The sequence below is a fragment of the Alcaligenes faecalis genome, assembly GCF_005311025.1.
Taxonomy (GTDB): domain Bacteria; phylum Pseudomonadota; class Gammaproteobacteria; order Burkholderiales; family Burkholderiaceae_B; genus Alcaligenes; species Alcaligenes phenolicus.
The window spans coordinates 2,388,864-2,443,681 of record NZ_CP031747.1 but is presented as its reverse complement, the minus strand read 5'-3'; the positions used below and the strand labels follow the sequence as shown (position 1 = coordinate 2,443,681).

Here is a 54,818-nt window from a genome sequence, read left to right as displayed (position 1 = left end):
GAAGTTGGAAGGAGCGGTTAAACCAAACCCCTTTATGATGGACCAGTTGCCTCCGCCAATCGACTGCCAGCGCAACGCCTCATTCGAAGTCGTAAAAAGGGCAGTCACTCGGAAACCACCATGAATATCAACTTTTGCTAGTGGTGTGGCACCAGAGGGCCAGTCGCTGGGAAGCTCAGAAGGTGTCCCTGTTAGAACATAAGTTCCTGGCCGCAGAAGCTGTTTGGCATTAGCATTAACGACACCCGTAATGGATTGATCGAAAGGCGTCACCCAGCCAGTCGTGGCACCACTAGACAACACTCGCCTAGTCCACTGAAATTGAGGCCGATCTGTCTGGTATAGGTACTGAGTGACATACTCGCTCACACCAGAATCTAGTTGCCGCTCTACACGGATTACCTTGCCAACACCAGCTGGGAAGCTACTAGGCAAGTCTGGGTGATCATTCTCCGCGGCACTCCCATAAATCCCCATTTTCAACAATGTCGCAAGAGCTGCGTTATTAGCCACAGTCCGATATCGGTAGTCAGAAGGCTGCACCTCTGACCAGATCCATTGCGTGCCATCCGACACCCAATTGCCGTTGTTAGCTGGATCCGGGTCGTTGGTGACGCGGATATAAGTCCCTTCGGGCTGCGGCTGCGCTTCGTCAGCATCTGCTTTCGTCAGATATGTGCCCATGCTTGCCACTTGCTCCGCAGCGTCTGCAGCAGCCTCAGCACGCTCCGCCGCTTCTACAGCAGCACCAAGATTCGACAGACGCGTCATTCCCTCCCATGTCAGGCGTTTCCGGCCTAGCCGGTCATCCCAATAATCCTTGCTGGGGCTATTGGTGGCTTCATCCATGTTCTGGGAGTTATCGTACAAATCCTGTGGGCTTGTGCTCCCAATCGGGTTGCCGGTTTTATATGTCGTCATCTCAAACGCCCATAAAAAAACCCGCCGAAGCGGGTTGATTGATGCTGATACCGGGATTAATCCGGCGGATTGTTGTTGTCATCGGCGTATACACGCACGTCGTAATTAGCTGCGGTCACATCCGTAGCGTCGGTGCCACGGGCCTGAATGCTCGTGATCAGAGCTGGCTTTATCCAGTCGGCCGTCAGGCCAAAGTAAATATGCGGCAGCTCCTGTTTCAGGCTGACTTCTGGCCAGGGCAGCGGAATATTGGCAATGATCGAGAAGTCGTCAGGCCCTGGAGACGCAACGAACGGACCAACAAACTTGCCCTCTGGTGTTCGATACCCCACGGAATGCGGTACATCAGCAACCCATCGTAACGGCTCACTGATGCGCAGCAGCGCACCACCAGAGGCAGGGCTAATATTGACCAGCAAGCCCATCTGCGCATTGCCTGGCTCATCATCGAACAGGGGCACATAAGACAGGTACTCACTGTTGAAAGCATCCATTTCTGTGCCGAAGCTGTACTCACGGTTTCGATAGGCCTGCTCCCGACGCCGCCGCATACCGATTCGCCAAGCTCGGACCCGGTCCGTCACACCATCGAGTTTCAGTTTCTCCAGCTTGAACCCCTGATCCCCTGGTAGCAGGCACTTCACTGTCATTGACGTCCATGTCTCTGCGTCGATGTACTCGACTTCCACCCCATCCGGGTCCATAGGCTTGCGAGGGCTCACACTTTCACGCAACGGCTTGGTCATATTCAACGGTGAGTAGCTTTGCTCAAACTGCGTGCGCACATCATCGCGAACCGGACGAATCAGGCCATGCGAAACAGTCAGCTCAGAGAGTCCGGCCCGGAAAGCAAGTTTCAGGGCGTCTTGCGCTGTCGTGAGGTCATACACATAGTCGAGCGTTTCGCCCCTGGCCTTCCAAATTGCATCCAAGCGCCGCAGCTCGTCAGCATCCAGATTCAGGTCTGAATAGCCGATTGAGCTGGTGATATAGCGCGCAAACGCTGAGATATCCCGCGTCGGTTGTGGTTCTGACCAGGTGCCGTCGCTTTGCAACACTGGCAGGATTCGCGTAGCCACCACGTTGATCTGGTTTTCCGACTGCGCACCCAGGCGTCCACCGACTCGCAGCTTGGCCGCCATGGTGGTCCAGCGCGGGTAGCTTGTTCGCGTCCGGAGACGGCTTTTCAGGCCGTACCACTGGATTGTGTCTTTGACCTGCGTTGACGTGGCGCTGGCACCCACCCGCCGGACACGAACAGCCGGCCGCATTTGCGGGACACTGATCGACTCGGTAATCCCGATTTGATCCAGCGTCCAGTTTTCATACCACTTGCTGATCGTCGTGCGTGGGCCGCCATCTGCATTGCGGTACTGAATTTCGATGCCCAGCCCTTGGGTGGTGACATCGCCGTTATCGCGTATGTACCCCAGTCCGTTCGGAAAGAAGAAATCGATTTCTATGCCAGTCGTGGTTTCTTTACCAGGCGTGGCCACAAACTCGCTACTCCACTCGCCATAGACCGTGCCGCCGTTGAATGTGACTGTCGCTTCTGAGCTGGTCAGTTGCGGGAAGCCGCGCCAATCAGAATCGTTGTTTCCGTTGGGCAATAAACGCCAAACAACGATATTGTCTGAAGAGTATTGTTGGACTGAATAGCGTGGAACTGGAGACCGCTGGAATACAAGCGTTTGCTGACCTAACGGAACAAAATTGACCCAAGAAATTGGTTCCTCTGGATTCTCTCGTGGAAAGGTGAGTTCGATCCAACCATCCCCGTTCTCATCCAAATCCATAGAGCCGACAACCACCTCGTATCGTTGGCTGTTGAATTCCATAGAAAGACCGTTCGCGCCCAAGCCGCCCAGTGGCATTAGGTGCTTGAAAGCGCCTGTGAATCGGTTGCGTTGCGGAAGAAAAGGCGGGCTTTCCCGCGACACCTCAAATTGCTGCGGAAACCGAATGTTGACCAGTGTTCCAGCCCCCCAGCCAGGAGGAAATTCGCTATCGGAAGAGCGCCAGATATAGCTTCCATCGAACGAGTAGCTTGCAGGCTGAGTGTTCTCCCGGTTTGCCATCTCCGTGGACATTTCCAGACCTGCCGTGCCCGAAGATGTACCACCGACCGCAGGGACTGTGTGCCAGTGCTCGTGTGTAGACGTTCCCGAGAGATCTGCCCCTGGCCCGTAGATAGCATAGGAGCCGTCCGCACCCAAAGCAGAAAACGGCGTATCCCCCACTTTCACGTCTGTGTCGTTGATCTGATACTGGCCAGGCCCGATACACGCATGGAACTCCAGCCACTGCTCGCGCCAGTTCACGAAACGTCGGCGTGGCGGCGTCAGGTAATCAGGAAAGCGACGAAAGCGACCGGCCAGCTCAGGCACAACATCGCCCAGCTTGGGCTGATTGGCCTTTGCTGAAGTCGTCTCAAGACGCTGGCCCTGCTCCGGGGAGCCGTAGTTCTGGCTCCCGCTTTTAGGCATCAGCCAGCCAAAGGCAAAGTTGAAGATGCTGCCAAGCAACTTGCCCAAGCCCGAGAACACGCCTCCATGCTGTATCAGACGCATTTCCACGTCATCACCAGCATCCAGATGACGATCGGCCCACTCCAGCATCGGCAATGGCTTACCATTGACCGTTACGTGAGACTTGGGCTGCTCTGCCAGCGTATACGTCAAGCCTTTGGACGCAAAAAAACCGGCTAAAGTGCCGGTCCATTCGTGCGTCTCGCAAGGCTGCTCACACGTCCCGCTAAGAAAGACTCTGATCGTCATAAAAAACAACCCGCGTGTAGCGGGCCTCAAAAGCGTTGATTTTGGTAAGCGTTGGGCCTGTTCCAGTGTCTGTCTCCAGCACCCAGAGTCTGCCGTCTGCCTCTACGACAAGCCCGACATGCACGCAAAGCCGTGCACGCCAGCCGGTGGCGATGGCTCCAGGCTTGGGCTGCACCTCTTTGAACCCGCCCTCCTCCCGCACTTCGCTAGCTGCCGTGGTCAGGCCTGCTTTATCCTCCGGGTCCGTCTCCGAATAACTGGGCAGCATGGCCCTGCCGAACAGCGAAGCTCTGGCCAACCTGACCAGCCCCCAGCAGTCCAGCTCCGGAACGGTGCGGCCAAACGGCTTGTACCGCGTACGTAGAAAGTCATCGATCGTCATAGCCATTGAATCCCGGGTGCTGACTCTGCCGTGTAGCGCTCTCGCGGCCAAGCGGTATTGAGCAGGTCGTAATAACTGGCCTCCGCCACAAACGTGCCGTTCTCAAACTGCCCGCTCAGCACGGTCATGACATACGGCCGCTCTGCCGGTGCCGTAATGTCACTAGCCAAGTACGTACGGCTAGTCAGTGTCACCATTTGCCCGGATTCGAGCATGGCATCGACAATAGGCCGTATTCTTTCGTTGGCCCCGGCAATACCAAACCGCAACGTCTGCTGACCAGAGGCGTTACGCGACGGCAGCGATAACTCAACGGCTGCTGCCTCGAACAGCACCAGTTGCCCGTCAACTCCGAGCATTCGATCTTCATAGCCCTGAACGATCCGAACTGGAGTAACACCAGGTGCGGAAACCTCAAGCGTATAAAGCAGCATTGCATCGGCCGGAGCGCTTGCATGCACAATCTCTAGAACACTCATGCTTCTGGCCACTCCCGATTAAGTGCAATATCGATGATGCTCGCCCCCAGAACGAACTCGGGAAACTCGCCCCAGCCGACGGGCATAAGCGGACGCTCCCACACCTCCAGCTCCGCCGAAAACTGCCAGCGATCTACGCCAAGCAGCACCGGTCCCCGGTACATGCTGGAAAAGCGGCACACCAGCACAGACATCCCCAGCGGGGTCAGGCGCTTGATGTTGAACCACTCTGCCCCGTCTTTAATGGCGTCCCGAAACCACGCCTCAAATAGCGCGGCTTCATTGGCTTTGAAGATCCAGGTAAAGGTCTGCATGCTGGGAACGGAGCTAAATCGACGGCGCTGCCGTGCCCGTCCATCAGCCATGGTTGTACGCTGGAACGGCTGAACATGGTTGGCCTGGTGGTCTGCCCGAAGCCCATTCGGAAGGCCTGCAGGGAAATCAATGTTGGTTTCTATCATCGTCCCTGTCTCCTTGAGCCATACGTTCCCTCAATGGCTCCAGCCAACTGCGTACCGCCATGGATGCTGGCAACGCACACATTTAAAATATGCTCGTCGTTTAACTGCTGCTGATCGACCTGCCCAGCACGCGAGGCATCCTCAATCAGATTCAGCGTGATGCGCGGTGCGCCCTCGCCCCCTTTAGAGACAGACGCGTCCTTGTTGCTAACGACATGACCACGGGTGTTGGGCAACATAAACTGCTGACCATTTGCCGAATTGAACACCTCTGGCGCCCCGTTCTCATTGATGCGGTACATCTTGCCTGGCTGTGTGGGGCCGCCGTATTGGCGACCGCCAAACGACGCGGATGACAAACTGGACAGCAGCCCAGCACCCGCCGACGCAATCGCAGCGTAATTTGCAAGTTTCTGCATAGGCGTCAAAGCGGTGGGGTCCGCCATAGCTTGCATAATCGCCATATTGAGCTTCAGCCCAGCATCAGCAATCGCAAATGCTTTCGTCACAGCGAACATAGCCTTATACGCTCCCGACTGCTCACCCTGGGAATTTCGAATCAAGCTAGCTATGCTGCCGAAGGCAGAGCCGTAAGTACTGAGCATCGTCGATTGCCGAGCAGCATCTATCTGCCCCATACGGGCGTTGTGAGTTTCGGTCAGGCCCTCAAACTGTGAGTAGTACTCTGTCAGCGTGAGCTTCTGCGCTTCCATTGCCTCCCGTAGCCGAATAAGTGAAGCCTCATGCCGTTCCTGTTCTTTAATGGCCTCAGCGTCATAGCGCGCCACTTGGTCATCAAATGCTCCACCTGACAACGGGTCATCAGTCCCACGAATATAAGCTTGAGGATCATCACCAACTTTGGTTTTAAGTTTTTGAGCCTCGTTGACCTTATGCAACGCTACCGCTAGTTTTTCAGCACTCTCGATCTGCTCAGGAGTGGCATAGTCATTTAAAGATAGTCGCGCCTGGACTACGGCGAGTTGCTCCCCCTCTAAGTGGGCCAGCGCGAAAGATTCAGCCATCTTGCGCAAGCTTTCAGAGTTTTGCTTGTAAGAGCGCTCAGCCTCTGTTTCGGCCTTTTTACCAGCCCCACGGCTTTGGGTGCTTTTTCGCTGTGCTGCTGCAAGCCGATCAATTTCCGCTGCTTCCTTTCGGATCTGCTCTATTCGCTCCGGCGTGACGTTGTTCAGGGTTTTGATATAGCGCTCTGCCTGTTTGGTGGCACTGTTCCCATCAATAAGGGCGTGTTTTCGGTCCACCAAGCGCTTTAAATAGTCGTCCGTGGGGCTGTCATCCATCGCTTGATTCAGGCTTCGCTGTGAGGCCGCGGCCTGCTGCAGCGCTGAATTCACGTTGAGTAGCGCCGTTTCAAGTCGTGAATGCTTGTCGGCCAGCTTAGTTAACTCCACCTCCTGCTCGGTAATGGTGTGCGTGAGGTTCTTCAGATCATCGTCAGAAACGCCACGCCCAAGCTGTGCGTGCAGATCCTCGTAATCCTTGCGCAGAGCATTAACACTCACTGACGTTTCTTCAAGCGCCTCCCCGTTTTTCCTTATGGCTTCTTCTAGGTCAAGCTTTCTCAGTTCAAGCTGTTTTTGATGAAGACCATCAAGCGATCCAGTCAATTCGTCAATATCTTTGACCGCCTTGTCCGCGTTATCGCCCATCAAAAGAAAGCCAGCGGCCACACTGGCCGCTATTGCAATAACTCCAGCCGGGCCGCCCAAGATACCCAACATACCGACGCTAGCGGCACTGGCCGCCCGTTGCGCTGTGGCCAAGCCAGCGGCCGCTACTGTAGCCGCTTTCTCTGCTGCCGCAAGTGCTGTGGTGCTTGTCGTGAGTCCAATATTAGCGCGTGCGTGGGCCAATGCCGCAACGGCAGCCGCATTCCGTGCCTGGGCGGCTTGCAATGCCGTGGCGGCCTCTTGTCGTGCTGCCAATGCCTGTTTAAGGCTGGCTATGGTGGCCAAGCCTTGGGATGCAATGTATTTAGCCAATGCACCCGCGCCCAGCAGCATGAGCGACTTGACCACCAGGTCGATGTTTTCGCCTAGGGAAACGATTGCGCTGGATATAAGCTGTGTCGAGCCGCTGGCCCGGTTAGCCTCGCCCACATAGACGGCAAGGGAATTGCGCAGATTGGTAAACGCATCGGCCACGGTGGTGGCCATGTTATCGGCCGCTTCGCCATTTTTCTCCAATGAGCCCAGCAACCCTTCCGTAAGCTCCTTGGTTGTCAACTTGCCTTCAGCTCCCAGTTTTCGCACTTCTTGCGCCGACTTTCCTAGGGCGGCGCTCATGTCGTCAGCCAACGTAGGAATACTGATAAGCATCATCTCCCAGGCATCAGAATCAACCCGCCCCTTTGACAAGGACCGTGAGAACGCCCCCATTGCTATCTTGGCGCGATCAGCGCTGGTTGCGCTCTTAACAAAGGCCAAGCTCAAGCTATCAGTAACATCGAGAGACTGCTCTGTGCTATAGCCCATTTCGCGCAAGGAGTCTGCAGTTCTGATAAACAATTCCTGCGCTTCTTCCAGGCTTCGGTAGGTTCGGTTTGCGCCAGCCAGCAGCCGAGCCTGGGCCATCTCATATTCCTCGACGCTGCCAGTAGCCATCCGAATGCGTTCGGCCATCTCGTTGTAGCCTTCTGCTAGGCTGATGATTCCGCCAATGCCCTGCACAGCGATGAGGCCGCCCAACATCTTCACCAAGCCACCAATCTTTCTCTCCGCCCCCGCCCCTTCGTTTCCAAGGTTTCTCACGGCTGCGGCGGTCTTGGTTAGCTGCATATCCGCTTTTCTTGCGGACGCATCTGTTTTGTTGAAGCCTGATTCAAGCATTTCGAGGCGCTTATTAGCGTTTTCCAGATCACTAATCAGCTTGGCCGTTTCTGCCTCGACCGTATAGTAGATTGCCCCGACACTCTCAGCCATTTCTTTCGCCCATAAAAAAACCCGCCGAAGCGGGTATATAAAACATACAGTTGATTAGTGAGAATCGACCTCAGCGATAAAACGCTTCAAGGCATTAAAACCCTTACTATCTTGCGCCCCAGAAACAATGGCATCTTCTATCACGCCATCATTGGTGCTAATTCGCAGCCAAACATCATTAGAAGCAATGATGTTGCGAACCAAGTCGAGATTGACGGTGTAGTCTTTTTTTGACTCGTAGAAAGTCATGTACTGCTCTTTCACGTGGCGCGTGAGGCCTGGATTGGGCTCAAGAACACGAACATCCTTGCCTATCCGCAGCTCAACCTTTTCAATGTTTCTGAAACCGGTATAACCCAGCACGCCAATGGTCAGAATGGCCTTAGTCGGCGATTGAGAATTCCATTGCGCTCCGATCTGAGTACAGTGCTCCGCGCACGTGTTCCCATGTGGAACGATGTTCACAACAGTGGCGCCATCAAAACCGCTCTTACTTACTGTAGGCTCTAAACCTGATGTCGTGGCACAGCCAGCAAGAAATGTGGCCGATAGCAATAGGGCTCCTGCTAGTACTTTCATCTCCCCTCTCCAATCTCTATGAATAAGGAGATATTACCCAACGTAGCAAGCCCACGCTAGACAACGCTAAGCCCTGGCAGCCAGAACCCGATCATGCCAAGCCAGCGCCTCTTCCATTTCAGCCTTGCTGGGGGCTCTTGCGCCAGGCGAATCATTCTGCAAGGGCGGAAACTTCGCACGTAGCGCCCCCACTAAGCCGGTCATGGTCATCTGCCAGGCGTCCCGTTCAGAAACCCCAAGATGCGCCATTGCCATGGACACATGAGCACGGGCGTCGAACTCCTGCACGTACTCCGGCTCCTGGTCTGCTGGCCGGGGCAATTCGGGCAACGATCCGGTAATGCCATGCTTAAGCAGGCAGCGGGCAAGCAACACAACGGCCCCTGCCTCGACATGCCCTGGCTCGTAAGTCAGTTTTTCGCCTTCGGCCAACACGCAGCCAAAGAGATCGGACAAATCCTCATCCGAGCAGGCCAGTACGACTGCCAGCGCATCCACCAAACTTGGGGCCTCGCCCATCACTGCGGCAAACAACTCCACAATCTCCCGTGGCTCACCGAGTTGCGACATCGCGTAGAGTGACGGGCGCAGGATATGCACCCGCTCACCTACGTGAACGCCGACCTCACCGACATCCGTAAGGATCATCATGCGGTCACCGTAACGGCGCACTCTCCCTTCTTAGCCGAGTCTGCCGTACTGGTTGCTGTGATAGTGGCAGTACCGGCTGCCACGGCAGTGACCAGCCCCGTCTGGGAGACAGTTGCTGTGTCAGTATCCGAGGACGACCAAATAACGCCTTGGGCCGCGCCGGTGGGCGTGATCGCAGCGGTCAACTGACGGGTAGCGCCCTCGGCAATACTGGCAGTAGCCGGAGTAACGGCCACAGTGTCCACGGCTGGAGCGTCAGGATCTGGCGTATCTTCCACCATCAAACCGAAGTCACTGGCAGTCGCACTGGCCTCAAACGAGTAAGTAGCAACATCATCATAAGGCGCAGAGCGCGACATGTTTGTCACGATCGAGAAGAAGGTGAACGTCAGATCAGGGAAAGTCAGACGAATCCAAGCCACTGGCTCACCGCCCGTTGCTTCTGGCTTGATAACGTGCTTGGTCAGCGCGATCAAGGCAGCGGCGCCAGTGCCGGCAACCTTCAGGACACCATCACCGGATACGCTCAGGGTCTGGAAGGTGGCAAGATTCTCACGCAATGCACCGATAGAGTCATCAGCCGTCGCATCGGTGGTTTCCCATTCGATAGTCAGCTCTTTGGCGCGCATGGCACCCAGGCGCTTCCAGTCTGCCGCTGCGGGCATCTGGTCGCCGCAACCAATGGCATATTCCAAAATGGCCGTGCGGCCGACAAATTTCTGATTCTTGCAGGTAGCCATCTGGCCCTCCTAAATAATGATCTCAAAATCAACCTGAGCCCATGCCCGGTTTTCTGTGGTGAACCCCGGGCCGACTGGCTCGGTAATTGCTCGGATACTGGCGGCCCCGCATGGGAAGGCATCGCCCATAGCTGCCTGTAGCAACGCTTCGATGTCTGTCATGACCTTCTGCGCATCGCTGCGGTCGTTGCGCTTACCCAGCAGCACCACACGAAAGCGCGGATAGCGGGTTTCAACAATGGGGCCAGCCCCACCTGTTTGCTGGACGATGCAGTAGCGGCTTGCTGCATCCTCTGACCTCGATGACTCCACCCAGGAGAACATCGCCAAGTAATCTGCCGGCAGAGCCGCCACCACCCAGTTACGAACGTCGATCAAAAGCACGGTATGCGTTCCTTAAAATGCGCGGCACATCTGCGGCTATCTGGTCAAAGCCTGCCGTCAAAAAGTGCGGCTCGCCGTCCGGGTCCCAATACTGACCCCGGTTTCCGGGACGCTCCTGGCCCTTGAGCACACCAGGCGCGGAATGAACAGCAGCGGCATACTCGGCGCTGTAGCCGTTTCGGCCCGTCACCTTGTCGCCATCGGCTTTGATTTCCACGAAGTGGCTGTTGATCAGGGTGCTGGTATCCACCGGAGTCATCGTGGCGGCAGCCGCGCCCCCTTGAGACAGGACCGCATATACGGCAGCCTCTGTTCGACGCCCTTGGATCTCGGCCTGGAGCTTGCGCATATTGTTCTTGACCTGCTTGATTCCTCGGACTGCCATCACGTCACCAGTAGAAAGTCAGGCTCTTCGTCGAAAAAAGACATATCCCAGCCTGTTACTGCTCGGATTTCCTGCCATTCAGTCGAGCCATTGAGTTGAATCAGGTCCAGAAAGCGAGGGCGTTTGTCCTCGGTGTAGATCTGATTGCGCGTAACAAACTCCGCCCCCAGCGAATCCCGCATCTGTTCTGACTTGGCTGCCCAGGTGCAGGCGATCTCGTATGGCTCACCGTATTTGCTGCCGCCCCACTCGTCCGTGCCTATATAGGGCTTCACGGTGGCGGTGTTGGTATAGCTCCAGTTAGCTGTTTCGCTCATCAACGCCCCCCAGAATGACAGCCACCCTTGGCAATCCACAGGCCACCATGAGCCTGGACAGTCGGATCAGGCGGAATCAGTCCGGTGGCGCAGCCATGCTTGTCGAGGCCGCGCAGCAACCCAAGCATCCCGCGCCACCGGTCGGCAAAGCCTTGATATCGGAAGGAACGGGAAGCGCCGCTCGAGCCAGTTTGGCTACTGATGTACTTATCACCCTGTCCGTAAGCCATAAGGGCCAATAAGTAGGACTGAATCAGCAGCGCTACAGTTGGCGTGTAATGCTCGTCCAGGCATCCTTGGATGCTGTTGACCAACTCAATCCAAGCAGCCAAGATGAAATCAGGGACTTTGCTGATCCCTTGGCTGGTCAGATATTGCTGGGCTTGCTCAGCGGTGATCATGTGGCCCCCCCAAAAAAGAAAACCCGGCGCTTGGCCGGGTCAGTTGAGTGTTAAAGATGGCTGGATTTCATGCTCCAGCCGTTCGCGCCGCTTTTGCAGCTCGGGGATAGCCCGTTTTCGCTCAAGCATCAAGCGGGATCCGAAGGAGGCTCGGACTTGCGTCGAAACCTCTTCTGCGATCAGAGCTTGAAGCTGCCGATAGGCTCCCATAGCATTGGTCTGCGCCTGATCGTATGCACGAATTACTTTCAAGCAGAACGCAGGGCTGATCCACATTGCGTAGGCGTAAACAAGCTCCTTACACACATACGTGCCGCGCAATGGGCCGCCATTAACGACGTGAAATGCACTGCGCTGATCTGCGCACTGAATTTCCTTGGCAAGCAACTTGGTGGCGTCCAGCCGCATAAACTGCCCAGGCCGGTGCTTAGGGCTGCCACCGGATGCACGGTGCAGATCGTTCAAGCTATACCGGCCGTCTCCATCCTGCTGAATAACTGTATCGATGATTGTCAGCGAACTCATTTCGTTCTCCGAAAAGAAAAGGGCCGCCCGCTATGGGCAGCCCCGGACTTTTCAAAGCTCTTCCACCCTCTCAGGCTCGGCACCTACCGATTTAAGGTTGCTTGGAAGCGTCTGCCCGAGTGATCGGGCATAAAAAAACCGCCTGGATGGCGGTTACTTAGCTTTCGTCTGCTTACTGCCCGCATCTGGCGTTGCTGGCGTCAGCTCCCCGGCCTTCTGCTGTGCGTCTTGCTTGATACGCTCAGCTTCGGCTGTTGCTTCACTGATAATGCGGTCCGCCTCGGCCTGAGTCTCCTGCTTGGCTTCTTCCACGCGTTGCGCCAGCTCGGCTTGGGCGCGTTCGCGCATCGCATCAATTTCCGCCTTGGCCTGTTTCAGTAGATCACCGGCCTCGTCGGAGACAGGAGCAGCTTGAGTCAACGGGATGACGTTGGCCTTGAGAGATGGGTGCACCTTCTCCATCTCTACTACTTGACCAACGGATACCCCATGCCAAGCACGAACGACTTGATATTTCGCCATTCCCATCTCCTTAGCTCAGGTCCGCGCCGTACAGCACGCCGGATTTTCCATCACCGTCGCGCTTGATCTGTAAGCCCATGGCCGACATGATCTGGAAATTATGGTTGTCCTGTGGGCGCAGGCGCAGCAGCGGCACGGTGCCAACTGCCATACCGACCAGAGGGGAAACAACGTCTTGGCGGCGCTGGTAGGCGATGAACTCGTTGCCGGACAATGCAAACGTCTGACGGATCGAGCGGGCGGGGATGAAGCTCTTGACGGCGTCCAACACGGAGCCAGCAACAGTACCGCCACCAGCACCCAGTTGAATCAGGTACGGCTGAGACAGGTTGGCCCAGATCTCGGGCGACACCCACAGCACATCGTAGGCCTCGACCTTATTGTTGCGCGCTGCTTGAGCGAATGCGCCCTTGGTGAAGAACTCAATGATCTGCTGCGGCGTGGCCGTAGTCAGGTCGATATTCGCGCCACCGGCACCGCTGCCCAGGTTCAGCTTGATCGTATTGCGGTGGTTCTTCAGGCCTTGACCGGGCTTGCCGTCAACGCGGATTCGCTCGGAGCCGCTCAGCACATAGCTGACGATGCTTTTGTAGAACTTGCGCAGCTTGGCGGCTTGGGAGTCCAGCACCAGGTCGATGCCAACGGTACGCAGACCAGCATCGTGGCGCCAGTTCACGCCGTAACCTGCCGTGAAGATTGGCACCGGGTCACCATCGTTGTCGTATTCAGTGTGATCGAATGAGTACGGTGCCTGGCCGTCGATACTGATCGACACATCATCAGCGATATCGCCAGCGATGTTGTACGACTTCACCGTCTTGCCAATATCCAACACGGTCTGTACGGCCAGCAGGTCGTTGACAATTTCCATGCCGGTTTCTTGGTCACGGTAAGAGACGATCTGATTGTCTACTTCCTGCCAGAACTCACGGCCCAGGCCTGCAAGCGCGTTGGCCTGCAGCATTTCCGGCGTCATCACGGCACGGTTTGCTGCCAGCAAGGCCGCGTCTTGGTTGTTCCAGATATTGCGATTGGCTTGCAACGCCTGGAGGTGCCCCATCAATCGAGGATGGGCGGCAATAGCCGATTGGGTAAAAAACATGTGTTTCTCCTGTTATGGCTCAATGGTTGCAGCAGCCACAGTGCCGACACGCATGCGCACGCGGATGAAGTCAGCGGCGGTCAGCGTCACTTCGTCTTGGCTGTAGCCAATCACGGTGTCGGTGTCGTCGGTAGCCAAAGCGCCTTGTCCATTCGCGCCGATCTTGATGGGCGAATCCTTTTTGTAGGCACCGGCAGGACACAGGACAGCCAGCTCACGCCCCTCTTCGACGTAATCGCCAACAGCGGAATCGCCAACGGGCACAGCGTCGCGGATATTCAGGCCTTGGTGATAGGCGCAGTTGATGACGTAAACGCGACCGACTGCGGCAGTAGCCTGGGCGAACTTGTCATCGGCATCAATGACGGCGAACGTGCCAGACAACAGCGCAGCGGCAGCCACACGGGTTTCAGTGATGGACTTGCCATCGATATTTACACGGCGGTATCGGCTCATGTCTTACTCCTTTGGCAGCGCAGTGACATCAGCGGTCAGTGCGTTGCTGTTAGTTTCGATATGGCCGGCACCCAGCGGTGCAGCAGTGCCCAGGGACTTATGCATGGCATCCAGGGCTTCACCGGACAGCGCGTTGGCCACAATATCGCCATGTACGGCAGCCACAGCCTTACGCTTGTCGGCTTCTTCGGCCTTGGCGTTAGCGGTAACCGTATCCACAATGGTTTTCTGGTTTGCTTCGAGGCCATCCACCTTATCGGCAATAGGCTTGATCGCCTCAGCCACCGCAGCATTCACGATGGGAGTAACAGCGGCACCGAAATCTTTCACCAAATCGGCCCGTTCATCAGGGGTTAAAGGCATTTCGCCCTCCTTGTTGTTGACTGCAGGCCGGGCCTGCGGGGTAAAAATCTTCTGCGCGCCTTTCTTGATGCTATTGGCGACTACCGCCACCCAGGACTCTTGGCGCACAACAGCCGCGCCGGTGTCGTCAAAGACGATCTTCCCGGCCTCGGTCTTGTATCCATAAACCTCAGCAGCGCCACCATTACGCACGATGATGGCTTGGCTGTCCGTGAAGTCGGCAACCCAGGCATATTCGTCAGTGCCTTGAGCGAAACGCTCTTTGGCGGCTCGGTCCAGGCGTTGCTCGCGCTCCCGGAAGGATTCGCCCACCAACGCGCCAGAATTGGCCTGTAAGGGCTTGGCTTGGTCCGCATTGACCATGAGGCCAACGCCCTGCTCCGGCGTTGCCGCCCCCACCTCATCCATAAGAATGGCGTCGTGGTCCATGCTCTTGATCTTGGCGACCCACTCCGCGCCGGCCGCTTTCTGTTCTTCGTTCGCCTCCAGGCGATCCAGAAACACTGCCACGCTGGTGTGGATCGGCGGCACATCATCGCCACGTTCTAGGGCTTCCACACGCTCAAGCAAGGCTCGGCCTTCCTCGGTGCGCTGTGCAACCTCTACATCTACCCACTTCTCCAAGTAGATGCGGTTGCCGGACTTTTTCACGTTACGGTTGAATGCGCCTACATGGCCAACGTTGATGCCCTCGGGGCTAAAAGCCGACACGAACTGACCGTCCACCTGCGGATGCCCCAGCGGCGCCAGCGTTCCTTCCAGCCCCTGATAGTGGGCATCAATCTCACTGGCCGGGTACAAACCACCGTTCATGACCACGTTGGCTGGCAGCGTGTAGCTGGGCAGAACCCAATGCTCACGATTGTTATGCGTCACCTTGCGGATCTGCTGACTGTTGACCTGCGTGGTCACATTGACCTGCATCGGCCCGCTATTCTGTGTCTGACCAGGCATAGCCTCGTTTCTCCATATTGGTTTTTGCTTTCTGCGCACGTTGAATGATCGAAGGCACAACCGGTTTCCCCTCGTCATCGACCATCACGCTCACTGTCGTGCACTTGCAATTCACACTGTTCCCGTTCTGGCTCCACCAGTCCTGTGCCTGGTCCCGCGTGAATAGCTTTCCGTGCCGGGCTGCGTGCGTAGCCCGTGTTGTGGGGCTCAGCGCAGACAAGTGAAGCTCTTTGGTCTGCAAGCCGTAATCCTGTTCTGCATCGCTGGCCTCGTCCCACTTGGCACGCCTGAGCGCTGTGGTGATTTCAGTGCGTGCAACCCGATGCGCCCGCCGTGTTTCAATACCGGCCTGGGCGGTCAGGTTCTTTGCCACCTCTCTGGGGTTCAGGCCGCGCCCTATGCCATCAGTCAGCACACGAGTCATGTTCGCCTTCACATCTCCGACAACGCCCTTCATTTCTTCTGCTACCCGAGCACTGAGCAATGCCATACGGCGGCGATGCGGCTCACTGCGTAGAACCTCTTGCAATGAGATGCGCCCGCCCCTGTACGCTGCGGACTGCTGAGACAGATTGGCGAACACCTGGGCCGTGCCGCGCGTGGCCGCGACCTCGACGTACCGGTCAAAGAGCCAGATATTCTCGTCGCCCCCTTCCAGCAGAATCTCGGCAACGATTGCATCCAGCCTTGCCAGTAATGTGCGCAACAGATACGTATCCAGCCGAAACTGGTAGCGCCGGTTAATCACTGGCTCAGCTGGTATTTCATCCAGCGCAGCGCGGTAAGCCTTGGCTACCTTCTTGATGCGCACATTGAAGTCCCGCATTGCGCGTCGTTCCAGCATATCTACGCCAGTCGGGTCACGCAGGTCACGGGGTAGGATCGGGGGTTTCGGTTTCGTCGCCATCCTCGTCCTTATCGTCGCCTTCATCTAACGGCTCGCTGTCTTTAGGATCAAAGCCACCAGCAACCCGTATCTCGTCGTTGCCGAACACCTCTTCACCCGTCGCCAAAGCGGTCTGGTTGATCGTGCTCATCTTCGCGGCGTTATCCAGCCGCTCGGCAAAGGTCTGCTCTGTGAGGTCATCCCACATGACCGTCTTTTCGCCTGTGGCATCCAGCACACCAATGCGCACCAAGTGGTCAACCAAATCCTCGATCTCAAAAGACAGATCCATGCGGCGTGACTGACAGCGTGCGTAGAAGAACTTCAGGTCCTCGGTGCTGGCTCGTTCCCCCTGCTGATTGCCAACAAGCACGCGGCTTGGGATATCCAGACCGGCTGAAATGGTCTGCAGGTTGATGTTGTAGGTGGGGCTGGGATCGGGAACTGTAGAAACCAGCGGAGTGACTGTTGCGCCCTGAGTGTTCAACAGCACGTCGTTAGCGCGGTTCATTTCCACCGCGGCTTCGTTCATTGCCTCGCGCAACTCTTCAGGCTTCACCCCGTATAAGGAGGCGAGATTATCGAAGTTGATCTCTTTGTCGAAATTGACGTTGAGCTGGCGGGCTGCATTCTTCAGAAATGACTCACCCGAGCCGCCCTCCACTTTCTCCAGCGACACGAAGTTGTTATAGACAGGCTCAAGAAAGCCGATGGCGTCGCCGGAGTAGTCGCCCAGTATGAACACGCGGTCAGGATGAATCTTGATGTTTCGACCAGGCTGCCCGTTTGTGCTCTGCTCTACATAGCTCCAGTACTCGGGCTTGCCGTAATTCTCTGACGCCAGATCGGTATTCCACTCAGACACCCGTAGCGTTGCAGCCCACACAGGCACCACATCGACTAGGGCCTTGGAGCCGCCCTTCACTGGCTCATGCCATTTGCCGCTGTCCTTGACCCGCAACACAAGGCCCGAGTACCGGCCTACCAAGCGCCGGGCATCAGCCTCACGAAACCGACGCCACAACCGGGCCGTCAGAACTCGCTTTGCTTTCGTTTCCCAGCCCGTCTCTTTGCGGGACTCATCCTCTTCGTCACCTTCTATCACCCAAGGATTTGTTTTCCAGCAAGTCCCTGCCAACTTCTCTACCGCGCCGCTGGCCAAACCATTGCGGCGATACAGCTTGTAGAAATCATGGAAGTCCAGGTTCTGTTTAAAGCCGTACTCACACCAGGCAGCAGCCCGCTTATCGTCCAGCCCCATACCCAAAGGATTGAGCAGGTTCATGCGGGCACGCGCCAACGCGGCATCATGCATAGCATGGTTCACCGCCAGCTGTAGATTGCTTGCCGTCATGTCGTAATCCGCTTAAGTATCCCGTTCATGCCTTCGCTGAAATAGCCCAGACGCTCCGGATGGCCGACCAGTTCAACACTGGACATCTCCGGATCACGCCACAAGCGCTTTTCATGCACAGGCGACCGATCCGCCGCCAATTGCCGCGCACAGGACATGCAGCGCGCACGGATAACCAGCGAAACGCTGCCGTCTCGCGCTGAAACATTGAAAATTGCCATTTATCTGCCTTGAAGTAGGCGCTTTGGAATCATCAGGCCCACGGCTTGCGTGCCGCCCAGCTCAGTCAGCGCCCAGACCATGGCGTCAAGCCGGTCAGGCGATTTCTTGGCCGTTGCTGGCACATATTCCATAAGTTGGTTTTCGAGTAGGTACAGAGCGCCTTTGTGCGCGACCCGCCCCTGCTCATAGAGGGCTGAGATTGGCTCAGCTCGGGCAAACTTACCCTTGCTGGCATGGACACGCACGATGCGGCCCTTGAATCCAGCATTCCTCAGCGTGGACTCAGCCATGTCGCCGCCCTGGTTCGTCTCGATGACGATGGCATCGGCATTGTGCTGCTCGTATGCACCAATGGCCTTCTGCGCCCAGCCGTTCGGGCTGTACTTACCGCTGTAGTCACCATCTACCGAATACTGGCGGTTGTCGCCTGCCCCGTAGGAGCTGGCGGCCACAATGCCGGTCTCGTCGCTTTCGTCGCTCGCCGTAGTGGCCGGATCAACCGCCACCACCGTGCGTACCAACTCATGCCGGATCTGTAGAGCATGGGCCGCTGTAATCAGTGCCTCAGTCCACAGCGCCCCCTCGGCATTGAATCGGCGCGGACGCTGCATGTACTGCGCCTCTGCGGTTCGCCGGTGAGAAAACAGCGCCGTCCGGTGCGACTCGTTGTGCTTGAAGGGCCAGAGCCAGCCATCGGGTAGGCCGTGGTCAATCGGGATGCCGTGCGTGTTCTCTTCCGGGTACGGCAGGCTGTTGTCGATGATCACCGGCAAGTTAAGGTGGTGCCACTTTTCCCCAGACCCGCCACGCAGCAAGTAGCCGCTCAGGTCCTGGTAGTGAATCCGCTGCATGATCACGATCATCGGCGTGGTTTCAATCGCCAGCCGTGATTTAATCGTTTCATTGAATCGGTCGTTAATGCCGCCGCGCACCGTGTCGCTGTATGCATCATCAGGCTTGACCGGGTCGTCAATGATCAGCGCCCCCTGCCAGCCTGGTTCCATATGCCCAGCCCGAAAGCCAGTGACCTGACCGGCAGCAGACGACGCATACACGCCACCGCCGTGCTCAGTCCACCACATGGCTTTGCTATCGGCGTCGTCGCGCAGCACCATGGGCCACATGCCTTGGTAAGCCTGTGACTTCACAATCCCCCGCGCAGTACTGGAGTTCAGTAGCGCCAGATTGTGCGAGTAAGACAGGTGCATGAACCGGGCGCGATTGTTCAGCGCCAGGCCTCGCCCGATCATGTTGATCGTTGCCAGCTCGGTCTTGGTGTACCCAGGGGGGACATTGATGATCAGGCGTGTAATCTCACCAGCCACCACACGATCAAGCGTTTGCTGGATCACCTTATGGTGCGGAGCCACGATCATCTTTCCACCGGTGCGCTGCTTGAAGAAGTACCGGGCAAAGAAAAGCCCCTCGTCCTGACAACGGACCTTTGCTACTTGGCGCAGAACATCAGGCTCAACATCAGTACTCATCTTCAAGTGCTGAGACGGCGGCAGCGACTGATTTTTCATCGACCACCACCGTTCTATGCTCCATGGGCTTTCCGCCTGGCCCGCTCAGCTCCCGCTTGTTGGTGAACATGCCGCCCATCTCCTTGGCAGCCTGCTCCATCAAGGAAGCAGCCAGTACGATGTTCTTACGGCGCATCGCCTCGTTCGCCATACGGTGAAGCTGACGTAGGCGGAAGGCCTGATCAGCAATCGGGATCTCTGCAACTTCCTTCCGAAACCGCTCCCGCGTGTCGTGGAATAAGTCGCTCCACTTCTTCGATAACTGGCGGCCAGACACCTTCGTCGGGTCGTACTGGCCCACTTGGTTACGCGGAACGTCGATACCAAATTCTTCCTTGACCGCCTCTGCAACTTGAGTAGGCGTGTCGTAGCACGCAAGCGCTTGCACAATGAAGCGCTGCGCGGCCTCACTGAGCTTTGCCATAATGTGAAATCCGTCTAGGTGTGGTCTAGTCTTTAATGTCCATGTGCTACAACCTCCACTATGCCAATAATTAATCGGGTTTAGAGATGAAGAGCCAGGATAAAAAAGAGAAGGTATGGGATTTTTTAGGACTCAAGACCGACCGAGTAAGCTGGTATGCAGTGCTGCTTGGGTATTTGGCTCTAACAATTGCCTTGGCTATGTATCTCATAAAGTTTGCTCATGCCTCTGGCTTCAGTCTTTCCGACGATAAAACGGACTGGGCCAACTTCGGTAATTATTTAGGAGGCACTGCCGGGCCTTTTATCGGGTTCGCATCAATCATGCTTCTCGTGGCGACGCTTCATCATCAGAGGAAGCAGATGGGGGACCAGAGCAAATTATTAGCACTTCAAAATTTTGAGCAAACATTCTTTCGGCGCCTCGACCAATACCATCGACAGGTTGCGGACTTCGAGTTTCCTCTAGCTCTACTGCGACGACATGAAGGCAGCGACCATATCGAGCACGGTACAACTGGGCTTCGACAGGCCGCGTTCTTTATATTCAGGGGTCCTGCCGAGGAGGAGCGCTTCCCCCCGGACCTAGCGAGATTTACGCTAACCACCAATTGGGACTCGCTGTACCGCAGCAGATCCGACTGGATAGGTAGACTTCTGCGCACACTCTATGGAATCTTTGAGTGGATAGACGAGCAGTCATTCTTAAACCCCGCTCAGAAATGGCAATACTGTCGGATAATTCGCGCTCAACTATCAGACACAGAACTGTACATCCTATTCGCTAATGGATACACCAAACCGGGAAACAATTTTATCCATTACATAAATAAATATGCTCTGTTCGACAATATGACCGTGTCACCTGCCCTGGGTTTGCTCAAGTACCTGCGAGATCACGAAAACATCTACTTGGAGTCCGCTTTCTCATCCGAAGATGCCAAATCAAAGCTCGGTTTACACGAATAATACGGCGAATACGCATTCGGTTGTGTCTTACGCCGCCTTCAACAGACAGGTTCCGCATGCCCTCGCAATGTTGATATTTCCGACCTCTGCCGGCTTGGTTGCCGCCTCGACGATGCGGGCGACTTCTGAACTGGCACCGTAGCGCCTCACCAAGCCAACGAACTCTTCGACATCGTGTGAGCGAAGCGCCAACTTCGGCAGCCCCTCTTTCGTGAATTTTGGTGCGCCGAATTCGTCCAGGGCGTGGGCTATGTGGTAAAGCTCGTGTTCGACCAGCGAGCAAAACTCGATGTCGCTGCACTGGGAGCAGTAATCGGCTGCCAGGGTGATGATGAATTGCGGCACGTGGCCGAACCATTCGCGCATCTGTTGCTCCTGGCGGGCTTTCTGCCAGCCTCCGGCGCGGACCATTACTTGCTCACATTGGCCCAGTACTGTACGGCCTTGCTTTGTAAAAGCAGTCGATGCCCATAGGAAGCACGGGTCAGCATCAATCAGGTGGGAATGGTCAGGATTATGGATGGGGCCATCGTCTGCCAAGATGTTCCGTTGCACCCATTCGCCGATCTCTGGCGCGGGCCGAAGCGTTAGAAATAGCTGCGCCTCCTCGCCAACCAAATCATCAGGCGGGCAGGGTCTCGCTAGCGGGGCCATTTCTTCGATCCATAAAAAACCGCCCGGAGGCGGTGACATCACAACCAATGAATCAACTACTCGAGCCTGAGGCTATCGCGTAGACGATGCACATCAACCCCTCAAAAACTGTTCGTCTTCTGTCGCCGCCGAGGTAGTCGGTGAGATTGATGGAAAACGCCCCGTCAAGGGTCGTCGGGTTCCCGTGCTGGGGAATGCTTAACCCCCATACTGGGATCCATACAACTCGGTCCATTCTGTCCCGGCTCTTCTTTTCAACAACGAGAAGACCCGCAAGCTGGTCACGAGATAAATCCCACTCAAGCAATAAGCGGCCTTGCCCGAAATGCGTCGATATCGTAGCAAGAATATTGATATCGTTTTTATCTACTACCTCAATATCAATCGGCTGCCCATGATCGACTAGATCTTTGGACGTGCTAATCATCGCTTTCAAAAGCCTATCCGCGACGCTCTCAACGGCTTTTTTTTCCTCAACAACATTAGCTGATTTTCGCCAGGCAGTTTCTGGGATTGAATAGCCAAACATATAACCCCCTAAATGTAAAAGGTGATTAAGTATGGCTAGCAGGAGATCAAAGAGCAAATAACAAGCCCACCGATCTTTCGATGGGCGGGCCTGTTCAAAACCTATAGGCACAGTTGTGCTGCCTGTATTGTTGCGGTTCCTGTTGCGGTCGGCAAGGACTTGATGTTGCGGTTTTCCACCAATACTCAGCGTCTGCGCCATTTGTCACCTGCCCTCTTGAGCTCTCTATCTGCCCAGAGTCCTCAAGCGCATTCAATACCCGTTGAATTCCCACTCGGATTGAGGCGCGCTGTTTAGGAGTAGAGTTCGGTGCTACAAATCTAACAATATGTCGAACCTTGAACTGACGCCCCGGATACGCCGCCAGCAGATCAATCACCTCCGACGCATACTTCAAAGCAATATCTCCTTTTCTACCTTAGCCCTGAATCCTTCCAGGTGCCGTTTGTAATCCTCGTCCCGCAAAATGGCTCCCGTAATCTGGCGAATCCACCGACGAGCTACCACCAGGCGCTCAGATGCCGATAGGTTGCCAAAGTGGGAGTTCTTCCGGGTGTACTCAGCCTGCACCACCATGGCCTGATAGCGCGGCAGCCGCTGGTACAAGGCATCCACAGCCTGAGCGTGGTCTTGGTTGATCGGGCGGTAATCGTCCTCCCAGAGTACGTACCGCTCCATGTTGCCCACCGTTTCCCCGGACCAGCACCAGCGGGCCCAGTTCCAAAGCAAATCATCGCCGCTCAGTTTTTGCATGGTTGCCCTCCCCGAATAACGCTTTAAGTCCTTCCCGAGCCCGTTCCCGTTTCGCCTCGGGCTGCCGATCCTGATGCTCTTTCCGCTTCCGGCGCACGAAATCAACGTGCTTGGATGGGTCTTGGTACATCCAGCTTGGGTATGACACATCAAACCTCCCGAACAGAAATGCCGTGGACCTGAAGCATGAGCTTGCGCTTCATTACGTAGTCCCGCGTACGCATGCCCTTGGCATCCTCGATTACCTGCTGGCCGGTGGCCGTGTCCGTATACCGGAAGTCGGCCACGTACTCACAGGCACGTTCCGCTTTGCCATCGTCACGGCGCTGCTTGGGGATCAGCTCGAAACGCGGCTGCAGTTCCAGGCCCGTAATCTGCCCTGCCCTCTGCAGCAATTGGAGTTGGCTGTATCGCATGGCTTCCCTCTTGGAATCGAAGGTGTAGCCGTCCAGCGTGACTTTGCGGTTTCCGTACTTGCTCTTCATGCGGCCTCCGAAAGCTGCGCGGTTATTAGTTTTCTCATACACTGAAGCACACCGCTTTTTTTATGTAGAGGCCCCATGACTGACTCCAAAGAGCTGAAGACGCACGATGCTTTTGATGATTTATCTTTAACCCGCCATCCCCCTTCCTTGTCTGAGGTAATGAAAGGGTTTTCTATTAAAGAAATCGAGGAAACAATTTCCTTGGCACTAACTGATCTCGTGAAAGAGACTGTCTCAGTAAGAATCCAAAAATTAGAATTCGGCACTGGGAGCATGTTCAAAGATATTTCAATTTCAGACATGACTATCCGCCGCGGCTCACGTTAGCCCTATAGCTAGGCCAGTCGAAAACAATCTGCCTGCCCCCGCCCTCGCGCAATCGATCGACAGCACGCTCGCCCATGTATGCTTTTAAGCCCTCTATATTCAGATTACTTAACAGGATCGTGGGCTTGACCGATTCATAGCGCCCATTGACGATCTCAAACAGGATCAGCTTTTCTGCTTCGCTCCCGAACTGCACGCCAACCTCGTCTAGGATCAGCAGGTCAGGAGCAATCAGTGCATCGATCGCATCGCGCTCCGTGCGGTCAGAATCCCGTCGGTAGGTTTCCTTTACGCTACGTACCGCACTCATCACCGAGGCAAACACGGCTGAGTAACCTTGGGCTATCACGCTATGTGCGGTCGCAGCTGCTAAGTGCGTCTTACCCGCCCCTACCGTTCCCACCAGCAGCATGCAGCGGCCCGCTTTCAGGGTTTCAGCAAAATTCCCGGCGTACTCCTGCATGCTTGTCAATGCGTGGGCCGCGCCGTCACAATGCTGCTCAAAATTTTCAAATCGTCGGTCAGCAAAGCGAGCAGGAATAGCGGCACGTTGCAACGCGTTCTGCATACGAGCCTGCGCCCTGTTGTGCTCTGCTTGGCGCACGGCTTCTATCTGCTCCTGGTCTCGGCGCTGTTTCTCGCATGCAGGACAGTCAGTCCAGAAACCACCGCCTAGACCCCAAAAGCTGGACACATAAGGCCCATGCTGAACGCACGACCGTTCTTCGGTCTGCATCTGGCCGACCAGGCTAGAAACTGCCGTCTGCACCGACACCTGCCCGATAGTCTTGGTCTGCAAAGTTTCCATGTTTCACTGCTCCTACAATCGATTTTTTCAATTCAAACAAGCCGGTCCAGCCACGCTCAATGCTCTGCTCAATGGCGGCTGTTGGGTCCTGCCCGGCGGCATGCAGCTTGGCAAGCGTTCGCAGAGAAAGCCGTTTGGCTGCCTCCGTCCAAGCCTTACCGGATTTTTCTTTTCGGAATTCATCCCACATCGACCACGCATCAGAATCCAGCCAATCGGGCAAAACCAGGGCGCCAGCCTTTGATGGTTTATGACGGTTACTTGATGGTTTATGACGGTTACTTGATGGTTCTATGATGGTTATATGCGGGTGCAACCCGTTGCACCCTTTCATGTCGTCGTTTGCACCCTTTGTGTCGTCAGATGCGCCCTTTATGTCGTGGATTGCGCCCTTTTCAGGTGAATTAATGGGTGCAAAATCTGCACCGTTTTTTTCATCAGAAATGGGTGCAATTTCTGCGCCGTTCTTTTGGCCCGGTAATTCGCCGCCTTTAATCCAATCAAGGTTGATTCGATACTCACGAGACTGCCCCCGTCCACCATGGCCGCTATTGACCAGAATCAGCCAGCCAGACTCTTCCATCCTGCGTAGCTGATACTGGACCGTGCGGCGCGATTGCCGCGTCTTGATCATCAGATGCTCAATGGACGGGAACACCTTGCATCCGTCATCATCAGCGTGATCGGCCAGCGCCAGGGCGAGAATCATCTCCCCGCCACCAACTGGGTACCGTTCAAATACGGCCGTCATTACCTTGACGCTCATACAAACTCCTTATCCCGCACTGGTCGCCAAGCAGCGAACGCGCGTTCCCAAATAGCTTTCTTCTCATCGCGAGTGAATCGCCGTCCTTGGTCCAGCTCTGCGTGGCAGGCGTGGCAGCCAGGGACGGTATAAAAATCAGGGGCTTTCAGTCCGCCTGCCTTGTCATATTCCACCCAGTTGGGATGGCACGGGACCACAGTCGGGTCGTCGGGATAGCTGCGACACAGCCCGGGAATCTGCAAATAACAGGGGTGGCCACGCACGGCATTACGCAGCTTGGCATCGTGCCGACCTGGTCGCTTCTTGGGCGCCCGCTTCTTCCAGGCCGTAGCTTTCATCGGCTTATAAGTGCGCAGCGGTCCGCTGGCACGCAGGGTACTGTTCCAGGCTCTCATGAGAACTCCACTCCATACTCTTGGGCGGCATGAGCCTGAACACGCTCGCAGTACTCCGAAAACTGCGAGACCGTCATATCAGTGGTGGACAGCCGGCGGGTAACCACCTCACCATCAGGCAACGTGATGTCTTCGCAAACACCGAACAAGCGCCCATACAGTTCGTGCCAGGACTCTTTGCTGAACTGGCGCCCGCCCACCCAGGCCTGCTCAGCGATCGGAGTGATCACCGCGGCCCAGTAGTAGCGATTCTGGACGCTGCGACGCTTTGCCTCTGCTTGAGTCACGATGACCTTGAGCGGCTTATCGTTGTCGATCGCGGCACGCGCATTCGCCCGCACCAATGCCACAAGGTTGTTCCAACTCAGTCCATCCCGAAGCGTGAACTCCCGATAGATCAAACGCATATCAGGCTCCCACATGCTTACGCTGGGCGATCTGCTCCTCCAGAGCCGAGCGAGCCGCGCGCTGCGTACCGATGGATTCAGACAGTTCCTTGTGTGCGGCTTCCATCGCATCCAAGCTGCTGTCCTGGGAAAGGTTCAGCACCGCCGCCATGGCTTCCGAGCCTTCCTTGTTGATCGCCTTCACGCGGTCCACCACATCGAACTCTTGCCCGAAGCAGAAAATGAACTTGCGCGCGGAGAAGCCCAGCGGACGAAGCATTTCGTTCACATAGGCGTAGCGCAGGTCTTCGGGCATGGCCAGGAGAATGGACTGCTCGAAGTTCGCCGGCATGTAGTTGTTGTCTTTCGTCTGATCGTCGAGCCAGCGGAAGATCCGATCAGCTGCATTCTTGGCCAACGTGAATGTGTCACCGGCTGTCTCGAAACGGATTTTGCTGCTGGACTCCAGTCCGTGGCGTTGATGGGTTTCCACAATGGCCAGGGCCACCGCCTCCCGGCTCCCCACGCGTGCGCGCCATTGATCGACGTAGTGCAGCAACGTCTTCAGCTTGGATTTGTGCGATTCGTTTCGCATGATTGATCCGTCCTGCTTTCGTAAAGTAGCCCCTGAGACCTTTGCAATCCTCGGGAACTACGTATGGATAAGAATCTGAATGCGCCGGACACTACCGGCATGGAAGAAGAAATTGACTTAGAGCGCCTGGAGCTGCTGGATCGTGCCGAAGAGCTGGCCAGGCAAATGTTTGAATACCCAACAGAGGCCCATGTAGAGGGCGTGCTGGACAGGCTGCTGTGGAATGAGCTTCACGGCTTAGGCGAGGCCGGGGCCTCTACCCTTCACTAGATATCTGTGGGGCCGATGGGTATCGGCTCTCTCTTTTCTGGATCACACATTGGCGAGTTCCTTATCGAACTGGCTAAGAGGAGGTTTCCTAAGCTCTGGCCAAATATCAGCCCAGTCATGAGGCCGCAGATGTTTCCGGCTTAGCTTGCCATCCGTCTTTTCCTCTATACGCACGCAAACCTTTTCAGATACTGGGCGGATATCGTTCAGGAATTGATAGACCTGAGACTGGCTTACGCCAATCCTCCGGGCGAACTCAGCCTGAGTCAGGCCAGTCGCATTTAGGTAGTGAGCAATAGGGTTCATGAACAAATACTAGCATCGCTATTAAATTGAATCAATAGCTATGCTAGTTGCACGTATTAATAGCGTTGCTATATTTCGCCAATGCAAACACGCAAACCCCTGTCCCAAACCCCACAAGACGACGCTGCGCGTCTGAAACGCCTATACAACGAACGCACGTCTCTCTCCCAAGCAGAGTTCGGGGCTCGCTTTGATATAGGCAACCAGGGGGCTGTGTGGCAGTACTTGAACGGCAGAAGGCCCTTGAATATGAAAGCGGCCAAGGGGTTTGCGTCTGGCCTGGGCGTAAATATCGAAGACTTCAGCCCTTCGATCGCTCATACGATTAAGGCAGCAGAGATGTGGACCGGCGACAGCGAAGACGGGGCTGCTTGGCCGTTCGATTTGCTTGATGAGCGAAAAATCCAAGCCCTGGACAATAACGCCAGGTCCCAGTTGGAAAAGTCAGTTCTGAATGCTGCCGCCCAGCTCGGTCTGGACGTGAGAAAGGACGAAGGTTGAAACGATGAAACGTCACACTAGCCGAGTTACTGAGTTGAGTGTTGGCTTCTAATCGAATAGGGATACATGGGGTCTATACGGCCCCATATTTTTTACCTATAAAGTAACCAGAAATTTTAAATATTATTGTTTTGTGAGTGAGGCAATGGAACGGTTTATACAGCGAGTCAGTTCACATATTGAGCATGTGAACAAAGTTGGTGCCCACTGCATTTCGGAGGAGACAACCAAGCAAGCCTTGATCCTCCCGATGCTTGATATTCTTGGCTTCAGCCCATACGACCCAACTAAAGTTCAGGCAGAGTATGGCTCTGACTTCCCTGGGGTGAAAGCCACTGAGCGGGTTGATTACGCGCTATTCAGTAATGGGACGCCTGTGCTTTTTATTGAAGCCAAGGCATACGCCCAAGACCTGACGAACCACTGCCCTCAGCTATCCAGGTACTACAACGCGACCCCAGAGGTGGCGGTTGCCGCAATAACAAACGGCAGGGAGTGGCGTTTTTTCACTGACTTGGTCAACAGAAACATAATGGACAAAGATCCATTCCTGACTGTCGACTTTGAGGCTCCGCAGGAGGATGCTGCGGAGCAACTATTCCGTTTTCATCACGATAAGCTGGAAGCAGGCGCGCTACGCGCTATGGCTGAAGAGAATATTTACCTGTCATCTTTCCGAGAGGCCATCACATCCTCCCTGCGCGAGTGCGATGTGGACTTTGTTCGTTATGTTGCAACACGAGCATCCATCCAAAGACAGCTTAATGCGCGATTCCTGGAAAGCATTCAGCCCTTGGTGGTCCAGGCAGTAGCTCAATCAGTAAGCTCAATGGTCGCCACTAGCCTTTCACGACCGCAGAAAACCGAGGAAGCGCCTCCAGTGGTCGTGCTGTCCGACGAAGATGCGCCGATCATTGACCCTGACAACGAAAAGATAATCACGACACCAGAAGAGCAGAAGCTCTACCAGATCTGCCAAGAAATTCTTCCAGGCGAAGATTTGTCCATGCGAGATACTGAGACATACTTCTCTGTGGTTTCTGGTGGGAAATCGAATAGATGGCTCTTCCGCTTCTGGGGTGACAAGCGACGCCCCGCGATTCAGTTCATTGAGCCAATGACCGAAACCCACAACATGGAAGCTCAGCGGGCCGGGTTAGAGATTGGCAAAAATGGTCGAATCATCTTGAACAAGCCGGAAGACCTGTACCGACTCGCAGGCATCCTACGAGACGCTTTGATGTACTGCCAAAACGATGAGAACTTCCGCCGCTCCTCTCGTAGAGTCGAGTCAGAGGAAGAGTAAGCATGGACTCAATAATCTTGACCCAGCCCAGGGAGGCTGTACGTAAGAAGGACTGAGCAGGAAGAGACAAGGAGCCGTTCGGCTCCTTATTTTTTAAGCAGAAAGTAACATTTTTTTATGTGAGTGAAGGAGTATAAATATGACAATGACGTCCTCCCTAGCTGCAAGCGTACCCATCGAGCCGTCCCCAAGCGCTATAACTGATCCCAGAGACGGATTGCCTGTCATGAGAGTGGGGCCTTGGGCTTTTGAGAAGCATCAATTACTTCAAGATTACGTCGCCGCATCTTATGGGGTGAGAATGCGAAATGCTCAAAGCACACTTATCGATTTGTATTGTGGGCCAGGACGAGTTTTCAACAAAAATGATGCAACTGATATCCGCGACAATGGAGTTATAACTGCCTATAAAAAATCTCTTGAAGGTAAAAAACCTCATGGGAAATATAGAACGGTAATAATCGGGGATGCCGACAAAAACTCTCTCGAGGCCTGTAAAGCTCGCCTTACAGAACTTGGGGCGAATGTTATTGCACTTCATGGCCCATCAAATGAAACTGTTACAGAGGCGGTAGCACGCTGCCCGCCCTATGGCTTGAAACTAGCTTATTTAGATCCGTTTAGACCCGAAGATCTTCCATTCTCTGTTCTTAACAAACTTTCGAAATTACGAATGATAGATTTTATAGTCTATTACGGCCAGATGGATATCACTAGAAATATTGACAGTGAATACCATAAGGAAATCTCAAGATTCGACCAGTTTGCTCCCGGTTGGAAGGGGGAAATTGAAGTTGACTCAATGAAACAAGAGAATGCACGCGCACAGTTCCTTGAATATTGGTTGTCATTGATGCAGACGCTGGGCTTCGAGCATGCACGCACTAAACCATTGATGACCCTTGACAAGAATAATGCCCCTCTCTATCGCATGATCTTGTTTTCAAGTCACGCGCTTGCAGCTAAGCTCTGGAATAGTGTCGCCCAGTCGCCTCAAAGCTCCTTTGATTTCTGAGCATACACACATATACTGTCTATAAGTACAGTAAAAGAGATTTAAACATGAAGAAGACCGGCATCGAATGGACAGAGATGACGTGGAACCCGGTTACTGGCTGCATCAAAGTTAGCCAGGGCTGCAAGAATTGCTATGCCGAAAAAATGGCCAAACGGCTAGTTGCAATGGGGTCGCCAAGATATATCAACGGATTTCACCCGACCGTACATGACGATCTTATTGATGTGCCGCGTAGTTGGAAAAAACCACGGTTAGTGTTTGTTAACTCGATGAGCGATCTGTTCCAAGACGATGTCCCGCTTGAATTCATCCAAGCAGTCTTTAAAACGATGGTCGAATGCCCTCAACATACCTTCCAAATTCTCACCAAGAGATCAGAAAGGCTGCTTGAAGTAGCAAAGGCTCTGCCTTGGGCGGACAATATATGGATGGGTGTTAGTGTGGAAGACGGTCGAGTCATTCAGCGTGTTCGTGACTTAGCAAAAACTCCCGCAAAGGTTAAGTTTCTCTCTTGTGAACCATTGATTGGGCCGCTGAGCAACCTGCCCCTTAAAAATATCGACTGGGTGATTGTCGGTGGCGAGTCGGGAAAAGGCGCACGTCCAATGCTGGAGGAATGGGTGCAGTCAATCAGGCGTCAGTGTGAAAACAGGGGCGTCGCATTCTTCTTTAAGCAATGGGGAGGCGTTAGAAAGGATAGAACCGGAAGGACGCTCAACGGAACCACATACGATGCTATGCCTCAGACAACAACACAACGCATCTCAACTTCTGCAGCTACACTATAAAACAAGTTTCCACATAAAATATCCCATGTATTAACCCCAATCTTCAATAATTCCACTGCAAGCCGGACAAGGGCCTAATATATATTCAGCGTTCATACGCCGTTAAGGTGAGCGCAGAGCGTTGAACTCAGAAGGTTCAAAAATCTAAGTTAGCCCGCTAATGTAAAGACTCACAAACAATGCCTTCACGCCATATCAAATGACAAAGCCCCTCCCGGGGCTTTTTTGTTTATGGCGCCCACTTCCCAAGCGTTACCAGTTCGCCTGACTCTGCAATAGCCCTCAGCTCTGGGGTTAACCGACTCAGCATCAGTGACTGGCCTACATACCCTCGTGCTGTTTGATAGCCGAGCCTGGCGTATGGAACATCATATCCGTCCGCGGTCTTCATCGTATGGATGGATGCGTGTACTAGCTTCATTTCGATCTCCTAATGATCAATAAATTTGATTGATGAAGCCCTAGGCTAACTGGCTAGTTTCGGACAATAGTCCGAATTTTCGCCACACAGATCCAGTCTACCCATGCCCAACAGTTAGCTACATTACCTTGACCCAAAATACTGTATAGATATACAGTATAACCATCCCCCTGCCCCGCCATATTGATGCGCTCCACGTAGCTCCCACTAATCAGAGCGCGTATCTAAAACGCCCACTTGTAAGAGAAGAGCATTGCGATATGACGAGTTTCATTGACACCCCACCAACGCGGCCTCTCGGTCTATCGTTGGAGGATTCCGAGATGGCCCAAAAACGCTCTGCCCAATTAGCTGAGCTTCTCCCTGTTTTGGCTGCCGGACTACAGCCCAACTTGCTGGAACTCGCCATTGAGCTGGCGGAAGACTTGACCAGCGCCCTATCTAATCTACGTTAATAGCATCACTCCTTCCCGCTTCGGCGGGTTTTTAACCACAAATTAAATAGCGTTGCTATTGACTTTAAATTACTAGCAATGCTAGTATTCATTCCAACGCTTCACCAAAACCGCAGAACAGCCTAGCCCTCAGGGCAGCTCAGTAACGGTACAGAGAGAGCGCCAGCAGCAAAGGCTGCGCCCGCCAAGGCGGAGGCTCTTTAAAAAGACGAACGATAAACAGCGAGACCTATAGGGACTCGCCTGCCCGACTGCGCTGGGGCAGAAGTAAATCCAGCGAAATACCGGCAACCGTATCTGCCCCAAGGCGTGGGCGTGAAGGAGAAAGAAGCCGATGACTGCGAAAGCAGCGCCCAAACACCGCCCTGATGGCGACGTAATCAGGGAGAACACCATTCCCGGCCCAACCGGGAGGCGCCGTGCAAGTCGGCAGCCTGCCCCGAGCGTCGTGGTATCTCGCAGGGGCAGGAGTTATCCACCAGTGCCTTGACTCAGGGTACTGGCGGATAAATAGGAGATAGACATGGAACAGCAGGACAAACCAATGCGCTGGCCCAGCGACTTTCCGGGCAAGCATGACAAGCAGCAGATTGAGCGCTGCGATTCGTGCGGTGGAGCTGGTGATGTTCACGACTTTACAGGCGAGTGGCGCGGTATTTGTCATTGCCAAGCGGGTGACGACATTCGCGCAGACATGGAGAAGAAAGCATGAGCGAACGGAAAATGGTCGAGGGCCTAACCCACCAATTCGCATGGTCAGGTGATGACGGAAAGTTTTTCCAGAGCATTGATGACAACGGCGGTTGGCCGGTGGGCTTTAAGTATGTCGGGTTTGAGCACTCTGATGAACGCAACGCTGGTTTCACGAATAACCCCGCAAACACCGGTTGGTGGACAGTGATAGCCACAAGCGATGACTACTTTATGTGGAAGTTGTCCCCTGATGCGGTGAGGCGGATTATTGAAGGCGTCTTGCGGAACGCAACAGTTTCTGTGAACCGCGACACGTTAACCATGAAAACCAGCAGAGGGCATCTCGCTCGGTTCTCAACGGCCCTTATCCCATCAACGCCTGCATGACTCGTGGCAAGTAGTAGCGAGCCCTTCTTATGAGGGGCATCATCGAAGCGTCTTGGCTTGAACCGCCGGGCAGTTGCCCTTGCCAACGCCGACTAGTAATTCCTAGGCGCTTCGATGATGGTGAGCAGTACGCGCAGGCAAAGCGCTGGGGACGATCAAGCCAGAGCCAGCACCGATTTAGGTGTAAGGGTTTAAAGCCGGACGAAGGATGCACCCGGCCACCATCAACCTATCCATGCTCACGGCGTAGCGTCACGCCGAAACAATTCTTAGGAGACCATCATGGGCGGCGATGCATCGTAGCGGCGTAATCCGCTAAATCCCTGAGTACACACACGGGCGCAGAAAGCTGGGCGATATCGGCATGGGGCAAAAATGGCCTGACAGTTGGGGAGTACCCACCCCCGATAACTGGTGGACGGCAACCTAAAGCACAAGTGGCAGTACGCCAGCCTGTAGGCGCACAGGCCCATGGCCCGCATGGTAAGAGCGGGCACCCTCCAGCCGCAGCATTCCCACCCCCTCAACCAATTCGATATCAAACCCGCCCACGCCATGGGCGGCGGGAGTGCTGCGACTAGAGGGCATAGAACTCCAGAACCCGCCAATACCGAGTTGCGCGCGCAAGTCGTGAAGGTGGGGGATGCAAGCTAACCCTCTAACTATTCTCTTCATCAGCGCCGGACGCGGCGCAATCCCCGGAGCTAAAAATGAACGCTAACGCAGAACGCGAGGTATGCGCGTACGAGCTGGCGGAGCGCCGCCGCGAAGTTATTGCACAGCAGATCAAGGACTGCCTGATCGGAAAGTCCCAGGCGGTGCTGATGTCGTGGGGCTATCCCACGCCAGCAAATCTGAAATCACGAGCCGATCTGCTGGAAGTGCTGAACGACCAAATGATCGCTTATGAGAAGTCTGATGCGATCGGGCCCTTTGTTAAGAGCGTCCTGAATCACGACCCCGTATATCGAGACGGCCTGAATGCGCATCTTATAGCGCTTATCCAAAGTTGGGCCGACGCCAGCCACGACGCAATGACCGCGCAGGAACTGGAGGCGCTGCCGTGTTGATCAAGTATTTCATTTTCTCCGGCTTTTTCAGCTGCGCTGCTTTCTTTATTGCACTCGCAGCCGAGACCGTTATCAGTATCTGGAGGCAGTCGTGAGCGACATCATGCTGAACGCAGTTATTCACATGCCCTACGAAATGGCGATGAAAGACGAGCTATCCCGGCGCCAGTTCTACGAGCGGGCCAACCAAGCCCTGAATGAGCGCAACGCAAAGTCTGCTGAGGTTGAGCAGCTCGAAGAAGCGCTCTACCTGGCGCTTGAGTATTGGACTCACCGCCAGCAGCGATACAGGAACCGCACTCCGACATGGGTCCAGAAAGCCCGCGCCGCCCTATCGGGAGAACCAACATGACCCCGCTTGAAGCCGCCGTTATCGCCATGGTCGAAGCCAAGGATGTGGTTGATGGGTTCTCCCGACAAATCGGGAAAGCGATCAGTGAGAGCTTGTCAGTGCAATACAGGCCGTATGGGCCAGAGCCGAAGGACTGGTTGAAGCTCGCTTATGAGCGAGATTACGAGTCGGACGGGTGTTATGGCAGACAGTACTACTACGTCAATCACGATGACGATATTGAAGGCTACTTGGCAGGGAACTGCGAACACGCTCTCAAAGCACATCAGTTGATCCAAGAACGCAAAGAAGCTCGAAAGGCTCTTGCTATCGCCCGTCGACGCGTTTCTGCGATGGGTCGGAACCTAATCAAAGCGAGGTCTGCAAATGCCACATAGCCAAAACCCCGGCTTCCCCCGCACTCGCCGCCGTAACCCTTTCGATGGACAGGGATGCTACGCACCAAATAGCAGCAAGATCCCGGTCAAAGCCTGGGTCGGCGCTGCCCTCGTAGTTTTTATCTTCATCGGCCTGTTCGCCAGACTGGGCGCAGCCGCTGGACTGAACTGAATTTCACGAATTGCACGAATCGGAGAACATCATGAGCACCGTAACCATGGTCCTGGGCGAGTCCGGGACAGGCAAGACCACCAGCCTTCGCAATATGAACCCAGCAGAAACACTGCTGATCCAGGCTGTTAAGAAGCCTCTGCCCTTCCGCGCCACCGCTTGGCAGCGATTCGATCGGGAAGCCAACAAGGGCGGCAACATCTTCCAAACGGACAGCCCCGCCGAAATCATTCACCTACTCAAAGGCACGCGCCGCAAGGTAATTGTGATCGATGACTTTCAGTATGTGATGGCAAACGAGTTCATGCGGCGCACCAGCGAACGAGGATTCGACAAGTTCACCGAGATCGGCAAGAACGCCTGGGACATTCTGAATGCTGCCGCCAGCTTGCCTGACGATACCCGCGTCTACATCCTAAGCCATGTCGAAACCACGGATCAGGGCCGCACCAAGATCAAGACAATCGGCAAGATGCTGGACGAAAAAATCACGCTGGAAGGCATGGTGACCATCGTTCTGAGAACCCTGGTCCGTGACGGGCAGTACCTGTTTTCAACACGCAATAACGGCAGCGACACCGTCAAAACCCCGATGGGTCTATTTGACTCCGAGGCCATCGACAACGATCTGGCCACGGTCGATCAGGCCATTCACTCCTACTACACCCCCACAGAGCAGCCCGCTTAAAAGGAATTGCAATGCGTAGCTACACCCTGGACACAACCGCCGCTCAACAGGCAAATCAAAACTCATACATTGACCAGACCGGCAAGTACATCGGTGCCTTCATCGTCGCCAAGGCGGTGACATCACGCAGCGGAACAGAGGGCATTGAGTTCTCTTTCAAGGCTCAGGATGGCCGACAAGCCAACTACCTGACGCTGTGGACATTCAACAGCCAAGGCGAAGCGCTCTATGGCTTCAAAGTCCTCAATGCCCTGATGACAGTGATGGGTGTTAAAGAACTACACCCGAAAAAAGGCAGCGTGGCGAAACCTGATGGCACGCGAGAAGAAGCCATTGCCTACCCGGACTTGCACAATAAGCCGGTGGGTATCGTGCTGCAGAAGGAATTCTATATCAAGGACAACGGTGACGAGGGCTACAAGTTCAATATCTTCGCACCCTTCCAAGCCAACACCGAACTGATGGCTAAAGAAATTCTGGACAACAAAACTCAACCCCAGGCGCTGGCCAGCATCATTTCTAGCCTCAAAGACAAGCCTGCGCCAGCCCAGCAGCAGCGTGGCGGGCATACCAACAACACCTATCAGGGTGTACGCAACGGCGTGCAGGCCGACGATCCTTTTGGCAGCGACTTCGGAAACTTCTAATTATGGAGCAGGCGGCCTGTCCGCCTGAGCAAAAATGAGCACACCTGCACTTTACACATTGGCTTCTGAATACCGCGCCCTGGCTCAGCTTCTTGCAGAGCGAGACTTCGACGCCGAGACCATCGCCGACACCATCGAATCGACCGGACTGCCCGAGCAGATTGCCGAAAAAGCACAGGGCTGCGAAATGGTCGCCCGCGTTATGGTGGCTGACCTGCCCACGATTGACGCAGAGATTCGTCGGCTACAAGATCTGAAAAAGGCTCGCAAGGCCCGCGCTGACGCACTGCGCAAATACGTGTTGGACAACATGCTGGCCAGTGGCATCAACCGAATCGACACACCGCTGTTCAGTATTAGTGTCGCAAAGAACCCACCTGGCGTGGATATCTTTGACGAGCGGCAACTTCCGGCGGACTACCTGACTGACCCTGTGCCGCCAGCTCCCCAACCAGACAAAAAGCTGATCGCTCAGGCAATTAAAGATGGCGTTGTGGTGCCAGGGGCAAAGCTAGTACAAAAAATGTCACTACGAATACGCTAAGATCTTCTATTTACTTATGGCAACTCATATGACTTACACCGAAGCAATTACTTTATCAGTAGCTGTTCTTGGCGCTGCACTTGGCGTAATTAATACTTGGCAGAGTCTTAGCCAAAATCGCCTTAGACTACGCGTTACACCCAAACATGCGTTACCGTTCGGAAACACCCCAGAGCATATTAACTTTTGTATAGAAGTTATCAATCGTAGTTATTTTCCAGTCACAATAACTGAAGTTGGAGTTTTATATTCAGGAACAACAAATAGGGGAGCGTATATTTCGCCCATCATTCCAGACGGGCGCCCTTGGCCACGTAGACTTGAGCCGAGAGAGTCTGTAACTGTATACGGCCAGAAGCCGGACCAATTAGACGGACACTCTATCCGATGCGCCTACGCCCAAACCGATTGTGGAGAACGTATCACTGGAAATAGCGCCGCACTGAAACAAATTTCTCGAGGCCATTGATTCCTCTATTTCAATCCTGACCAAGTCTAGGGCAACTACGTATACGTAAATAGACAGGCCAGGACGGTCAGGATCGCTTCACCACCGAAGTTATAGCGGAGCAAATGCAGATGCTTCCAGGAAAAGAGCAGGACTAAATTTGGCCTGATAGATAAGTGTCGATTTCATTGACTAATGAATGGGACAATTGCTCCGCCAAAGCGTGATGAATCTCAACTATCTTATAATTTTCAATAATATGGGCTTTGACTAAAGGAATATTTGAAATATTAAGCTCTGCCGCTTTATTAAGTTCACCTTGCAGAGTCCTAATTGAATAAATCAGGCCCTCCATTTCGGCATAAGTCTCAACCACCAATGCTCTAAGATTGTCGTTTTTCACAAGGCCTAAGTCGTTGCACATTGCAGTATATACATGGAAAGGATTGTCTGGTGCGCCCCACACAAACGGCCCCATATTTCTTATATGTCCATCAGCAATACTATTACCAATCTGTTTCATGTACTGCCCTTGACGAATAACAATTTCCGTTCTCAACGCCATCAGAAAACGCGCCTCGGCAGTCGTAATCGCATTTACCTCTCCTTGGATCATGTCCTGCCTTTGTTTGTGCAAGACATAGATGGCTGCTACCACGGCTCCAACTGAGCCAAGAGCCTGGACCCAGGCTGCTGCGCCATCTTCAAGAGCCACAGTCACTGGTGAACCCCAGAAGACCAAGGCCATTATCCCCAAAGGAATGGCTAAAACTAAAGCCATACGCCACCAACACTCTTTCACGCACCTGATCAGCTGATCAGCGTCCTCTTTCTTCATTTCCATTTCACCCCACGCGATGATTTATCCGCGTGAGCATAGCCCATCCTGAAAGGAATACACCCATGTGGTTTAAAAACTTGCGTATCTTCCGCCTGGACCCTCAATTTGAGGTCTCAGCTCAAGCACTGGCCGAAATGTTGGCGAAGCATCAGTTTGCCCCTGGCGGCAGTCAAGAACCCTTAAGCCTGGGCTGGGTGCCGCCGCGTGAAGGTGGTGAGCTGGTCCATGAAGTGAACGGGCAGTATCTGATCTGCCTGCGTGCTGAAAAGAAGCTGCTACCCAGCGCTGTAGTCAACCAGGCAGCCCGCGAGAAGGCCCGCGAAATCGAAGAGCAGCAAGGCTACAAGCCAGGCCGCAAGCAGATGAAGGAAATCAAAGAGCAGATCATCATTGATTTGATGCCCCGCTCTCACGCTGTGCAGCGCGACACGTTGGTGTGGGTCGACACGCGAAACCATTGGTTTGTGATTGATACCGCTGCCGTGGCTAAGAGTGATGAGGTGCTGGGCCTATTCGCCAAGAGCGTGGAACCCTTCCCCGTGCAGGCTCTGTACACCGAACAATCGCCCGGTGCGGCCATGACCTCCTGGCTGGTAGACGAAGAGCAACTGGCGAACTTCACCGTGGACCAGGATACAGAACTGCGCTCCACTGGCGACAGCGGTGCTGCCGTACGCTACGTGAAACAAAGCGCCGACATTGATGAAGTGCGCAAGCACGTGGAAGCCGGCAAGCAATGCACCCGTTTGGCCATGACCTGGGCCGATCGCATCAGCTTTATTCTCACCGATGCGTTGGACGTCAAACGCGTGGCCCCGCTGGACATCCTGACTGAAAAACAAGACGTGAGGGCCGTCAACGATGACGAAATCTTTGATGCCGACATGACCCTGATGACCTCTGAACTCGCCAAGATGATCAGCGATCTGGTCGTGGTGCTGGGTGGGGAGCGTTAGCAAACTACTATGCATTAACTCAGATTTAGCCTAACAGACGCTGCTAGATATATCGGGCAGAAAGCGGCCCCCAAGTAGACAACCAAACTACTAACGAAAAAGCTAAGTCGACCTGCCTTCGGCGGTCGGCTTGAACGAATTGTTATGAGTGTTTGCGCACGTCACCCAACTTTCCGGTATCAACTACCACCTCATACTCACTTGATTGACACGAAAACAAAACATCAGTTTTATTGTATCTAGTTTCCAATACGATTCTTTTGCTTTCAACAAACCACGCTTGGTCTCTGTAGTGCACGTGCGCGAATTCTCTAGCGCTCTCTAACGACGTAGTCCACGCTTGCCCGAAGGTGTGACTTTCAAGCTCCCCTATATCGCATCCTCGATATAGGGTCAAAACATTCGGTAGCGATTCAATGTCATTTGGCTCTAAAACTTCTGTGAGCACTATTTTTGGGTGCCAAGATTCATTTTCCTGGTAAATATAGAGTTGATGAAGCCCATTGTACGCATAACCTAAAAATGAATGTCGCAAGGCGTCGAGAACTTGAATTACATCCTCATTGGATATCTTTTCAAAAATCTCACTGAAGTGAGCTTTTATAGCCACTTCCGCTTGATTACCTATTACACACATCAAATCTCGTTGTTGTCCCGATGCCTCAAAAACCTTAATTGCTTCTATACACTTGGAAATTGAGCGTATCGCTATTTCCTTGAACTCAGCAAAGAAAGGCTCATTGATTTTCGACTCAATAGACTCAACAACTATTTTCATCTTTTTCGTCATGAAGTCACGATCTGAATCTGTAAACACTTACTGGACCCCTAGATACACATAACTAGATTTAGGATACATGCGGTAGACATGTCGAGCTTTTCCAACGCTATCTAATTGCAAAATTCTACAGGCAGATCGCTGCCCGAAGGACTGATTCCGAACAGAAGCAGCGGTTGCGAACACAACTATAACCAATCTCTCGCGCCTTTATCCGCAAGGATCATAGTCGATCCTCTGTGGCTAAAACATAGGATGCCTCCCCTATGAAGCATCACGACTACAGCAACATCCCATAAATGGACATGCCAATCGGGTCAGCGATTGGGTTGAATCTCTCGACAATGATGGGATTCGCTCAAAACTTATCGAGCAAAGGCCCGTGGCTCTTCGTGAAGCTCAATCAAACTCATTGGAGGGGGACTGACCAAGGTAATGATCATTCTTAAACTTTACGATGTCGTCGACACAACCTGAGCGATGAATCATGCGATGACAGTTAGCACAAAGCACAGCAAAGTCCTTCACCGGATCCAAGGCAACTTTCTGCCCCTTGAGTGTCGATAGAGGCTTGAGATGGTGGGCCTCAATATATTCCTTGCCGATTTCACCATAGCGCGCTTCGAAGTTGATATTGCATACCTGGCAGGTATAGCCATGGTATTTTTTGACGTCTTTAGCTAAGTTAGCGTTACGTTCGATGCGTTTATGCATACGAAAACGGGTAGCATCCTCATATTCCATCGACGGCGGCTCATCACCTTCTACGGTCGTACTACTCACCTCGCTATTAGCCTCGACCTGAATTAGAGTCTCATAGAGCCGAATCATATTGACAAGGTCTTCAATTAGCTGAGCCTCGTTTGGCAAGTTCCCTTTGGGGTAAAACTTGGCACATATATTCGCGGCTTCGTAGAACGCGGTGTCATTAGATTGCTCAAGTGGGCGCAAATCAATGTTCAACTCTGGATAACCAGCACTCTCCTTCCCGAGCATGGCGCGAAAATTGGCAGCCCGTGTTTTCAAAGCGGTTTTGGCATCCGACCTGTAGAGCCGCTTTGCTTCAGTCATCCCTTGATTGAGGCTAAGGTAAAGCCCGGTCATATCCTCACAAAACAAATAAACCGGGTAATAACCACTTTGTGCACTAACCGTAACGAGCTTATCAAAGATGGCCACCCAAGGACCGCGCGCCCAGTTCCCCTGGCCGGCGCTTCCTTTGAAAAGCAATCGCTCATTGTCTCCAGCTGCATTAGCTACAGCATCCCGCAACTCCCGGCGGATGTAATTGGCTAGTGCATGTTGAGTAAAGCCTTCCTGGCTCGCTACTTGATACTCACTGAGTACTCGTTCAAATCCATCACGTAAAGCCACAGGTGCCTCCTCCTTCGATACGGTTAAGCCAAATAACGCGCATAGCATACCCGTAGAGTTATCACCTGTCCGCCTAAGGACTGGGTAAAGAGCAAATAGCTACAAGCCGGGAGTTCAATAACTACGTACCCAATACCATCAAAATTACAAAGAAAGAGAAAAGCCAGTGAGCAGAACGACCGCAGCCATACCAGTCACAGCCCTTAAAGAATGAAATATGCCCGGCCTTGCGCCGGTTTTTTAATGGAGAACAGAACCATGCCACAACCCAACAATTCGATGGCAGCGGCTCACAAAAGCGCCCCCACCATCCACCCCGAAGGCCTGTACCGATGGGACGAGTTCGCCGACCGCATCCCGTTTAGCCGCGAGACCTGGCGGAAACGAATCATCAATGGCCGTGCACCAGCGGGCGAGGCCTTGAGCTCGTCTTGCACGGTATGGCGTGGCCGAGACATTCTTGCCTGGCTAAGCAACCCCACCACCTACTCTAAAGAGGTAAATAAACCGTAATGGCCAAGATCATTCCTCCCTTGACCGATTCGCAATGTAAATCCGCCAAGTACAGCCCCGACGGCAAGAATCGCTTGTTCGATGGAGGCGGCCTGTACCTGGAGCTGCTACCCAGCGGGGCCAAGCGCTGGCGTCTGAAGTATCGCCGCCCTCAATCGAAAGCAGAAAGCCGGCTGACCTTTGGCTCTTATCCCGAGGTCAGCTTGGGCAAAGCTCGCCAGATGCGCGAAGAAGCGAAAACGGAATTGGCGGAGAACGTGGACCCAGGTCTGACTGCCATCGCCACCGCGGCGCACCTGCCGCCCTCTTTCGAAGTTGTGGCCAATGAATGGCTGGAGGTCCGCAAAAAGAGCTGGAGCACCGGATACTTCCAGCGGATACGTAACGCACTCCAGGCGAATGTGTACCCCGTCATCGGCAAGATGCCAATTGAGGCAGTCACTGGAAAAGCCGTGTTGAAGATCATTCAGACAGTGGAGCATCGCGGCGCACTCGAAATGGCATCACGGATCTTGGAAGCCGTCGGCATGGTCTTTCGCTATGCGTGCGGAGTCGGGTTGGCCAACAATGATGTCACACACGGGCTACGCCAGTTCCTGCAGGAGCGGCCACCGGTGCAGCATTACCCCCACGTTGATGCAGACAACCTGCCTTTGCTGCTACAGCGCATCATGCAGTACCACGGCCGCCCCGAGACTCGATACGCACTACAACTTATGATGCGCACTTTTCCGCGTACGAACGAACTGCGCTGGGCCTGCTGGGAAGAGTTTGATATGGCCAATGCGCTGTGGACTATTCCGGCAGAGCGCATGAAAGGTCGTCTGATCCAAAAGCAAAGCGCCGCCGATCACCTAGTCCCCCTATCGCGTCAAAGTGTTCAAATCTTGGAGTCACTGCGAGCGTTATCCGGACGGCACTCGTTTCTATTCCCGGGCGTGCACAACCCTCGCTCTACGCCTATCAGCAGCGAGACAATGAATCGGGCGTTAAAAATTATGGGATTTGGCGGCCTGCAGACGGGCCATGGATTCCGAGGGCTTGCATCGACCATCATGAACGAGCAAAGCGGCTTTCGCTCAGAGGTGATTGAGCGTCAGCTGGCACACCGTGATCGCAACAAGGTACGCCGTGCATACAACCATGCCCAGTACATGGCAGAGCGTCATGATCTGATGCAATGGTGGTCGGACTATCTGGATGAACAGCTCGGGAAAGCACCAAAATAGCCATGCCCCCATTCATTTCGTCCGTGCCCCCATTCATGCCCCCAAAATACCTTGGCGAGGCTTGGCGCAGCTTGGAACGCTGGGCAACAAAAAAGCCCCAAAGCATTGATCTTTGGGGCTTTTCTTGGCACAGCTTGGAGCTGTGTGCATGTATTCTGGTAGGCAGTACTGGATTCGAACCAGCGACCTCTACGATGTCAACGTAGCGCTCTAACCAACTGAGCTAACCGCCTGCGGTGAAGAAATGAAATAATAGATCTTCCCTATTGGGCTGTCAACACTATTTTGCGTTTTTCTATAAAAAAGATGATCCTTTTTATATATCTTAGCTGGAAAAATTGCTCCCCAAGACCGATAAATCTTGTAATCCATTGTTTTATAAGAATTAAACAAAAAACTGACGAATTTCCATAAATTTATGTGCTTCCTGGCAAGGGAGAGCCAAGAAACATATAGATACACTCAATCTGTCTCCAGCCAGCATCAAGCCACCTTACTGGCGCACGATTTTTCTATTCAAGTTCTTCGGGCAAAAATAAAATGATTGCTTTACGCCTGCAGATCATCAATCTCGTCCGAAACAGATCTGCGGCTACTACGGGACACCTACGCACATGACTTGCTCTTCTCTCCCGCCTACCCCGACTCAACTACTGGATTTACCCGGCGTTCAGGAAACTACGCTGGAAGCGGTGCTTTATACGCCGCCCAATGACGAGATTTTTGATGAAAACCCTTGCTTAAGCTGCGGCGTGTGCTGTTCGCACTTTCGGGTGTCTTTCTATAGTGGTGAGTTAAGTGGCGAGACTGGCGGTACGGTGCCGGTCGAGTTGACCACCAAGGTTGGGCCGTTGCGCGCCTGTATGAAAGGAACCGAGCAAGGGGAAGGTCGTTGTATTGCCTTGCGTGGCACCTTGGGCCAGCCTGGGATTCATTGCGCTATTTATCCGGATCGCCCTACCCCCTGTCGTGACTACCAAATCTGGGAACTGGATGGCAGCCCAAATGTGGATTGCCAGCGTTTGCGTAGCAAACACGGTTTGCCTTTACTGCCTAACCGCCCACTGCCTGCTCCACCCGCCCTGCCCGAGCATGATGAGGCGGCCTGACACCCGTAGCTGAGCCTCTCTTGGAAAGCCTTCACTGCTGATGCGTGAAGGCTTTTTTGTTGGCTACCAATTGACACATAAAGCTTCTTTCACACGTTCAGAGATATTTTATTGCTTGAATAACTTTGGGCATATTCGTAGATCTCTCATTGTGTTTTTACCTATAGAACCCCCTGCTCCAGAGCTGTAGCCTTGAGGTGTTGGCTATCGCTTTTTTGAACTCTCAAAAACACAAGCAAGCTTTATCCAACACCTCAAACATCGTCATAACAATACTGGAGCAAAGAGACATGCGTTTTAGTCGTTCACGTTTAGCAGTTGCCTCATTGGCATGCCTGGCTGGGATCAGTACCCTCAGCCCAGTAACATTGGCGGCCTCACCTGCCGCCGACCTGCTAATCGTGAATGGGCGTATTTATACGCAGAACCCGGAACAGGCTTGGGTTGAAGCCATTGCGATACGTGATGGAAAAATTGAAGCCGTGGGCAGTACAGAGCAACTGCAATCCAGACGTGGAGACAAGACTCAGCTGATTGATCTTGGCGGGAAAATGGCTATGCCAAGTATCAATGAAGCACACTCCCACCCTGTATGGGGTGGCTTGAAGCATCTGTTCCAGTGCAACTTCCCTTTCACGGTAACGCCGGATGTATTGGCAAACACCTTGAAAGCCTGCGTGGCGCGTAGCGAAACGCTGTGGATTCAGGGAGGCCAATGGGACAGTGATTTCTTCAAGACTCACAAAATTGCTTCGCCGCGCGCATGGCTGGATGCCGTCTCTGGCAACAAGGCTATTGTGTTGACCGACGATACGGGTCACAACGCCTGGGTCAACTCCAAGGCGTTGGGCCTCTTGCAGATTGATGCCAACTTTACGCCTCCTAGCGGCATGACCGTCAAGCACGAGCTTGATAGCCGCGAACCCAATGGGGTTTTAGTCGAGGCCAATAGCTATATCCGCTCTTTTGTACCGGACTGGACAGAGGATCAATACCTGAAAGCAGCGCGGTATGCCATCTAGGAGTCCAACCAATTCGGGATTACGGGTTTAAAGGATGCCGATGCCAGCGAGGCTGTTGTGCGCTCGTATTACAACCTGGCCAAGCAAGAGGGTTTGAATGCCCATATCGCCACCGCTATCCGTATCTCTGGCAAGGACAGCAAGCATGTTTTTGATTTTGCTGAAATTGACCGCATCAGCAAGCAGTATGCCCTCCCTGATCTGAAGACCAACTACGTCAAGATCTATACCGACGGGGTTCCTACCGCGGCACATACAGCCGCCATGCTGGAGCCCTACGCGGACACTCACCAGGATGATCCTTTGTCCTTGGGGGCATTGGTCGTTCCTGAAAATGAACTGGATCGCGTCGTCTCTCACCTGGATGCAGCCGGTTATGGTTTGAAGATGCATACCGCAGGTGATCGGGCTATTCGCGTGGCGTTGAACGCTATTGAAAAAGCACGCAACGCTAATGGTCCTCAAGGTTTGATGCACGAGCTCGCGCACTCGGAGTTTGTGGACGATCAGGACAAACCGCGCTTCAAGGCTCTGAATGTAGCCGCCGACTTTTCTCCCTATATCTGGTATCCCTCCGGTTTGACTGACGCCATCAGCTCGGTAGTGGGTAAGCGCAGCAGGAACATGTTCCAGGCCCGTATGTTGTTGGATCATGACGCCACCATTATTGCCGGTTCAGACTGGCCCTCTGGTGTGAAGGACAACAACCCTTGGCCCGCGATTGAAGCTCTGATGACACGCGCCAATCCCTTCGGGCAGCGGCAGGGTGAACAACTGGGCGCTGAACAAGCCTTGAATCTGACCGAAATACTGCAGATTTTTACGCAAAACGGTGCCAAGGCTTTGGGCCGCGAAACAGAAACAGGGTCCTTGGAAGCTGGGAAATCTGCTGATCTGATTGTGCTGGATCGGGACTTATTCAAGATTGAGCCTAGCGAAATTAGCGACACCAAGGTGTTGATGACTATTTTCCAAGGTCGTCTGGTGTACACAGCTACAAAATAAGCTGCCCGGCAGGCTGACTAAATACGCTACCATGCACGGTTTGTAGGGCCGCCCGGCCCTGCGCTTTCGGGAGTCGAAGCAAATGAAATACCGCAAGCTGGGCAATACAGACCTGGATGTCAGCCTGATTGGCTTGGGCACCATGACATACGGGGAACAGAACAGCGAGGCCGATGCGCACGCTCAACTGGACCTTGCTTTGGAACTGGGTGTGAATCTGGTGGATACCGCCGAGATGTACCCTGTGCCCCCTATGGCGGCTACGCAAGGTTTGACCGAGCAATATATCGGCACCTGGCTGGCTAAAACCGGCCGCCGCAAGGACATTGTTCTGGCCAGCAAAATTGCTGGCCCCCAACGTGACCCCAAACGCCCTGGTCATATCCGCAATGGCGGTACCAGCCTGGATCGCAAGAATCTGGAACAAGCCCTGCATGACAGCCTGCGTCGACTGCAAACGGACTATCTGGACCTGTATCAGCTGCACTGGCCAGATCGCAGCACGGTGACATTTGGGCAGCGCAGCTACCCGTGGAAAGAAGAAGACACTATCCCCATCGAGGAAACCTTGTCGGTACTGGATGACTTTGTGCGTCAAGGCAAGATACGTCACATAGGTGTCTCCAATGAAACGCCTTGGGGTGTTTCGCGATTTCTGGAGCTGTCGCGCTCCCGCTCTCTGCCTTTGATTGCCACGATCCAGAACCCCTACAACCTGCTGAACCGCGTGTTTGAAGAAGGGCTGTCCGAATTCTGCCGTTATGAAGGCCTGGGTCTGCTGGCCTATTCACCTTTGGCGATGGGTGTGTTGACGGGCAAATATGACAACGGAGCTCGTCCCGAGAAAGGACGGTTGACGCTGTACGACCGTTTCACGCGCTACGATGCTCCCCGCGCTCGTGAGGCCGCGTTGGCCTACAACGAACTGGCTCGCGAATACGGTTTGACGCCTACCCAATTGGCCTTGGCCTGGGTGAACCAGCAAGCCTTTACCAGCAGCAACCTGATCGGTGCGACTACGCTGGAACAACTGCGCGAGAACATCGCCAGTGCAGATGTTCAATTAAGTGATGAGTTAGTTGCCAAGATCAACGCTATTCATCACCACACTCCGAACCCAGCGCCTTAACTGGCTTTCACCCCGCCTTGGGCCCAGGCGTCCAAGGCGGGGCACCCCTCTTTTTTCTTTCCCTACCCTGCTCTTGTGCTTGCAGTGTGCTGTTTTTTTATTTATGCTCAAAAAAAGCATAACAATAGAGACGCGCTTCTTTCGAATCAGAAATTCATATTCCCCATTTTTTTATTCTATTTATGCTCAAAATGAGCATCAAGGATGAACATGATTCAGCATTTCCCCGTGGATGTCTGTCAGCCCGACGCCAAGGACACTTTGAGCCGTCAGATTACCTGGCATGAAGTTCCTTCCAAACTCAATCTGCAAAGCGATAAGGCCGCTTTGAAGCAAGCTCTGGCCAAGCAGTTGAAAGAGCAAGACGCCGTACTGGTGGCCCACTACTACACAGACCCGGATATTCAAGACCTGGCCTTGGAAACCGGTGGCTGCGTGGGCGACTCCTTAGAAATGGCGCGCTTTGGGCAGGAACATGAGGCCAGCACGGTCTTGGTAGCTGGCGTGGGCTTTATGGCTGAATCCGCCAAAATTCTGAGCCCTGAAAAGCGCGTACTGGCCGTACATGACGAGGCGACGTGTTCTCTGGATCTAGGTTGCGCCCCCGAGGATTTCAAGCAATTCTGTGCTGCGCATCCGGATCGGGAGGTGGTGGTGTATGCCAATACCAGCGCGGCTGTCAAAGCCCAGGCGGATTGGGTGGTGACGTCCTCCATCGCCCTGGACATCGTGCGGCATTTACATGCCCAAGGGAAAAAAATTCTGTGGGCACCGGATCGTCATTTGGGCTCTTATATCCAAAAGCAAACCGGCGCAGACATGCTGCTTTGGCAAGGCTCCTGTCTGGTCCATGACGAATTCAAGGCCGATGGCTTGAAAGCCTTGATGAGCGAGCACCCCGATGCCCAGGTGCTGGTGCATCCTGAATCACCCGCTTCTGTTGTTGCGCTGGCAGATGTGGTTGGTTCGACAACGCAGCTACTGCGCGCTGCCATCAATCGTTCTGCCGACACCTTTATCGTCGCTACCGATCAAGGAATTTTGCATGCCATGCGCCAGCAAGCGCCGAGCAAAACCTTTTTGGCCGCCCCTACCGCGGGCGAAAGTGCTACCTGCAAAAGCTGCGCCTTTTGCCCCTGGATGGCCTTGAACAGTCTGGAAGCACTGCATCAACGATTAAGTCAACCAGGCCCTGGCATTCAAGTAGATCCTGACCTGCGTGAAGGCGCCCGACGTTCTTTGCAACGCATGATGGATTTTGCTGCCGCTCAGCAGAACAATTTGCGCGTTAGTGCTGACCTGGCCGAGCACAGTCAGCAGTTCCAGCATGTAGGAGCTGCTTGATGCAATCAGGCTCGACACAGACGGAGGTGTTAATCATCGGTGCGGGGCTGGCTGGCACCAGTCTGGCTCTATCCTTGCCCTCCACCATGAAAGTGACTCTGCTCAGCAGCGCCCCCGCTCCCTGTGGGGCCAGCCCGATGGCCTTGGGAGGTCTGGCCGCCGTACTCAGTGCCCAGGACAGTCTGGAACAACACATTGAAGACACGCTGGAAGCGGGTGCTCGGCACTCGGATAAAGAAGCGGTGCGCGGGATTTTGCAAGCAGCGCCAGAAGCGGTGCATTGGCTACTGAAAAAGCGGGTTCCTCTGGACAGAACGGAAGATGGCCAATTGCACCTGACTCGCGAGGGTGGGCACAGCCAGCGACGCATCGTACACGCGGCCGATGCCAGTGGTTACGCCATCATGCAGGCTCTCCTGCCCCAATTGACTCAAGCCTCTCATATCCAGCAGCGTACAGACTGCCTGGCATTAGACCTGCGCCGCAATAAGCAAGGCGCGGTGGCTGGCGTGGATATCTACGACAAGCACACTCGTCGCTACGAAACTATGTTGGCGGATCATGTCGTGTTGGCAACTGGTGGGCTAGGTAGCCTGTACGCGCACAGCACCAATCCCGATAGCGCCTTGGGAGAAGGCATTGCCCTGGCCTGGCGCGCTGGTGCGGCGATACGCGATCTGGAGTTTGTGCAGTTTCATCCGACCTGCTTGCATGCCGAGGGTCCCACCTTCTTGCTAACCGAAGCCTTGCGTGGTGAGGGTGGACATCTGCTGGACAAGCAAGGTCGCCGCTTCATGCCGGATTACGACGCCAGAGCGGAGCTGGCTCCACGCGATATTGTGTCGCGTGCTATTGCCGCACAGATGCGGCAAGAAGGTAGCAGCCATGTCTGGCTGGATGTACGCCATCTTGGTGCGGACACTTTGCAGCAGCATTTCCCGAAAGCATTGGAAGAAGGTTTGCGGCGAGGACTGGATTTACGTCAGGATTGGGTGCCGGTAGCACCTGCCGCGCACTACAGCTGCGGAGGGATTGAAACAGACTTGTCAGGCCGCACGACGGTAGCTGGTTTGTACGCCGTGGGTGAAGTGGCCTGCACAGGTTTGCATGGGGCAAATCGATTGGCCAGCAACTCCTTGCTGGAGTGTGTCGTCATGGGGCGGGCGGCTGCCGAGGCGATTGCTGGAAGCAAGAGAAACCAGCGTTCAGCTTTGGTCCCTGAGACAGATGTTGCAAATACAAGTTCGATGTCACGTTCATGTTCATACAAGAACTCCAATCCAAACTCCAGTTCCAGTTCCAGTTCCAGTTCCAGTTCCAGTTCCCAGGCTAGTGTCGGCCCGAATTGGGGTTTGAGTTTGAACGCTAGTTCGCGCTCGACCCCAAACCCAAGACATTCCCTTATGACTGCGGCGGCAGCCAATGCAATGGAAAACATAATCAACGACAAAGGACGTCACTATGGCAAAAACAATAGCTATAGCAACGGCAACAGTAAAAACCGCAGCCCATCCACAAACAATCCACCCTCCCTGCCCGCCTTGCGCAGCTTGATGCAAGAGCATGTCGGCCTGTTGCGCAATCGCCAGGGCCTGACCTTCGCCCTGCGCACCCTTGATGATTGGCGCGAACAGATCCGCCAACTCCCCTGCACCCAAGAACAAGCCAGTCTAAGCCTGCAACTGGACACCGCCTGGCTGCTGACCCAGGCTGCCTTGGCTCGTCCACACAGCCTGGGGGCGCATTTCAGGGTCGATTAGGTGCCTGCCCTCCATGGGATAGAATAAAAAATCAAATCAAGAGGCACCTCAACATGCAGGAGCCCATCCGATGGAGGCAATATGCGATTACTCATGGTCGAGGACAATGAGGATTTGGGAGAGGCCATCGCCAGCCGGCTCAGCGCGGGCGGTCATAGCGTGGAGTGGGTCATGAATGGCGAGCAGGCCCTGCGCTATCTGGAAATGGATAATTGGGATGTCCTGCTCTTGGACATCATGCTGCCCGATCAGGACGGCTTCAGTATTTTGCGGCATCTACGTCGGCAAACGCCCAGCTTGCCCGTACTGGTAATGACGGCTCGATCAGAAATCGAGGACCGTGTTTCCATGCTGGACCTGGGGGCGGACGATTATCTGGTCAAACCCTTTGATCTGCGCGAACTGGAAGCACGGCTGCGCGCCCTGATGCGTCGCCCCGCTACCACGCAAGCAGAAATCTGGCAGTTGGGACACGTCAGTATTGATATCGCAGCGCGGCGCATCAATAGCCGGGATCAAACCGTGGAGTTTGGTCAGCGCGAATTCTGCCTGCTGGAATTGCTCCTGAGTCGTGCCGGGCAAGTCGTCACCAAAGAACGGCTGATGATGCAGCTATTCAACTTTGATGAAGACTCCAGTCCCAATGCCGTAGAGCTGCATGTCTCCCGTCTGCGGCGCAAGCTTAGCGATATTGCCATTCGCATCGACACGGTGCGTGGCACCGGCTACATGGCTAGCCTGGGCGATGTCAGCTAATGCGCCGCGCCCTATCCATCCAGCAGCGTGTGCTGGCGCTGGCGGTGTGTCTATTGGCCGCCGCCCTTTTGGCCCTGGGTCTGGCGTCACGCCAATACGCCCAGCGCGCTGCCGATTCCGCTTATGACCGGCTTCTGAAAGCCTCCGCCCTGACCATTGCCAACGCCATTCAAATTGATGAAGGCGAGCTCTCCCTGGAACTGCCCTACTCGGCCATGGCCATGCTGCCCGAACAGGAGCACATTTTTTACAGTGTGCGCTCCACCAGTGGGCTGATTTCCGGCTACCCGGACTTGGGAGAGACTCTCCCACCCGCCAACAGTTCTGACCCCCGTTATGACACGATCAGCTATCACGACACGCCCGTGCGGGTCGCCACGATCGGGCGCTTGCTGACGGGCGAGCACTCGCTAGGCCGGGGCTGGATCACCATACGCGTGGCCGAAACCTTGGGAACCCGGCAGGCGCTGGCCGACGAGCTGCTGGGCCGCAGTACCTTATCGCTAACGGGCCTGATTTTGCTGGCACTGATGATTACCAGTCTGGGAATACGCCGTGCCTTCGCCCCCTTGGCGGAATTGGAGACCGCGCTAAGGGAACGCTCTCACGACAACCTGCAGCCCATAGACACGCCAGTACCCAAGGAGATTCACCGCCTGGTCGACACTCTGAATGCCTTCATGCAGCGTCTGCAAACCGCGGTAGGCACCCTGAACAACTTGGTCGCCGATGCGGCCCATCAGATTCGCACGCCTTTGGCGGCCGTGCACCTGCAAACCCAGCTAGCCATGGATCAGCCCGGCTCGGAGGCCGTACGCCCGCGTCTGCAACGGATTCTGAACAACACCACCCATGCTACCCATTTGCTGAACCAATTGCTGATGGATGCCACGGTCAGCCATCGTCTGGATCGCAGCACCATGCGCCCCTTGGACGTGCCCCCACTGATTCAGGAAATCCAAGGGCGTGTGGACCCGGACCGTGCGCATCGGCTGCAAGTCCACATTACTCCTTCGGCGCGGCGTGCCCAGGTCTTGGGCGACCACGTTTCACTGCGAGAAATGCTGCGCAACGTGATCGACAACGCCATGCTCTACAGCGAGGAGCACATTTCGGTACGCATCTATACCCGGCCCAGTGGCTTGGTGGTATTTGATGTTTCTGACCTGGGCCCCGGCATCAGCGACGAGGACAAAACCCGCTTGCTGGAGCGCTTTCAGCGCGGCCCCAGCAGTCAAGGTAGACCAGGCTCGGGCTTGGGGCTGTCGATCGTGCGCACAGTAGTGCAAGCGCATCAGGGAACCCTGCTCTTGCGTGATCACTCGCCGCAAGGGCTGACGGTCCGCATCGAAATCCCGGCGCTGATCCAAGGTCCCAAACCTGCAAACACCCTGCCACAGACGCTGGCGATTCTGGCCTTGGCATTGACGGGCCTGCTTGCAAACCCCGATACCACTCATGCCCAGGACAAAATCGCACGGCCTGATATGGGTATACGCAGTCATGAGTACCCGGCGCTTGCTCCCAAGCAAAAAACAGACGATCAGCCTTTGTTGGTGATCGCGGGTCCTACCGATACGGAGCTGTTTGAAGTGCTGGTCCACGACTTCCAGCAAATCCAGCCTCAGGTCAGCATTCTCTACCACGAAATGGACTCCACGGCCCTGTATCGGCATACCACTGAAGGCAGCCTGCCTGACACGGATTTGCTGATCAGCTCGGCCTCGGACTTGCAGGTGAAGCTGGCTAACGATGGCTACGCTCGCCCCTACTCGTCCAGCCTGACCAATGCCATGCCCAACTGGGCACGCTGGCGCAATGAGGTGTTCGGCTTCACACTGGAACCGGCTGTCATCGCCTACGCCCCGTCCCGTTTACCGCCCGATTTACCCGCCTCCCGCGAGGCCCTGCTCCGACTGCTGGAGCGCAATAGCGGCAGCTTGATGGGACGCGTCGGCACCTACGACATCCAGATCAGTGGCGTGGGCTATCTGTTTGCGCTCTACGACGAACGCACCTCCTCCACCTTCTGGGGGATGGCCAATGCCCTGGGGCGTGTCGGCACCCGCTTGTATGCCAATACCGGCGCCATTCTGGACGATCTGGACAATGGCACGCTGGATGTGGCCTACAACGTGCTGGGCTCTTATGCCCGAGCCCGTCAAAAAGCCGGTTCGGACATTGCCATCGTCGTTCCCAGCGATTACGTCTCGGTGTTTACCCGCAGCGCCCTGATTCACAAACAGGCTCGTCGACCGGATTTGGCCGCCACTTTTATCGATTATTTGCTCTCGCCCCGCGGACAGCAAACCATTGCGGGTCCAGCTGGATTAGGTCCGCTCAATGCCATCGAAACCGGCAGCTGGTTTACAAAACTCGTTTCAAATCAATCAATTGGAATCGTTCAACCACTTATCCTGAACCCTTCCTTGCTGGTGGGTCTGGACCCCACTCGACGCCAGCGCTTCCTACAAAACTGGCGGCGTCTGGTCACGGACACGCCCACCGGACTAGGGGATGTTCCCTATCAGCAGTGACAGGATGCTGACAGCTAGTGTCAACACAATGGAATGACATTGATCCTAAAAAAGTCCCGCATCATGACGGGACTCCAAACCAAGGAGACTCGAATGTCAGCATTCACCATCCCTAGCCGCCTTAGCCTGCTAGCCCTGTCACTCAGTGCCAGCATGCTTGCCGGTCAAGCGGCCTGGGCACAAGGCGATCAAGCGCAAGCCGCCGAAAAAGAAGGCAAGGTCATCGTCTACTCAACGACCGATACCAAGGCAGCCGCTCCGCTGATTTCCGCCTTTGAAGCGGCCAACCCCAAGATCAAAGTCGAATACCACGACATGAACAGCACCGAGCTGTACAACCGCTACATCAGCGAACAAGCCTCGGGCAGCAATAGTGGTGACGTGGTCTGGAGTTCGTCCATGGATTCGGCCATGCGCCTGGCCACGGACTACGCCGCCAGCTACGCCTCCCCTGAAATTCCCTCCCTGCCCAGCTGGGCCGTTTGGGAAAACAAGGCATTTGGCACCACCTACGAGCCTACGGTGTTCATCTACAACAACCGTTTGATCAAACCCGAGGAAGTGCCCAAGACCCACGCCGAACTGGCTAAATTGGTCGAAAGCGATAAGGACCGTTTCCGCAACAAGGTCACCACCTACGACATCGAGAAATCCGCTGTGGGCTATATGCTGGCCGCTCAGGACAGCAAGAAAGGCGACAGCTACTGGGATTTCATCAAGGGCGTAGGCTCGGCCAATCTGGTTCTGCAATCGTCCACCGGCACCATGATGGAGCGCGTCAGCTCGGGTGAAAACCTGATTGGCTACAACTTGCTCGGTTCGTATGCGGAAACCCGCGCCGCCAAGGATAAAGCCATCGGCATTGTGTACCCCTCGGACTACACCCTGGTTCTGTCGCGCGTGGCCTTCATCAGCAACAAGGCACAAAACCCCAACGCTGCCCGTGTCTTCCTGGACTACATGCTATCCAAAGACGGTCAGGACATCCTGGCCAACAAATCGGAACTGGCTTCGATTCGCTCTGACGTGGAAGGCGATAACGACGTGGACGGCCTGACCAAGAAACTGGCGGGTGTGGAACTGACCCCCATCCCGGTGGATTCGTCCCTGCTGGACTTCCTGAAACAAAAGGAACGTCTGGACTTCATCAAGCAATGGCGCGCTGCCGCCAATAAGTAAGACGCTTCGCCTTTGAATCGGGTGGCGGCCCCTGCCGCCACCCCGCCTCTTTTCCGCCTGGAATCCTTATCATGCAAGCCTTACGCCTTCGGTGGCAGGCCTGGCCGCGCCATGTCGTTGTTCTGATAACGGCATTGGCCATTTATGTGCCGCTTAGCCTGATCATCATCCAAAGCCTGCTATCCGCCCCTTTCTTCGCGGCTGACAAGTCTCTGGGGCTGGATGCCTTCCGTTTTATTTTCGACGACCCGGACTTTTACAAAGCCCTGGGTAGCGGTTTCATCATGGCCTTTGGCCTGGCCGGTATCTCGATTCCTTTAGGTGGCATTCTTGCTTTCCTGATGGTGCGTACCGATTTGCCGGGTCGTACCTGGATTGAACCGCTGATTCTGGTCCCCATTTTTGTCTCTCCCATGGTGCTGGG

At 54.5% G+C, this 54,818-nt stretch carries 62 protein-coding genes, 1 tRNA gene and 1 pseudogene (2 of these 64 cut by a window edge); 27 read left to right on the top strand and 37 right to left on the bottom strand.

What is annotated here, in order from left to right:
- The 23 genes from D0C27_RS11245 to D0C27_RS11135 all read right to left on the bottom strand — a co-directional run.
- Nucleotides 1–921 carry the beginning of an SGNH/GDSL hydrolase family protein gene (locus D0C27_RS11245; protein ID WP_137431016.1) on the bottom strand. The gene continues 1,023 nt to the left of window position 1, outside the view, so 921 of the gene's 1,944 nt are visible here — the first part of the coding sequence; it begins with the start codon at nucleotides 919–921; the stop codon falls past the left edge of the window.
- A gap of 56 nt (nucleotides 922–977) precedes the next feature.
- On the bottom strand, nucleotides 978–3,698 hold the full coding sequence (locus D0C27_RS11240; protein ID WP_137431015.1) for a host specificity factor TipJ family phage tail protein: 2,721 nt from the start codon (nucleotides 3,696–3,698) through the stop codon (nucleotides 978–980).
- Nucleotides 3,676–4,080, bottom strand: coding sequence for a hypothetical protein (locus D0C27_RS11235; protein ID WP_137431014.1), 405 nt, complete (start codon nucleotides 4,078–4,080; stop codon nucleotides 3,676–3,678). Before D0C27_RS11235 ends, D0C27_RS11240 begins: the two co-directional genes overlap by 23 nt.
- On the bottom strand, nucleotides 4,077–4,559 hold the full coding sequence (locus tag D0C27_RS11230; RefSeq protein WP_137431013.1) for a DUF1833 family protein: 483 nt from the start codon (nucleotides 4,557–4,559) through the stop codon (nucleotides 4,077–4,079). Before D0C27_RS11230 ends, D0C27_RS11235 begins: the two co-directional genes overlap by 4 nt.
- A complete protein-coding gene (locus D0C27_RS11225; protein WP_137431012.1) occupies nucleotides 4,556–5,020 on the bottom strand; it encodes a hypothetical protein in 465 nt (154 codons plus the stop codon). Before D0C27_RS11225 ends, D0C27_RS11230 begins: the two co-directional genes overlap by 4 nt.
- The gene (locus tag D0C27_RS11220) at nucleotides 5,017–7,962 is read right to left on the bottom strand and encodes a tape measure protein (protein ID WP_137431011.1); all 2,946 of its coding nucleotides are present in this window, start codon (nucleotides 7,960–7,962) and stop codon (nucleotides 5,017–5,019) included. Before D0C27_RS11220 ends, D0C27_RS11225 begins: the two co-directional genes overlap by 4 nt.
- Nucleotides 7,963–8,016: 54 nt before the next feature.
- Nucleotides 8,017–8,541 (bottom strand): hypothetical protein, encoded by a 525-nt coding sequence (locus D0C27_RS11215; RefSeq protein ID WP_094196302.1) that lies wholly within the window; start codon nucleotides 8,539–8,541, stop codon nucleotides 8,017–8,019.
- A 66-nt stretch (nucleotides 8,542–8,607) separates the two neighbouring features.
- The gene (locus tag D0C27_RS11210) at nucleotides 8,608–9,192 is read right to left on the bottom strand and encodes a DUF6246 family protein (protein ID WP_170978571.1); all 585 of its coding nucleotides are present in this window, start codon (nucleotides 9,190–9,192) and stop codon (nucleotides 8,608–8,610) included.
- Nucleotides 9,189–9,932, bottom strand: a complete 744-nt coding sequence (locus tag D0C27_RS11205) for a phage tail protein (RefSeq protein ID WP_137431010.1) — start codon at nucleotides 9,930–9,932, stop codon at nucleotides 9,189–9,191. The genes D0C27_RS11210 and D0C27_RS11205 overlap by 4 nt, the downstream gene beginning before the upstream one ends.
- Before the next feature lie 9 nt (nucleotides 9,933–9,941).
- A complete protein-coding gene (locus tag D0C27_RS11200; protein WP_137431009.1) occupies nucleotides 9,942–10,316 on the bottom strand; it encodes a phage tail termination protein in 375 nt (124 codons plus the stop codon).
- Nucleotides 10,294–10,701 carry a hypothetical protein gene (locus tag D0C27_RS11195; RefSeq protein WP_137431008.1) on the bottom strand — a complete coding sequence of 136 codons (408 nt, stop codon included), beginning with the start codon at nucleotides 10,699–10,701 and terminating at the stop codon, nucleotides 10,294–10,296. The genes D0C27_RS11200 and D0C27_RS11195 overlap by 23 nt, the downstream gene beginning before the upstream one ends.
- Entirely contained in the window at nucleotides 10,701–11,018 is a 318-nt protein-coding gene (locus D0C27_RS11190) for a hypothetical protein (RefSeq protein ID WP_125277539.1), read from the bottom strand. The genes D0C27_RS11195 and D0C27_RS11190 overlap by 1 nt, the downstream gene beginning before the upstream one ends.
- Complete coding sequence (locus D0C27_RS11185) at nucleotides 11,018–11,419, bottom strand: DUF7370 family protein (protein ID WP_137431007.1); 402 nt, start codon at nucleotides 11,417–11,419, stop codon at nucleotides 11,018–11,020. The genes D0C27_RS11190 and D0C27_RS11185 overlap by 1 nt, the downstream gene beginning before the upstream one ends.
- A gap of 39 nt (nucleotides 11,420–11,458) precedes the next feature.
- Complete coding sequence (locus D0C27_RS11180) at nucleotides 11,459–11,944, bottom strand: KilA-N domain-containing protein (protein ID WP_131071728.1); 486 nt, start codon at nucleotides 11,942–11,944, stop codon at nucleotides 11,459–11,461.
- Nucleotides 11,945–12,097: 153 nt separating this feature from the next.
- Nucleotides 12,098–12,466 carry a hypothetical protein gene (locus tag D0C27_RS19400; protein WP_205717074.1) on the bottom strand — a complete coding sequence of 123 codons (369 nt, stop codon included), beginning with the start codon at nucleotides 12,464–12,466 and terminating at the stop codon, nucleotides 12,098–12,100.
- 10 nt (nucleotides 12,467–12,476) lie between these two features.
- Nucleotides 12,477–13,568, bottom strand: coding sequence for a major capsid protein (locus D0C27_RS11170; RefSeq protein ID WP_137431006.1), 1,092 nt, complete (start codon nucleotides 13,566–13,568; stop codon nucleotides 12,477–12,479).
- Nucleotides 13,569–13,580: 12 nt separating this feature from the next.
- The gene (locus tag D0C27_RS11165) at nucleotides 13,581–14,024 is read right to left on the bottom strand and encodes a phage cement protein (protein WP_137431005.1); all 444 of its coding nucleotides are present in this window, start codon (nucleotides 14,022–14,024) and stop codon (nucleotides 13,581–13,583) included.
- Nucleotides 14,025–14,027: 3 nt separating this feature from the next.
- Nucleotides 14,028–15,341: a hypothetical protein gene (locus tag D0C27_RS11160; RefSeq protein ID WP_137431004.1), complete on the bottom strand. Its 1,314-nt coding sequence runs from the start codon at nucleotides 15,339–15,341 to the stop codon at nucleotides 14,028–14,030.
- Nucleotides 15,319–16,248, bottom strand: a complete 930-nt coding sequence (locus tag D0C27_RS11155; RefSeq protein ID WP_137431003.1) for a phage minor head protein — start codon at nucleotides 16,246–16,248, stop codon at nucleotides 15,319–15,321. The genes D0C27_RS11160 and D0C27_RS11155 overlap by 23 nt, the downstream gene beginning before the upstream one ends.
- Nucleotides 16,211–17,581, bottom strand: coding sequence for an anti-CBASS protein Acb1 family protein (locus D0C27_RS11150; protein ID WP_137431002.1), 1,371 nt, complete (start codon nucleotides 17,579–17,581; stop codon nucleotides 16,211–16,213). Before D0C27_RS11150 ends, D0C27_RS11155 begins: the two co-directional genes overlap by 38 nt.
- Entirely contained in the window at nucleotides 17,578–17,802 is a 225-nt protein-coding gene (locus D0C27_RS11145) for a hypothetical protein (RefSeq protein WP_170978570.1), read from the bottom strand. Before D0C27_RS11145 ends, D0C27_RS11150 begins: the two co-directional genes overlap by 4 nt.
- Nucleotides 17,803–19,290, bottom strand: a complete 1,488-nt coding sequence (locus tag D0C27_RS11140; protein ID WP_137431001.1) for a DNA-packaging protein — start codon at nucleotides 19,288–19,290, stop codon at nucleotides 17,803–17,805.
- A complete protein-coding gene (locus D0C27_RS11135; protein ID WP_125277549.1) occupies nucleotides 19,280–19,753 on the bottom strand; it encodes a DUF2280 domain-containing protein in 474 nt (157 codons plus the stop codon). The genes D0C27_RS11140 and D0C27_RS11135 overlap by 11 nt, the downstream gene beginning before the upstream one ends.
- Nucleotides 19,754–19,839: 86 nt before the next feature.
- Here D0C27_RS11135 and D0C27_RS11130 point away from each other — a divergent pair, with 86 nt between their 5' ends.
- Entirely contained in the window at nucleotides 19,840–20,721 is an 882-nt protein-coding gene (locus D0C27_RS11130) for a putative phage abortive infection protein (protein ID WP_137431000.1), read from the top strand.
- 27 nt (nucleotides 20,722–20,748) lie between these two features.
- Here D0C27_RS11130 and D0C27_RS11125 read toward each other — a convergent pair whose 3' ends face one another.
- The 4 genes from D0C27_RS11125 to D0C27_RS11110 form a co-directional block, all read right to left on the bottom strand.
- Complete coding sequence (locus D0C27_RS11125) at nucleotides 20,749–21,375, bottom strand: putative metallopeptidase (protein ID WP_137430999.1); 627 nt, start codon at nucleotides 21,373–21,375, stop codon at nucleotides 20,749–20,751.
- A gap of 52 nt (nucleotides 21,376–21,427) precedes the next feature.
- Nucleotides 21,428–22,105: a hypothetical protein gene (locus D0C27_RS11120; protein WP_137430998.1), complete on the bottom strand. Its 678-nt coding sequence runs from the start codon at nucleotides 22,103–22,105 to the stop codon at nucleotides 21,428–21,430.
- 192 nt (nucleotides 22,106–22,297) lie between these two features.
- Entirely contained in the window at nucleotides 22,298–22,657 is a 360-nt protein-coding gene (locus D0C27_RS11115) for a hypothetical protein (protein ID WP_137430997.1), read from the bottom strand.
- 149 nt (nucleotides 22,658–22,806) lie between these two features.
- Entirely contained in the window at nucleotides 22,807–23,142 is a 336-nt protein-coding gene (locus D0C27_RS11110) for a DUF1064 domain-containing protein (protein WP_137430996.1), read from the bottom strand.
- 75 nt (nucleotides 23,143–23,217) lie between these two features.
- Between D0C27_RS11110 and D0C27_RS11105 the strand changes: the two genes are divergently transcribed.
- On the top strand, nucleotides 23,218–23,469 hold the full coding sequence (locus tag D0C27_RS11105) for a hypothetical protein (protein WP_137430995.1): 252 nt from the start codon (nucleotides 23,218–23,220) through the stop codon (nucleotides 23,467–23,469).
- Here D0C27_RS11105 and D0C27_RS11100 read toward each other — a convergent pair.
- From D0C27_RS11100 to D0C27_RS11080, 5 genes are read right to left on the bottom strand one after another with little or no spacing between them, the layout of a single operon-like run.
- Nucleotides 23,447–24,277 (bottom strand): ATP-binding protein, encoded by an 831-nt coding sequence (locus tag D0C27_RS11100; RefSeq protein ID WP_240688248.1) that lies wholly within the window; start codon nucleotides 24,275–24,277, stop codon nucleotides 23,447–23,449. The two genes, D0C27_RS11105 and D0C27_RS11100, sit on opposite strands and share 23 nt — an antisense overlap.
- Entirely contained in the window at nucleotides 24,219–25,043 is an 825-nt protein-coding gene (locus tag D0C27_RS11095) for a helix-turn-helix domain-containing protein (RefSeq protein WP_137430994.1), read from the bottom strand. Before D0C27_RS11095 ends, D0C27_RS11100 begins: the two co-directional genes overlap by 59 nt.
- Nucleotides 25,040–25,438 (bottom strand): nuclease domain-containing protein, encoded by a 399-nt coding sequence (locus D0C27_RS11090; RefSeq protein WP_137430993.1) that lies wholly within the window; start codon nucleotides 25,436–25,438, stop codon nucleotides 25,040–25,042. The genes D0C27_RS11095 and D0C27_RS11090 overlap by 4 nt, the downstream gene beginning before the upstream one ends.
- Nucleotides 25,435–25,845: a recombination protein NinB gene (locus D0C27_RS11085; RefSeq protein WP_240688247.1), complete on the bottom strand. Its 411-nt coding sequence runs from the start codon at nucleotides 25,843–25,845 to the stop codon at nucleotides 25,435–25,437. Before D0C27_RS11085 ends, D0C27_RS11090 begins: the two co-directional genes overlap by 4 nt.
- Before the next feature lies 1 nt (nucleotide 25,846).
- The gene (locus tag D0C27_RS11080; RefSeq protein ID WP_003800270.1) at nucleotides 25,847–26,419 is read right to left on the bottom strand and encodes a hypothetical protein; all 573 of its coding nucleotides are present in this window, start codon (nucleotides 26,417–26,419) and stop codon (nucleotides 25,847–25,849) included.
- A 63-nt stretch (nucleotides 26,420–26,482) separates the two neighbouring features.
- Here D0C27_RS11080 and D0C27_RS11075 point away from each other — a divergent pair, with 63 nt between their 5' ends.
- Nucleotides 26,483–26,689 (top strand): hypothetical protein, encoded by a 207-nt coding sequence (locus D0C27_RS11075; protein WP_137430991.1) that lies wholly within the window; start codon nucleotides 26,483–26,485, stop codon nucleotides 26,687–26,689.
- Nucleotides 26,690–26,731: 42 nt separating this feature from the next.
- On the opposite strand, the gene D0C27_RS11070 is transcribed toward D0C27_RS11075, so the two are convergent.
- A complete protein-coding gene (locus D0C27_RS11070; RefSeq protein ID WP_137430990.1) occupies nucleotides 26,732–26,995 on the bottom strand; it encodes a transcriptional regulator in 264 nt (87 codons plus the stop codon).
- A 243-nt stretch (nucleotides 26,996–27,238) separates the two neighbouring features.
- Between D0C27_RS11070 and D0C27_RS11065 the strand changes: the two genes are divergently transcribed.
- The 12 genes from D0C27_RS11065 (at nucleotide 27,239) to D0C27_RS11010 (ending at nucleotide 36,414) form a co-directional block, all read left to right on the top strand.
- Nucleotides 27,239–27,496, top strand: a complete 258-nt coding sequence (locus D0C27_RS11065; protein WP_137430989.1) for a hypothetical protein — start codon at nucleotides 27,239–27,241, stop codon at nucleotides 27,494–27,496.
- Between the two features lie 145 nt (nucleotides 27,497–27,641).
- Nucleotides 27,642–28,802, top strand: a complete 1,161-nt coding sequence (locus tag D0C27_RS11060) for a type I restriction endonuclease (RefSeq protein ID WP_137430988.1) — start codon at nucleotides 27,642–27,644, stop codon at nucleotides 28,800–28,802.
- Between the two features lie 139 nt (nucleotides 28,803–28,941).
- Nucleotides 28,942–29,817: a three-Cys-motif partner protein TcmP gene (tcmP, locus tag D0C27_RS11055; RefSeq protein WP_137430987.1), complete on the top strand. Its 876-nt coding sequence runs from the start codon at nucleotides 28,942–28,944 to the stop codon at nucleotides 29,815–29,817.
- 47 nt (nucleotides 29,818–29,864) lie between these two features.
- Nucleotides 29,865–30,608: a DUF5131 family protein gene (locus tag D0C27_RS11050; RefSeq protein ID WP_137430986.1), complete on the top strand. Its 744-nt coding sequence runs from the start codon at nucleotides 29,865–29,867 to the stop codon at nucleotides 30,606–30,608.
- 1,399 nt (nucleotides 30,609–32,007) lie between these two features.
- Nucleotides 32,008–32,196 carry a hypothetical protein gene (locus tag D0C27_RS11045; RefSeq protein ID WP_137430985.1) on the top strand — a complete coding sequence of 63 codons (189 nt, stop codon included), beginning with the start codon at nucleotides 32,008–32,010 and terminating at the stop codon, nucleotides 32,194–32,196.
- Nucleotides 32,193–32,564, top strand: a complete 372-nt coding sequence (locus D0C27_RS11040) for a hypothetical protein (RefSeq protein WP_137430984.1) — start codon at nucleotides 32,193–32,195, stop codon at nucleotides 32,562–32,564. The genes D0C27_RS11045 and D0C27_RS11040 overlap by 4 nt, the downstream gene beginning before the upstream one ends.
- Nucleotides 32,565–33,274: 710 nt before the next feature.
- Nucleotides 33,275–33,634, top strand: a complete 360-nt coding sequence (locus tag D0C27_RS11035) for a hypothetical protein (protein ID WP_137430983.1) — start codon at nucleotides 33,275–33,277, stop codon at nucleotides 33,632–33,634.
- Between the two features lie 91 nt (nucleotides 33,635–33,725).
- A complete protein-coding gene (locus tag D0C27_RS11030; RefSeq protein ID WP_137430982.1) occupies nucleotides 33,726–33,986 on the top strand; it encodes a hypothetical protein in 261 nt (86 codons plus the stop codon).
- On the top strand, nucleotides 33,983–34,363 hold the full coding sequence (locus D0C27_RS11025; protein WP_137430981.1) for a hypothetical protein: 381 nt from the start codon (nucleotides 33,983–33,985) through the stop codon (nucleotides 34,361–34,363). The genes D0C27_RS11030 and D0C27_RS11025 overlap by 4 nt, the downstream gene beginning before the upstream one ends.
- Before the next feature lie 203 nt (nucleotides 34,364–34,566).
- A complete protein-coding gene (locus D0C27_RS11020) occupies nucleotides 34,567–35,223 on the top strand; it encodes an ATP-binding protein (RefSeq protein WP_137430980.1) in 657 nt (218 codons plus the stop codon).
- Between the two features lie 11 nt (nucleotides 35,224–35,234).
- Nucleotides 35,235–35,870 (top strand): hypothetical protein, encoded by a 636-nt coding sequence (locus D0C27_RS11015; protein ID WP_137430979.1) that lies wholly within the window; start codon nucleotides 35,235–35,237, stop codon nucleotides 35,868–35,870.
- Between the two features lie 34 nt (nucleotides 35,871–35,904).
- Nucleotides 35,905–36,414, top strand: coding sequence for a siphovirus Gp157 family protein (locus tag D0C27_RS11010; protein ID WP_137430978.1), 510 nt, complete (start codon nucleotides 35,905–35,907; stop codon nucleotides 36,412–36,414).
- A 602-nt stretch (nucleotides 36,415–37,016) separates the two neighbouring features.
- Here D0C27_RS11010 and D0C27_RS11000 read toward each other — a convergent pair.
- Nucleotides 37,017–37,706, bottom strand: a complete 690-nt coding sequence (locus tag D0C27_RS11000) for a hypothetical protein (RefSeq protein ID WP_137430977.1) — start codon at nucleotides 37,704–37,706, stop codon at nucleotides 37,017–37,019.
- A 59-nt stretch (nucleotides 37,707–37,765) separates the two neighbouring features.
- Between D0C27_RS11000 and D0C27_RS10995 the strand changes: the two genes are divergently transcribed.
- A complete protein-coding gene (locus tag D0C27_RS10995; protein WP_137430976.1) occupies nucleotides 37,766–38,659 on the top strand; it encodes a recombination-associated protein RdgC in 894 nt (297 codons plus the stop codon).
- Nucleotides 38,660–38,801: 142 nt separating this feature from the next.
- On the opposite strand, the gene D0C27_RS10990 is transcribed toward D0C27_RS10995, so the two are convergent.
- Together D0C27_RS10990 and D0C27_RS10985 are read right to left on the bottom strand one after the other, a co-directional pair.
- Nucleotides 38,802–39,449 (bottom strand): hypothetical protein, encoded by a 648-nt coding sequence (locus D0C27_RS10990; RefSeq protein WP_137430975.1) that lies wholly within the window; start codon nucleotides 39,447–39,449, stop codon nucleotides 38,802–38,804.
- A gap of 387 nt (nucleotides 39,450–39,836) precedes the next feature.
- Nucleotides 39,837–40,811, bottom strand: coding sequence for an MrcB family domain-containing protein (locus D0C27_RS10985; RefSeq protein ID WP_137430974.1), 975 nt, complete (start codon nucleotides 40,809–40,811; stop codon nucleotides 39,837–39,839).
- A 258-nt stretch (nucleotides 40,812–41,069) separates the two neighbouring features.
- Here D0C27_RS10985 and D0C27_RS10980 point away from each other — a divergent pair, with 258 nt between their 5' ends.
- Entirely contained in the window at nucleotides 41,070–41,324 is a 255-nt protein-coding gene (locus D0C27_RS10980; RefSeq protein ID WP_137430973.1) for a helix-turn-helix transcriptional regulator, read from the top strand.
- Nucleotides 41,324–42,553 (top strand): tyrosine-type recombinase/integrase, encoded by a 1,230-nt coding sequence (locus D0C27_RS10975; RefSeq protein ID WP_137430972.1) that lies wholly within the window; start codon nucleotides 41,324–41,326, stop codon nucleotides 42,551–42,553. The genes D0C27_RS10980 and D0C27_RS10975 overlap by 1 nt, the downstream gene beginning before the upstream one ends.
- Before the next feature lie 156 nt (nucleotides 42,554–42,709).
- On the opposite strand, the gene D0C27_RS10970 is transcribed toward D0C27_RS10975, so the two are convergent.
- Nucleotides 42,710–42,786, bottom strand: a tRNA-Val gene (locus tag D0C27_RS10970).
- Nucleotides 42,787–43,245: 459 nt separating this feature from the next.
- Here D0C27_RS10970 and D0C27_RS10965 point away from each other — a divergent pair.
- From D0C27_RS10965 to D0C27_RS10920, 9 genes and pseudogenes are all read left to right on the top strand, one after another.
- Nucleotides 43,246–43,662, top strand: coding sequence for a YkgJ family cysteine cluster protein (locus D0C27_RS10965; protein WP_035267876.1), 417 nt, complete (start codon nucleotides 43,246–43,248; stop codon nucleotides 43,660–43,662).
- A gap of 290 nt (nucleotides 43,663–43,952) precedes the next feature.
- Nucleotides 43,953–45,689, top strand: a pseudogene (locus D0C27_RS10955) (amidohydrolase).
- Between the two features lie 82 nt (nucleotides 45,690–45,771).
- On the top strand, nucleotides 45,772–46,818 hold the full coding sequence (locus tag D0C27_RS10950; protein WP_035267880.1) for an NADP(H)-dependent aldo-keto reductase: 1,047 nt from the start codon (nucleotides 45,772–45,774) through the stop codon (nucleotides 46,816–46,818).
- A gap of 204 nt (nucleotides 46,819–47,022) precedes the next feature.
- A complete protein-coding gene (nadA, locus tag D0C27_RS10945; RefSeq protein WP_137430969.1) occupies nucleotides 47,023–48,162 on the top strand; it encodes a quinolinate synthase NadA in 1,140 nt (379 codons plus the stop codon).
- A complete protein-coding gene (gene nadB, locus D0C27_RS10940) occupies nucleotides 48,162–49,922 on the top strand; it encodes an L-aspartate oxidase (protein ID WP_137430968.1) in 1,761 nt (586 codons plus the stop codon). The genes nadA and nadB overlap by 1 nt, the downstream gene beginning before the upstream one ends.
- An 81-nt stretch (nucleotides 49,923–50,003) precedes the next feature.
- On the top strand, nucleotides 50,004–50,678 hold the full coding sequence (locus tag D0C27_RS10935; protein WP_035267896.1) for a response regulator transcription factor: 675 nt from the start codon (nucleotides 50,004–50,006) through the stop codon (nucleotides 50,676–50,678).
- Complete coding sequence (locus D0C27_RS10930) at nucleotides 50,678–53,215, top strand: sensor histidine kinase (protein WP_137430967.1); 2,538 nt, start codon at nucleotides 50,678–50,680, stop codon at nucleotides 53,213–53,215. Before D0C27_RS10935 ends, D0C27_RS10930 begins: the two co-directional genes overlap by 1 nt.
- A gap of 93 nt (nucleotides 53,216–53,308) precedes the next feature.
- Nucleotides 53,309–54,394 (top strand): ABC transporter substrate-binding protein, encoded by a 1,086-nt coding sequence (locus tag D0C27_RS10925; protein WP_080747931.1) that lies wholly within the window; start codon nucleotides 53,309–53,311, stop codon nucleotides 54,392–54,394.
- Between the two features lie 71 nt (nucleotides 54,395–54,465).
- Nucleotides 54,466–54,818 carry the 5' end (the start) of an ABC transporter permease gene (locus D0C27_RS10920; protein ID WP_035267900.1) on the top strand. 1,414 nt of this gene lie beyond the right edge of the window, so 353 of the gene's 1,767 nt are visible here — the first part of the coding sequence; the start codon lies at nucleotides 54,466–54,468; its stop codon lies beyond the right edge, outside the window.

Excerpts from the sequence above, each read along its gene's own strand:
- D0C27_RS11050 (WP_137430986.1), top strand. The coding sequence starts at position 29,865 with ATGAAGAAGACCGGCATCGAATGGACAGAGATGACGTGGAACCCGGTT.
- D0C27_RS11135 (WP_125277549.1), bottom strand. The coding sequence starts at position 19,753 with ATGGCAAAGCTCAGTGAGGCCGCGCAGCGCTTCATTGTGCAAGCGCTT.
- D0C27_RS11125 (WP_137430999.1), bottom strand. The coding sequence starts at position 21,375 with ATGGCCCCGCTAGCGAGACCCTGCCCGCCTGATGATTTGGTTGGCGAG.
- D0C27_RS10935 (WP_035267896.1), top strand. The coding sequence starts at position 50,004 with ATGCGATTACTCATGGTCGAGGACAATGAGGATTTGGGAGAGGCCATC.
- D0C27_RS11130 (WP_137431000.1), top strand. The coding sequence starts at position 19,840 with ATGAAGAGCCAGGATAAAAAAGAGAAGGTATGGGATTTTTTAGGACTC.
- D0C27_RS11180 (WP_131071728.1), bottom strand. The coding sequence starts at position 11,944 with ATGAGTTCGCTGACAATCATCGATACAGTTATTCAGCAGGATGGAGAC.
- D0C27_RS11230 (WP_137431013.1), bottom strand. The coding sequence starts at position 4,559 with ATGAGTGTTCTAGAGATTGTGCATGCAAGCGCTCCGGCCGATGCAATG.
- D0C27_RS11215 (WP_094196302.1), bottom strand. The coding sequence starts at position 8,541 with ATGAAAGTACTAGCAGGAGCCCTATTGCTATCGGCCACATTTCTTGCT.
- D0C27_RS11140 (WP_137431001.1), bottom strand. The coding sequence starts at position 19,290 with ATGAGTACTGATGTTGAGCCTGATGTTCTGCGCCAAGTAGCAAAGGTC.
- D0C27_RS11075 (WP_137430991.1), top strand. The coding sequence starts at position 26,483 with ATGGATAAGAATCTGAATGCGCCGGACACTACCGGCATGGAAGAAGAA.
- D0C27_RS11000 (WP_137430977.1), bottom strand. The coding sequence starts at position 37,706 with ATGGAAATGAAGAAAGAGGACGCTGATCAGCTGATCAGGTGCGTGAAA.
- D0C27_RS11085 (WP_240688247.1), bottom strand. The coding sequence starts at position 25,845 with ATGCGTTTGATCTATCGGGAGTTCACGCTTCGGGATGGACTGAGTTGG.
- D0C27_RS11015 (WP_137430979.1), top strand. The coding sequence starts at position 35,235 with ATGCGTAGCTACACCCTGGACACAACCGCCGCTCAACAGGCAAATCAA.
- D0C27_RS10980 (WP_137430973.1), top strand. The coding sequence starts at position 41,070 with ATGCCACAACCCAACAATTCGATGGCAGCGGCTCACAAAAGCGCCCCC.
- D0C27_RS11080 (WP_003800270.1), bottom strand. The coding sequence starts at position 26,419 with ATGCGAAACGAATCGCACAAATCCAAGCTGAAGACGTTGCTGCACTAC.
- D0C27_RS10990 (WP_137430975.1), bottom strand. The coding sequence starts at position 39,449 with ATGACGAAAAAGATGAAAATAGTTGTTGAGTCTATTGAGTCGAAAATC.
- D0C27_RS10930 (WP_137430967.1), top strand. The coding sequence starts at position 50,678 with ATGCGCCGCGCCCTATCCATCCAGCAGCGTGTGCTGGCGCTGGCGGTG.
- D0C27_RS11090 (WP_137430993.1), bottom strand. The coding sequence starts at position 25,438 with ATGAGAGCCTGGAACAGTACCCTGCGTGCCAGCGGACCGCTGCGCACT.
- D0C27_RS11025 (WP_137430981.1), top strand. The coding sequence starts at position 33,983 with ATGACCCCGCTTGAAGCCGCCGTTATCGCCATGGTCGAAGCCAAGGAT.
- D0C27_RS11020 (WP_137430980.1), top strand. The coding sequence starts at position 34,567 with ATGAGCACCGTAACCATGGTCCTGGGCGAGTCCGGGACAGGCAAGACC.
- D0C27_RS11110 (WP_137430996.1), bottom strand. The coding sequence starts at position 23,142 with ATGAAGAGCAAGTACGGAAACCGCAAAGTCACGCTGGACGGCTACACC.
- D0C27_RS11060 (WP_137430988.1), top strand. The coding sequence starts at position 27,642 with ATGGAACGGTTTATACAGCGAGTCAGTTCACATATTGAGCATGTGAAC.
- D0C27_RS11155 (WP_137431003.1), bottom strand. The coding sequence starts at position 16,248 with ATGGCGACGAAACCGAAACCCCCGATCCTACCCCGTGACCTGCGTGAC.
- nadA (WP_137430969.1), top strand. The coding sequence starts at position 47,023 with ATGAACATGATTCAGCATTTCCCCGTGGATGTCTGTCAGCCCGACGCC.
- D0C27_RS11165 (WP_137431005.1), bottom strand. The coding sequence starts at position 14,024 with ATGAGCCGATACCGCCGTGTAAATATCGATGGCAAGTCCATCACTGAA.
- D0C27_RS11205 (WP_137431010.1), bottom strand. The coding sequence starts at position 9,932 with ATGGCTACCTGCAAGAATCAGAAATTTGTCGGCCGCACGGCCATTTTG.
- D0C27_RS11070 (WP_137430990.1), bottom strand. The coding sequence starts at position 26,995 with ATGAACCCTATTGCTCACTACCTAAATGCGACTGGCCTGACTCAGGCT.
- nadB (WP_137430968.1), top strand. The coding sequence starts at position 48,162 with ATGCAATCAGGCTCGACACAGACGGAGGTGTTAATCATCGGTGCGGGG.
- D0C27_RS11120 (WP_137430998.1), bottom strand. The coding sequence starts at position 22,105 with ATGGCGCAGACGCTGAGTATTGGTGGAAAACCGCAACATCAAGTCCTT.
- D0C27_RS11185 (WP_137431007.1), bottom strand. The coding sequence starts at position 11,419 with ATGATCACCGCTGAGCAAGCCCAGCAATATCTGACCAGCCAAGGGATC.
- D0C27_RS10950 (WP_035267880.1), top strand. The coding sequence starts at position 45,772 with ATGAAATACCGCAAGCTGGGCAATACAGACCTGGATGTCAGCCTGATT.
- D0C27_RS11195 (WP_137431008.1), bottom strand. The coding sequence starts at position 10,701 with ATGGCAGTCCGAGGAATCAAGCAGGTCAAGAACAATATGCGCAAGCTC.
- D0C27_RS11160 (WP_137431004.1), bottom strand. The coding sequence starts at position 15,341 with ATGCCTGGTCAGACACAGAATAGCGGGCCGATGCAGGTCAATGTGACC.
- D0C27_RS11190 (WP_125277539.1), bottom strand. The coding sequence starts at position 11,018 with ATGAGCGAAACAGCTAACTGGAGCTATACCAACACCGCCACCGTGAAG.
- D0C27_RS11115 (WP_137430997.1), bottom strand. The coding sequence starts at position 22,657 with ATGCAAAAACTGAGCGGCGATGATTTGCTTTGGAACTGGGCCCGCTGG.
- D0C27_RS11150 (WP_137431002.1), bottom strand. The coding sequence starts at position 17,581 with ATGACGGCAAGCAATCTACAGCTGGCGGTGAACCATGCTATGCATGAT.
- D0C27_RS11170 (WP_137431006.1), bottom strand. The coding sequence starts at position 13,568 with ATGTTTTTTACCCAATCGGCTATTGCCGCCCATCCTCGATTGATGGGG.
- D0C27_RS10995 (WP_137430976.1), top strand. The coding sequence starts at position 37,766 with ATGTGGTTTAAAAACTTGCGTATCTTCCGCCTGGACCCTCAATTTGAG.
- D0C27_RS11240 (WP_137431015.1), bottom strand. The coding sequence starts at position 3,698 with ATGACGATCAGAGTCTTTCTTAGCGGGACGTGTGAGCAGCCTTGCGAG.
- D0C27_RS11010 (WP_137430978.1), top strand. The coding sequence starts at position 35,905 with ATGAGCACACCTGCACTTTACACATTGGCTTCTGAATACCGCGCCCTG.
- D0C27_RS11045 (WP_137430985.1), top strand. The coding sequence starts at position 32,008 with ATGGAACAGCAGGACAAACCAATGCGCTGGCCCAGCGACTTTCCGGGC.
- D0C27_RS11100 (WP_240688248.1), bottom strand. The coding sequence starts at position 24,277 with ATGGAAACTTTGCAGACCAAGACTATCGGGCAGGTGTCGGTGCAGACG.
- D0C27_RS19400 (WP_205717074.1), bottom strand. The coding sequence starts at position 12,466 with ATGGCGAAATATCAAGTCGTTCGTGCTTGGCATGGGGTATCCGTTGGT.
- D0C27_RS11095 (WP_137430994.1), bottom strand. The coding sequence starts at position 25,043 with ATGAGCGTCAAGGTAATGACGGCCGTATTTGAACGGTACCCAGTTGGT.
- D0C27_RS10975 (WP_137430972.1), top strand. The coding sequence starts at position 41,324 with ATGGCCAAGATCATTCCTCCCTTGACCGATTCGCAATGTAAATCCGCC.
- D0C27_RS10925 (WP_080747931.1), top strand. The coding sequence starts at position 53,309 with ATGTCAGCATTCACCATCCCTAGCCGCCTTAGCCTGCTAGCCCTGTCA.
- D0C27_RS11220 (WP_137431011.1), bottom strand. The coding sequence starts at position 7,962 with ATGGCTGAGAGTGTCGGGGCAATCTACTATACGGTCGAGGCAGAAACG.
- D0C27_RS11105 (WP_137430995.1), top strand. The coding sequence starts at position 23,218 with ATGACTGACTCCAAAGAGCTGAAGACGCACGATGCTTTTGATGATTTA.
- tcmP (WP_137430987.1), top strand. The coding sequence starts at position 28,942 with ATGACAATGACGTCCTCCCTAGCTGCAAGCGTACCCATCGAGCCGTCC.
- D0C27_RS11225 (WP_137431012.1), bottom strand. The coding sequence starts at position 5,020 with ATGATAGAAACCAACATTGATTTCCCTGCAGGCCTTCCGAATGGGCTT.
- D0C27_RS11210 (WP_170978571.1), bottom strand. The coding sequence starts at position 9,192 with ATGATGATCCTTACGGATGTCGGTGAGGTCGGCGTTCACGTAGGTGAG.
- D0C27_RS11235 (WP_137431014.1), bottom strand. The coding sequence starts at position 4,080 with ATGACGATCGATGACTTTCTACGTACGCGGTACAAGCCGTTTGGCCGC.
- D0C27_RS11035 (WP_137430983.1), top strand. The coding sequence starts at position 33,275 with ATGAACGCTAACGCAGAACGCGAGGTATGCGCGTACGAGCTGGCGGAG.
- D0C27_RS11040 (WP_137430984.1), top strand. The coding sequence starts at position 32,193 with ATGAGCGAACGGAAAATGGTCGAGGGCCTAACCCACCAATTCGCATGG.
- D0C27_RS11145 (WP_170978570.1), bottom strand. The coding sequence starts at position 17,802 with ATGGCAATTTTCAATGTTTCAGCGCGAGACGGCAGCGTTTCGCTGGTT.